Here is a 57671-nt window from a genome sequence, read left to right as displayed (position 1 = left end):
GTACATAAACTTCAGCTTGGAAGTTAGTGTGTGGTGTAATAGAACCAGGCTTAGCTAGTACTTGACCACGGTTGATATCTTCACGGTTAACCCCACGAAGAAGCGCACCAATATTATCGCCAGCTTCAGCATAGTCAAGAAGCTTACGGAACATTTCTACCCCAGTGATCGTAGTTTTGCGAGCATTTTCTGCCATACCAATGATTTCGATTTCGTCACCGACTTTAACTTGACCACGCTCAACACGGCCAGTTGCAACTGTACCACGGCCAGTGATTGAGAAAACGTCCTCAACTGGCATCATGAATGGCTTGTCAGTATCACGGTCTGGTGTTGGGATGAACGCATCAACTTGTTCCATAAGGTCGAAGATAGCTTGCTCGTATTTTTCGTCCCCTTCAAGTGCTTTAAGAGCAGATCCACTTACAACTGGTGTTTCGTCACCATCGAAGTCGTACTCGGAAAGAAGGTCGCGAACTTCCATTTCAACTAGTTCAAGTAGCTCTTCATCGTCTACCATGTCTGTTTTGTTAAGGAAAACTACGATTGCTGGTACACCAACGTTTTTAGAAAGCAGGATATGCTCACGAGTTTGTGGCATTGGGCCATCAGCTGCAGATACAACTAGGATAGCTCCGTCCATTTGTGCAGCACCAGTGATCATGTTTTTAACATAGTCAGCGTGACCTGGGCAGTCAACGTGAGCATAGTGACGGGCTTCAGTTTCGTACTCTACGTGTGCAGTGGAGATAGTGATTCCACGCTCACGTTCCTCTGGAGCACCATCGATCATATCGTAAGCCATCGCAGAGCCTTCACCGGATTTCTTGTGAAGTACAGTAGTGATTGCTGCAGTTAATGTTGTTTTACCGTGGTCAACGTGTCCAATAGTACCAATGTTTACGTGGGATTTGGACCGGTCAAATTTTTCTTTACCCATTGTATATTTCCTCCTTTAAATAAATAACAGTGTTATTTTCGAATTAATTTTATATGAAGCCATAGGAAGAATTCTACCTTCCTATGGTTACATTACAAGTTATACTTGAACTTAACAAAAAAATCAATTATGCACCAGCATTTTTCTTGATGATTTCCTCAGAAATACTCTTCGGAACTTCTTCATAGTGGTTAAAGTGCATCGTGTACGTTCCACGTCCTTGTGTGTTTGAGCGGAGAGATGTTGCATAACCAAACATTTCGGATAGTGGTACGAATGATTTAACAACCTGAGCAGTACCTCGAGTTTCCATACCTTCAACACGTCCACGACGAGAAGTTACGTCACCCATGATATCACCCATGTATTCTTCAGGAATAACAATTTCAACTTTCATCATTGGTTCAAGAAGAACTGGTTTACATTTGTTTTTTGCCTCTTTAAGTGCCATTGAAGCAGCTACTTTAAAAGCCATTTCATTGGAGTCAACATCGTGATAAGACCCATCATATAGGGTAGCTTTGATGTCAACCATTGGGTAACCGGCAAGTACACCGTTTTCCATAGAATCTCTTATACCAGCTTCTACAGATGGAATGTATTCACGTGGTACAACTCCACCAACGATTTTGTTTACGAATTCGTATCCAGCGCCTTCTTCGTTTGGTTCGAATTTAACCCAAACGTGACCGAACTGTCCACGTCCACCGGACTGACGTACGAATTTACCTTCAACTTCCGCACTGCCGCGGAATGTTTCACGATAAGCAACCTGCGGAGCACCAATGTTCGCATCCACCTTAAACTCACGACGTAGACGGTCAACGATGATGTCAAGGTGAAGTTCACCCATACCACCAATGATTGTTTGGCCAGTCTCCACATTAGTTTCCGTACGGAACGTTGGATCTTCTTCAGCAAGTTTACCAAGTGCTATTGACATTTTGTCTTGATCGGCCTTGGATTTAGGCTCAATCGCAACATCAATAACAGGTTCAGGGAATTCCATAGACTCAAGAATAACTAGACTCTTTTCATCACATATTGTATCCCCAGTGCCTGTGTCTTTAAGTCCGACAGCACCGGCAATATCCCCGGCATATACTGTTGAAATCTCTTCACGAGAGTTGGCATGCATTTGCAGGATACGACCAACACGCTCACGCTTATCTTTCGTAGAGTTCTTAACATATGAACCAGAGTTAAGTGTACCTGAATACACTCGGAAGAAGGTTAGCTTACCAACGTAAGGGTCTGTTGCAACCTTAAAGGCCAATGCAGAGAATGGTTCTTTGTCGTCAGCTTTACGGACAACTTGCTCTTCCGTTTGTGGTACGTGACCTTCGATTGGGGGTACATCCAATGGTGATGGAAGATAGTCAATAACCCCATCAATCAAAAGCTGAACACCTTTGTTTTTAAAAGCAGATCCACAGAATACCGGATAAAAATCCACCGTTAGAGTTGCAGTACGGATAGCTTCCTTAAGCTCTTCTGTAGTGAATTCCTCTCCTTCTAAGTACTTCATCATCAAGTCTTCATCAAGTTCAGCTACAGCTTCAATTAGCTTGCCATGATACTCTTCAGCTTGCTCTTTGTACTCATCGGGAATTTCGCGTGCTTCTGCACGAGTTCCAAGGTCATCCATGTAGTAGTAGGCTTCCATTGTTACTAGGTCGATGATTCCTTCGAAGTCATCTTCAGCACCAATCGGAAGTTGTACTGCTGCAGCATTTGCTCCAAGGCGGTCTTTCAACGTACCTAAGGAATAAATGAAATCTGCACCAATTTTGTCCATTTTGTTTACAAATACGATACGTGGAACACCATATGTTGTTGCCTGACGCCATACTGTTTCAGTTTGTGGTTCAACACCAGACTGAGCATCAAGTACGGCTACAGAGCCATCAAGTACACGCAGGGAACGTTCAACCTCTACTGTGAAGTCTACGTGTCCTGGTGTATCAATGATGTTAATACGGTGGTCTTTCCACTGAGCAGTTGTTGCTGCGGAAGTAATGGTGATTCCGCGCTCTTGTTCCTGCTCCATCCAGTCCATTTGTGAAGCTCCTTCGTGAGTTTCACCAATTTTATGGATTCGTCCTGTATAGAAAAGAATACGCTCGGTAGCAGTCGTTTTACCGGCATCAATGTGTGCCATAACTCCGATATTACGGGTCTTTTCCAAGGAGAACTCTCTAGGCATGATTTTTTCTCCTTCCTGATTGAAAGTTTATTCCGCAGATGATTACCAACGGTAGTGAGCGAATGCTTTGTTTGCTTCCGCCATTTTGTGCATGTCTTCACGGCGCTTAACGGCAGCACCTGTATTATTACCTGCGTCTAGAATTTCGTTAGCTAGGCGTTCTTCCATTGTTTTCTCTCCGCGTAGACGCGCATAGTTCACAATGAAACGTAAACCTAGTGCTTGACGACGTTCAGGGCGAACCTCAACAGGTACTTGGTAATTAGAACCACCTACACGACGAGCACGAACCTCTAGTACTGGCATTACATTTTTCATCGCTTGTTCGAAAGTTTCCATAGCTTCATTTCCGCTACGTTCCTGAACAAGTTCAAATGATTTATAAAGAATTTTCTGAGCTTTACCGCGCTGACCATTCACCATGATTTGGTTGATCAAACGAGTAACAAGCTTAGAATTATACATTGGATCTGGTAACACATCACGTTTAGCTACTGGACCTTTACGTGGCATATGTTCCCCTCCTTTCCTTAATTGTTAGTTTAAGACACATATCGTTTGCATCTATTATTTTTTAGGTTTCTTCGTACCGTATTTAGAACGTCCTTGCATACGACCGTCAACGCTTGCAGTGTCTAATGCACCGCGTACGATGTGATAACGCACACCAGGTAAGTCCTTAACACGTCCGCCACGGATAAGAACAACACTGTGTTCTTGTAGGTTGTGGCCGATGCCAGGAATGTAGGCGTTAACTTCTAGTTGGTTAGTTAGGCGAACACGTGCATATTTACGAAGTGCAGAGTTCGGTTTCTTAGGTGTCATCGTACCTACACGCGTGCAAACACCACGTTTTTGTGGAGAAGACTGATCAGTCATACGCTTTTTATAGCTATTGAAGCCTTTGTTCAAAGCAGGAGAATCAGACTTTCTACTTTTACTTACGCGTCCTCTACGTACTAATTGATTTATAGTTGGCATAATTAATATCCTCCCTTCAAGGTTTTTCAAATCCCACACATCCAGGTGGTTCATAAAAAGGCAAAAAACAAAGCTTTCGCGATTGAACGCCAAAACTTTATTGCTTTATCGCCACTGTAGCAGCCCCAACATCAATTCCACACGCATTCCCTAGTTCCTCCATCGAAGCAACGTTCGTATGAGGAATATTCATTTGTGCAGCTAGTTTGGCTACTTTCATTGTCATAAACTGATCAGCATCATCAGCTGTGATGACGTGGTTCACTTCGCCATTTTTCATAGCTTTAAGTGTTTGTTTGGTTCCAATGACTATATCAGATTTAGCCTGTGCTACTTTTTCATAAGACATCTTCATATCCTCCAAAGTAACAAGGATAAACGGAAGCACCTTGCTTATATTATCACTACCCAAAATTCATGTCAACTGCATTTTTGATAGTTTTTGAAAGAAGATGCTTCCCTTCCATTTATCCTGTGTTAATTGTTATGACTTTATGGCTGTGTTACTTCTTCAACGGTTTCAGTCTCTTCTTTAGCTTCAGACTGTGCCTGAATCTTGCGGTACCTTGTCATACCCGTACCGGCTGGAACCAGTTTACCAATAATAACGTTCTCCTTCAGTCCGAGTAATTCATCACGCTTACCTTTGATCGCTGCATCTGTCAGGACACGTGTTGTTTCCTGGAAGGACGCTGCAGATAAGAAGCTGTCTGTTTCAAGTGACGCTTTGGTAATACCAAGAATAACCGGACGACCGACAGCCGGCTGGCCACCTTCCATAAGAACTCTCTGGTTTGCTTCTTTGAATTGGTGAATCTCAAGAAGTGATCCAGGCAGTACATCCGTATCTCCAGAGTCAAGCACTCTAACTTTACGCAGCATTTGGCGAACCATAACTTCTACGTGCTTATCGGAAATCTCAACCCCTTGCATACGATATACCTTCTGAACTTCTTTAAGAAGATATTCTTGTACCCCATCTAAACCTTGAACACTTAATAGTTCTTTCGGATCAATGGAACCTTCAGTCAGTGCTTCACCGGCTTCGACTTCATCACCTTCCGTTACTCTTAGTCTAGAGCCGTATGGTGCTGTATAAGAACGAGTCTCTACAGATCCTTGAACAACGATTTCTTGTTTTTCTTTCACCTCGTTGATTTCATGAACGGTACCGGCAATTTCAGTTATAACAGCTTGACCTTTTGGATTACGTGCTTCAACGATCTCTTGGATACGCGGAAGACCCTGTGTAATGTCATCCCCTGCTACACCACCTGTGTGGAAGGTACGCATTGTAAGCTGTGTACCTGGTTCACCGATGGATTGGGCAGCAATGATCCCCACAGCTTCTCCAACTTCGACTTCGTCACCTGTGGCAAGGTTACGTCCGTAGCATTTCTTACACACGCCGTGTTTCGTATTACAAGTAAATGCTGAACGAATTACAACTTTTTCAACACCTGAATCAACGATTTGCTTCGCTGCATCCTCAAAGATTACCTCATTACGCTGTGCAAGAATTTCACCAGTTTCAGGGTGCTTAACAGTTTGGAAAGCTGTCCGTCCGATTAGACGATCGATCAATGGCTCGATCATTTCCGTTCCTTCTCTTAGAGAACTTACAGGAAGACCGCGGTCCGTTCCGCAATCATCTTCACGAACGATGACATCCTGAGCTACGTCAACAAGTCGACGAGTAAGGTAACCCGAGTCAGCTGTTTTCAGTGCTGTGTCGGCAAGACCTTTACGTGCACCGTGTGTTGAGATGAAGTACTCAAGTACCGTCAATCCTTCACGGAAGCTTGACTTAATCGGCAGTTCAATGATTCGACCAGCCGGGTTAGCCATCAAACCACGCATACCAGCAAGCTGGGTAAAGTTTGATGCGTTACCACGAGCACCAGAGTCACTCATCATAAAGATTGGGTTGCGCGGATTCAACGACTGCATTAGGCGGTCTTGAATATCATCTTTACACGCTGACCATATTTCAATGACTCGGTCATAGCGCTCTTCTTCCGTAATTAGACCCCGACGGAATTGCTTCAGAACTTTATCTACTTTAGCTTGTGCTTCCTCAAGAATTTCTTGTTTCTCAGGAAGTACAACGACGTCGGATACACCGACAGTAATACCAGCTTTTGTAGAGTAAGCAAAACCAAGATCCTTCATACGGTCAAGCATTTTAGAGGTTTCGCTGATCGAGAAGCGTTTAAATACCTCCGCGATAATGTCACCAAGAATTCCCTTCTTGAACGGAAGAACTTCCTCTCGGCTAGCGATCTCTTTTTTAATGTCCGTTCCTTTTTCAACAAAGAAGCGGTCTGAGGTTTTCACTTCCAGATTCTCCTGAGTCGGTTCATTCATATAAGGGAATGAACTCGGGAGCATCTCGTTAAAGATCAGCTTCCCTACTGTAGTCAGCAATAATTGTTGCTGTTGCTTTTCAGTAAACGTTTCATTTTTCAATGAGCTGGCTTGAACAGCTACACGTGTATGCAAATGCGTATACCCATTTTGATAAGACATGATGGCTTCGTTTAGATCTTTAAAGACCATTCCTTCGCCAACGGCCTCGGCACGTTCAAGTGTAAGGTAATAGTTCCCTAGCACCATATCCTGGGAAGGTGTAACAACTGGCTTCCCATCTTTAGGGTTAAGGATGTTTTGAGCAGCTAGCATTAAGATACGAGCCTCTGCTTGTGCTTCAGAAGACAATGGTACGTGAACAGCCATTTGGTCACCATCAAAGTCAGCATTATAAGCTGTACATACGAGCGGGTGAAGGCGAATGGCACGACCTTCTACAAGTGTTGGTTCGAATGCCTGAATACCGAGACGGTGCAATGTTGGTGCACGGTTCAGCAAAACAGGGTGTTCTTTAATAACATCTTCGAGAACGTCCCATACTTCAGGGTGTATACGCTCAATTTTACGTTTGGCTGATTTAATATTGTGGGCTAAGCCGCGTGAAACAAGCTCTTTCATAACAAACGGTTTAAACAGTTCAAGAGCCATCTCTTTCGGAAGACCACACTGATACATTTTCAGGCTTGGTCCTACAACGATTACAGAACGCCCTGAATAGTCAACACGTTTACCAAGTAAGTTTTGGCGGAAACGACCTTGCTTCCCTTTTAGCATGTGAGAAAGGGATTTAAGCGGACGATTCCCTGGACCAGTAACTGGACGACCACGGCGACCGTTATCGATGAGAGCATCGACAGCTTCTTGCAGCATACGCTTCTCGTTCTGAACGATAATCGTTGGTGCTCCAAGATCTAACAGACGCTTAAGGCGGTTGTTACGATTGATTACACGACGGTAAAGATCATTAAGGTCAGACGTAGCAAAACGACCGCCGTCAAGCTGGACCATCGGACGTAATTCAGGTGGTATGACCGGAAGAACGTCTAAGATCATCCATGATGGGTCATTTCCTGAGTTACGGAAGGACTCAAGTACTTCAAGACGCTTAATCGCCCGGGTACGACGTTGCCCTTGTGCTGTTTTAAGCTCTTCTTTTAGTGTATCTACCTCACCATTAAGATCAATATCAAATAGAAGCTTACGAATCGCTTCTGCACCCATGGCGGCTTGGAACCCTTGGCCAAACTTTTCACGGTATGAGCGATATTCTTTCTCAGAAAGCAGCTGTTTCTTGTCTAATGCCGTTTCACCTGGATCCGTTACGATATATGCCGCAAAATAAATGACTTCTTCCAAGGCACGTGGGGACATGTCAAGAACGAGTCCCATGCGGCTTGGGATACCTTTGAAATACCAAATGTGAGAGACAGGGGCAGCTAATTCCAAGTGCCCCATACGCTCACGGCGTACTTTCGCTTTGGTTACTTCAACACCACAGCGGTCACAAACAACGCCCTTGTAACGCACGCGCTTGTATTTCCCACAGTGGCATTCCCAGTCTTTCTGTGGACCGAAAATCCGTTCACAGAATAAGCCGTCTTTCTCAGGCTTCAACGTACGATAGTTAATTGTTTCTGGTTTCTTAACCTCGCCATATGACCAAGAACGGATCTTGTCCGGCGAAGCCAAGCCAATTTTCATATACTCAAAGTTATTTACATCTAGCAAGGGGCCTACCTCCCTTTCAGTGTCCAGGTTCTACCCTAAGCTCAGAACACAATCTCGCCTATTATTCTTCCATGTTCAAGTTCTCAGATTCCTTGGTTTGTTCCTCTTCAATATCTCGCATTTCGATTTCCTTCTCGTCACCAGATAGAATTTTCACATCCATACCCAGACTTTGAAGCTCCTTAATAAGAACTTTAAAGGATTCTGGGACACCTGGCTCTGGAACGTTATCACCTTTAACGATCGCTTCATACGTCTTCACACGACCGACTACATCATCAGACTTGACCGTAAGGATTTCTTGTAGTGTATAAGCAGCACCATATGCCTCTAGCGCCCATACTTCCATCTCACCGAAACGCTGTCCACCGAATTGCGCTTTACCACCAAGCGGTTGCTGCGTTACAAGAGAGTATGGTCCAGTAGAGCGGGCGTGTAATTTATCATCAACCATGTGTGCCAGCTTGATCATGTACATGACACCAACAGATACACGGTTATCAAATGGTTCCCCTGTACGTCCATCATAAAGGATTGTTTTCGCATCACGCGACATCCCTGCTTCTTCTAGTGTTTCCCATACATCTTCCTCACGAGCACCATCAAATACTGGTGTAGCTACACGAGTTCCAAGCTGACGTGCAGCCATTCCCAAATGCAACTCAAGTACTTGACCGATGTTCATACGAGATGGAACCCCTAGAGGGTTAAGCATGACATCAACAGGTGTTCCGTCTGGCAGATATGGCATATCTTCTTCAGGGAGAATCTTAGATATAACCCCTTTGTTCCCGTGACGCCCCGCCATTTTATCCCCTTCAGAAATTTTACGCTTCTGAACGATGTAGGCACGAATCAATTGGTTTACACCTGGTGGGAGCTCATCGCCGTCTTCACGGTTGAAGATCTTCACATCAAGTACAATTCCGCCTGCTCCATGTGGTACGCGAAGAGAAGTGTCTCGAACTTCACGTGCTTTTTCACCGAAAATTGCGTGTAGGAGACGTTCCTCAGCGGACAATTCAGTAACCCCTTTAGGTGTTACTTTTCCGACTAGAAGATCTCCGTCACTCACTTCAGCTCCAACGCGGATGATCCCGCGCTCATCCAAGTCACGAAGGGCATCTTCGCCAACGTTAGGAATGTCACGAGTGATTTCTTCTGGTCCAAGCTTCGTATCACGAGCTTCGGACTCATATTCTTCTATATGAATGGATGTATATACATCATCTTTCACAAGGCGTTCGCTCATGATGATGGCATCCTCATAGTTATAACCATCCCATGTCATAAAGGCAACAAGTGGGTTTTGACCTAAGGCAAGCTCACCCATATCCATCGATGGACCGTCAGCAAGGATTTCACCTTTTGTTACACGATCCCCTTTAGAAACGATTGGACGCTGGTTGTAGCAGCTTCCCTGGTTTGAACGGATAAACTTCTGTAAGCGATAGCGGTCTAGGTCACCTTCTACCTCCTTGCCATCAACCTCGGAAATACGGCGTACCAGAACCTCTTTCGCTTCAACGCGTTCAACAACACCTTCATGATGACAAATGACAGCAGCACCGGAATCTTTTCCGGATACATATTCCATTCCAGTACCGACAATTGGTGCATCGGGCTTAAGCAATGGCACTGCTTGACGCTGCATGTTTGCACCCATGAGAGAACGGTTGGAGTCATCGTTTTCTAGGAAAGGAATACATGCAGTTGCTGCAGAAACAACTTGTTTTGGCGATACATCCATGTAATCAAGACGATCACGGCTAACGACTGTGTTTTCCCCACGGAAACGAGAAATAACCTCTTCATCTTGGAAAGAACCATCTTCATCAAGCTTCGCGTTGGCTTGTGCGACTACATAGTTGTCCTCTTCGTCTGCAGTCAAGTAATCAATCTGCGCCGTTACCTTATTAGTTTCTGGATCGACACGGCGATACGGTGTTTCAATAAAACCAAATTCGTTAACTTTTGCATAGGAAGATAAAGAGTTAATTAACCCGATATTCGGCCCTTCTGGAGTTTCGATCGGACACATACGCCCATAGTGAGAGTAGTGTACGTCACGAACTTCAAAGCCGGCGCGTTCACGTGTTAGACCGCCGGGTCCTAGTGCTGACAAACGACGTTTGTGTGTCAGTTCAGCAAGCGGGTTCGTTTGGTCCATGAACTGTGAAAGTTGCGAGCTCCCAAAGAACTCTTTAATCGATGCAATCACCGGTCTAATATTAATCAATTGCTGCGGTGTAATAGAAGATGTGTCCTGGATGGACATCCGCTCACGAACCACACGCTCCATACGAGATAACCCAATACGGAATTGGTTCTGAAGCAATTCCCCAACTGAACGTAGACGACGGTTACCTAAATGGTCAATGTCGTCCGTTCCGCCAACCGTGTGGAGCAAATTGAAGAAATAGCTGATGGAAGAGATAATATCTGCTGGTGTAATGTTCTTCACACCACGATCGATATTGGCGTTTCCAATTACATTAATAGAGCGTTCACCTTCTGGATCAGTCGGGTCTACAATCTTGACAGACTGAACACGGATTGGCTCTTCAAGCACACCATCAGATGGGTCTAACAGGCGCTCACTTGTCGTTTCCTCTTCGTTATCGAAATGAGGAATTAATTTATCCAACAAACGACGGTCGATTTTAGCACCTTTTTCTGCTAGTACTTCACCTGTCTCTTCATCTACGAGCGTTTCTGCTAATGTTTGATTAAATAGACGGTCTTTAATGTGGAGCTTTTTATTCATTTTATAACGACCTACGCGTGCAAGGTCATAACGTTTCGGGTCAAAGAAACGGGATACGAGTAAGCTCTTCGCATTCTCTACTGTAGGCGGCTCGCCCGGGCGTAGACGCTCATAAATTTCGAGTAATGCTTTCTCACTATTCTCAGTGTTGTCCTTTTCTAACGTGTTTTTCAAGTACTCATTATCACCAATCAGATCGGTAATTTCTTGATCTGTTCCAAAGCCTAGAGCACGTAATAACACGGTAATCGGAAGTTTACGAGTCCGGTCGATACGAACGTGAACAACATCTTTGGCATCCGTTTCGAACTCAAGCCATGCTCCGCGGTTTGGAATTACTGTAGCGGATACGCCTCTCTTACCGTTTTTATCAATCTTTTTATTGAAATATACACTTGGAGAGCGAACAAGCTGTGAAACGATAACACGCTCAGCACCATTAATAATAAAGGTACCTGTGTCTGTCATTAGCGGGAAGTCTCCCATAAATACTTCTTGTTCCTTTACTTCGCCTGTTTCATTGTTTAGAAGACGAACTTTCACACGAAGCGGTGCGTTGTATGTTACGTCTCGATCTTTTGACTCATCTACTGGATACTTCGGCTCGCCAAGACTATAGTCTACAAACTCAAGTGATAGGTTACCTGTGAAATCTTCAATCGGTGAAATGTCTTTAAACATTTCTTTCAAACCTTCTTGTAAAAACCAATCATAAGACGCGGTTTGAATCTCGATTAAGTTTGGTAACTCTAATACTTCACTGATACGTGCATAACTTCTGCGTTGGCGGTGCCGTCCGTATTGAACTAGTTGACCTGTCAACTGATTCACCCCTCAAATCAAGCAATTTTATAACGAAAAAAGGGTTCGGCAAAGACATGCCGAACAGGCTTGCGGTTGATCTTGCCACAAGCACTATTGTAAACATCCTTGTAAGCGGATGGTGTTTCTTCATTTCTCTCTAACGTTAGACAAAAAGGAAAAAGGGTTTTCAACCAAAAACCTCATTTCATTTTGCATGTTCGATTTACCATTCTATCCTTCTATCAAAAATTTATTCAATTTAATGAAAAAAGGACTTGACAACACAAAGGTCATATTGGCATTTTTCAATACTAGCACAAATCAATAGAGCGGTCAAACTTTTTTGCTTTCAATATATAGTAGCCCTTTTGCTTCACGATGACTTCTACATTACCGAACCATTCCTTCAGCTTCTCTTTGGCTGAAGGAGCACCTTGTTTCTTTTGAATGACAACCCATAGTTCACCTTGATCCACAAGGGCTTCATGTGCATCTTCAAACATAGCGTGTACCGTTCTCTTTCCAGCACGGATCGGCGGGTTCGTTAAGATTGCAGCAAACTGGTTCTCTTTAATGCTAGAGAAGCGATCACTCTCTTTAATTGACACGTTTTCTAGTTGATTTTGTACGGCATTCTTTCTTGACAGCTCTAAAGCTCGCTCGTTCACATCGACCAGCCATACGTGACGTTCACTTAAATCCTTGGCTAACGATAAACCGATTGGCCCGTATCCGCATCCAAGATCAAGCAAGTCTCCATCAACAACCGGCACTTCAAACGTCTCAATGAGAAGCCGTGAACCAAAGTCTACTTCTCCTTTAGAAAAAACAGCATGGTCTGTTGTAAAAGTTAAAGACGTTCCCCTTAACAAAAATGACCATGTACGTTCATCACTCTTAGCGTTTGTTTTCTTTGAATAATAATGCTCAGACATACGGAACACCTTCTTTTGACGGTAGATAGAGCTTTCAAAGACTCTGTTTCACTGTAGGATAAAAGAAGATAAAGAAAGCTCGCCGATAGTCAGCGAGCTTTACTTAAACAGGTACGATTACTTAACTTCTACAGAAGCGCCAGCCTCTTCAAGCTTAGATTTCACTTCTTCAGCTTCTTCTTTAGCTACGCCTTCTTTAATAGCACCAGGTGCATTGTCAACTAGATCTTTTGCATCTTTAAGGCCAAGACCAGTGATTTCGCGAACCGCTTTAACAACTTTAATTTTAGAGCTTCCAGCAGATTCTAGTACTACATCAAATTCAGTTTGTTCTTCTTCAGCTTCGCCACCCGCAGCAGCACCGCCAGCTGCAACTGGAGCTGCAGCAGATACACCAAATTCTTCTTCAATTGCTTTAACTAGGTCGTTAAGCTCAAGAACGGACATCTCTTTGATCGCTTCGATAATTTGTTCATTAGACATGAGAAATTTCCTCCTTAGATTTTATATAATAATTTATTTTGCAAAAACGAACGCTGACTTACGCGCTTTCTTCTTCTTTTTGATCGGCAATTGCTTTTGTAGCGTAAGCGAAGTTGCGAATAGGTGCTTGAAGCACGCTTAGGAACATAGATACAAGACCTTCGTAGTTTGGAAGGGTTGCAAGTTCTTTGATTTGTTCAAGAGTCGCTACTTGTCCTTCAATCACGCCGCCTTTAAGTTCAAGATTATCGTGATCTTTGGCAAAGTTATTAAGAATTCTTGCTGGGGATACAGCGTCATCCTCACTAAACGCAAGAGCTGTAGGTCCAACTAGAACCTCCTCAAGTTCTGCAAGCTCAGCATCTCGTACAGCACGGCGAGTCATTGTGTTTTTGTACACTTTGAAGTCTACACCAGCTTCACGAAGCTGCATACGAAGTTCTGTTACTTCTGCTACATCAAGACCGCGGTAATCTACAAGTACTGCAGATTTACTGTTACGAAACTTGTCAGCAATTTCAGCAACAACCTGCTGTTTCTGCTCGATAATTTTGCTCATCGTTCCACCTCCTATTGACTTATCATCATACCGCTTCTGGTGCCAAGGTCTATAAAAGGTTGACACAAAAAAGTACCCCCACTAGACATGGAGGTACGTATGTCAGAACAGGATCCTGTCCTGTCTATTCACACACCTCGGTAGGAAAATTAAGCGATTGATCGCACCTACTGTCTACGGTATAACGTAATCGATTTATACAACATTTCTAATTATAAAAAACTAGAAACGGAAAGTCAACATTTAAATTATTACTTAACGTAGTTTGAAACGTCAACTTTGATGCCAGGTCCCATTGTTGAAGAAACGGCTGCATTACGCATGTAAACCCCTTTAGCAGCTTGAGGTTTAGCTTTTACCAACGCTTCTGTGATTGCATCGAAGTTTTCTTTAAGCTTCTCTGCATCAAAAGAAGACTTACCAATTGGCACATGAATGTTAGCCGCTTTGTCGACGCGGTATTCTACTTTACCTGCTTTGATTTCGTTTACCGCTTTCTCTACTTCAAACGTAACGGTTCCTGTTTTAGGGTTTGGCATAAGCCCTTTAGGTCCTAGGACTCGACCAAGTTTACCAACTTCAGCCATCATGTCAGGAGTAGCGACAACGACATCAAACTCAAACCAACCTTGATTAATTTTGTTAATAAGGTCCTGTTCTCCAACGTAGTCTGCACCAGCAGCTTCTGCTTCCTTCGCTTTATCACCTTTAGCGAAAACAAGAACGCTTTGTGTTTTACCAGTACCGTGTGGAAGCACCATAGCTCCACGAATTTGTTGGTCCGCTTTCTTAGGATCAACACCTAGACGGAAAGCAGCTTCAACGGTTTCATCAAAGTTTGCTTTAGATGTTTCTTTTACAAGACTAATTGCTTCTTGTGCATCGTATGATTTCGTACGATCAACAAGTTTAAGAAGTTCTTGTTGTTTCTTCGTTTTTTTAGCCATTTTATTTCCTCCTTGTTGTGGTTTTAACGGATTAACCTCCCACGAATAAAGGTTGCGATAGCAAGGAAATTTCCTTTCTCGCAACCTTTAACTCCATCAGAGTGACGCTGTGGGATTAGTCTTCAACTGTGATTCCCATACTGCGCGCTGTACCTTCAACCATGCGCATTGCAGCCTCAACGTCAGCAGCATTTAAGTCAGGCATTTTCGTTTCCGCGATTTCGCGAACTTGATCACGCTTAACGGCAGCTACCTTGTTACGGTTCGGCTCGCCTGAACCTGATTCGATACCTGCTGCTTTCTTAAGAAGAACGGCAGCTGGCGGAGTTTTTGTAACAAATGTAAATGAACGGTCTTCAAAAACCGAGATTTCAACCGGAATAATCATACCCGCTTGATCTTGCGTTTTAGCGTTAAACTCCTTACAGAAACCCATGATATTGATACCTGCTTGACCTAGCGCCGGTCCTACTGGCGGTGCTGGGTTAGCTTTACCTGCTGGGATCTGAAGCTTAACAACCTTAATAACTTTTTTAGCCACGAGACACACCTCCTTAAAGTCCGTGATGTGGTAATAGGGTTTACCCCTCCCACTCATCTCAAATATGCATCAACGCCCCTTTTAAGAGGCACATAAAGAACATAAAAATTTTAGCATCTATTAAAACATAATGCAAGAGGGAACAATAATTTATAGTTTCTCAATCTGAGAAAAATCTAATTCCACCGGTGTTTCCCGACCAAACATATTGACGTGAACCTTCACCTTTTGCTTGTCTACATCGATATGTTCAATTGACCCCGTGAAGTTTGCGAAAGGACCTTCCGTAACCTTCACACTTTCTTTCACCTCAAAGTCTACCTCTGCAGGTACGGGCTTGTCCATACCCATGCGCTTAAGCACCGTTTCCACTTCTTCAGGCAAGAGAGGGATTGGTTTAGAACCAGAACCAGTAGACCCAACGAATCCAGTGACACCTGGTGTATTACGAACCACATACCAAGAATCATCCGTCATCACCATTTCAGCTAGTACATAACCAGGAAAAACTTTTTTCTTGGCGACTTTACGCTTTCCATTCTTAATTTCAGTTTCTTCGTCTTCAGGGACAAGAACGCGGAAGATCTTATCCTCCATTCCCATAGATTCGACACGTTTCTCTAAATTGGCTCTTACTTTGTTTTCATAACCTGAATAGGTGTGAACCACATACCATCTTTTTTCCATTCATACAGGACAAGTGGCTTGCCCTTCCCTCCCTTATCGAAAGTATTTAAATTAGTCCAACATAAAAAACCCGTTAAACGGGTTTTTGTTGCAAGGCTATTATATATTATATCACAGTTTAGACTGTACTATTATTTAGAAATGAGTTCAAGTACCTGAGAGATTCCTAGATCAACGACTGCAAAAAACACAGCAACGAAAGCTACGGTTCCTAAAACGGTGATGGTGTACCTCGTAAGTTCGTGCCCTTTAGGCCAGCTTACCTTACGCATTTCACGAGCAACGTTCTTGAAGAATTTAAACATGTGACACTACCTCCAAACTTATGCCTGCCGGCTTCATCCTATTTCGTTTCACGATGCAGTGTATGAGTTTTACACGTTTTGCAAAACTTACGAACCTCTAAACGCTCAGATTGATTTGATCGATTTTTATGAGTACTATAATTGCGACTTTGACATTGTACGCAAGCTAGAATAATTTTCGTAGTCATCGTTAGTATCACCTCACACTAGAGGTTTAATCACTTTCATAAATGTAGCACGCTTTCATGTGCGTGTCAATTATACTTCAAAGCGTAATTTCGCTCACTTCCAAGTACTTTTCTAGTTTTCTTTTGACACGCTGGAGAGCGTTATCGATGGACTTTACATGGCGTTTCAACTCAACAGAAATTTCCTGATAGGACTGCCCATCCAAATATAGCGCGAGCACCTTTTGCTCTAATTCGCTTAATAATTCAGAGATTTTTTCTTCCATATCGCCGAACTTTTCTTTGTTAACCATAAGTTCTTGTGGGTCGATCGCCTTAGAACCAGCGATAACATCTAATAGTGTACGATCGGATTCTTCATCAAAAATAGGTTTATCTAAGGAAACATAGGAATTAAGTGGAATGTGTTTTTGTCTTGTGGCGGTCTTAATTGCGGTAATAATTTGACGGGTAACACACAATTCTGCGAAAGCTTTAAACGAAGATAATTTGTCCTCTTGATAGTCACGAATGGCCTTATACAGGCCGATCATCCCTTCTTGGACGATGTCTTCTCGATCTGCACCAATAAGAAAATAAGTTCGAGCTTTTGCGCGAACGAAATTCTTGTATTTATTAATTAAATAATCCAAAGCCTGAATCTCTCCCTGGTTAATTCGTTCAATGATTACTTCATCATCCAGTTTGTCAAGATCCAGCTCCTTGATGCCTGCCTCAGTTTGTCCGATGCTCACTCAGGATCCCTCCGACATGGTACGTAAATATAGAAATATTATACAGTAAGCGCTTCAGAAACGTCAACATCTCTTGGTTATTTATCCCCTCTGCGCCACTTCTCAAAAATATCACGTATCTCCTTATTTATCGGAATCTTAGGCTGATATTGAACCCTCTTATGGGATTCTACATCTTTTTTTATTTCGCTTTGAATATTCGCCACTTCGATGTGTAACTCCCTTGCTGATTTCCTAAAAGCCCCTTGGGCAAAAATTGTGCGCTGTTCTGCATAATCTGAAGTAGCAACGTAAACTTTTGTCCGCACATCTGTTAAATTTCCAGCAAGTTTTTCGATCCGTTCATCAGCTGTTTCGTTTTCTTTTGTATAAATCACTTCTACCTTAAAATTGTTTTGCTTCTTTCCAAGCCCTCTCACATGATACGCATCAAATACAATAATCACACGGTCACCAGTGTAGGCCTGGTATTCGGCCATCCGTTCGATCAAAAGATCCCTGGCCTGGCTAAGGTCTCGATCCTTTAAACCTTTAAGCTCCGGCCAGGCTCCAATGATGTTATACCCATCGACTAGTAAGACTACCATCGCTACTCACCAACAGGGTGACGTTTTCTATAAACTTCATACATCAATAGGGAAGCAGCAACCGACGCATTCAAGGAGGTGACTTGTCCAGCCATAGGCAGACGCACCATCCAGTCACACTTCTCCTTCGTTAGGCGGCTCATCCCCTTCCCTTCACTACCGATGACAAGAGCGATGGCCATGTTTCCATCCATTTGCCGGTAATCCTCTGTGCCCTCAGCATCTGTTCCAACCACCCAAACGAACCGCTCCTTCAGTTCATCTATCGTACGGGAAAGATTAGTTACACGGGCTACGGGGATATATTCAATCGCCCCAGTGGACGTTTTGGCTACCGTAGTTGTTAAACCAACAGACCTGCGCTTAGGAATAATGACGCCATGTGCTCCGCTCGCATCTGCCGTTCGTAAAATCGATCCTAAGTTGTGAGGGTCTTCAATCTCATCTAAAATAATGAAAAAAGGGGTCTCCCCTTTGTCTTCAGCTCGGGCGAACAAATCATCGATATCACTGTATTCATAAGCAGCCACAGCAGCAGCTACCCCTTGGTGATTTCCATCAACAAGCTGATCAATCTTTTTCTTTGGGACACGCTGGACAATGATGCCGTTTTCTTTGGCAAGCTGTTCGAGCTTCTTTAAAGCCTGATGCTGAAGCTGATCTGAGGCGAGCACTTTGTTGATTGAACGTCCTGACCTTAACGCTTCCTGTACACTGTTCTTGCCGATAATCCATTCATCATTCATCGCTTTCGCTCCTTTCTTCAACGAGATCAATGGCACTCGCTATCAGTTCATTCAGACGCTCCTCATGACCTGCTAAATAATGATAGCCAAGAACTGCTTCAAATGCCGTTGAGTAGCGATAGGTTTGCACGTTCGTATTCTTCGGCACGGATCCAGACTTTGCGTTGCGGCCACGCCTGAGTACGCCTGCCTCTTCTTCGGTTAAAAAATCCCCATCTTGCCATGCTTGTACGACTTTCGCCTGTGATTTAGCTGACACAAACCTAACAGCCGCCTTATGCAGTTCCTGTGGTTTAATTTCACCTTTTTCAAGTAAGTGCTTGCGGACATATAATTCGTAAACCCCGTCTCCCATATAGGCGAGAGCGAGGCTTTTCATTTGTTTCACATTCGTTAACGCCATCCCGTCAGTCCCGCTTCCAACGTGTACCTTGGGACGTGTCCTCGAGGATAATGTTGCGATCCTTCAACTCATCACGAATCTGGTCCGCGCGTTCAAAGTTGCGATCCTTACGAGCCTGTTTGCGTTCAGCAATTAACGCATCCACTTCTTCATCCAGCAATTCGATCTCTTGGGCAACCTGAAGCCCTAGAACTCCCGCCAACTCTTTCAATGCTTGTTCGTAACCCTCAAGCACCGCTTCATTCGTCTGATCTGACTGTAAATAAAGGTTCGCTGATTTTGTTAAATCAAACAACACGGAGATCGCGTTAGCTGTATTAAAGTCATCATCCATTTCGGCAATGAACTGCTGTTTATGCTGTTCAATTTGTTCCATCCACGAAGCCGTATCTTCTTGTAGATTCATACTAGATTGCTTGCGGTGTTGAACGTTTTCATATGCATTACGGATTCGATCAAAGCTGTTTTTGGCCCCTGCTAAAAGCTCATCACTAAAGTTAATCGGGTGGCGGTATTGTACACTTAGCATAAAGAAACGGATCACCTGCGGGTCATGTTTCTGAACAAGATCATGAGCGAGGACAAAGTTCCCTAGAGACTTAGACATTTTTTCATTTTCAATATTTATATACCCATTATGCATCCAGTAACGGGCAAAGGATTCACCGTTATTTGCTTCAGACTGGGCAATTTCATTTTCGTGGTGAGGAAACGTTAAATCTTGCCCTCCTGCATGGATATCGATCGTGTCCCCTAAATACTTTTGAGCCATAGCGGAGCACTCAATATGCCAGCCTGGGCGTCCTTTCCCCCAAGGACTTTCCCAGGAAATTTCTTCAGATTTCGCCTCTTTCCAGAGAGTGAAGTCAAGTGGATTTTCTTTCTTTTCCCCCACTTCAATCCGTGCCCCTGAACGAAGCTCATCAATCGATTGGTGAGACAGCTTCCCGTATTCATCAAAAGAACGGGTGCGGAAATAAACATCCCCCTCTGACTCATAAGCAAAACCTTTCTCTATTAACCCTTTAATAAAGGTAATAATTTCCTCCATGTTATCCGTTACCCGAGGGTGGTGTACGGCTTCTTTCACACCCAGTGCACTGACATCTTCTTTATATGCCTCAATGAAGCGGTTAGCGATGTCTGGCACCTCTTCCCCCATTTCATTTGCTGCTTTGATTAATTTATCATCAACATCTGTAAAGTTGAGCACGTACTCGACCTCATAGCCTCGATATTCGAAATACCTACGCACTGTATCAAATACGATAGCTGGGCGAGCGTTACCGATATGAATATAGTTATAAACGGTCGGGCCGCAAACATACATTTTCACTTTTCCCTCTTCCAGCGGTTGAAAAGCTTCTTTTGTTCTTGTTAGTGTGTTGTAAACGTTAATGCTCATTATGCTTGACTCCTTCCGCCTCATCTACTTGATTACGCAAATATTCGATTTCTTTTTCCAGTTGATCAAGTCGATCATACACCGGATCAGGAAGTTTATGATGGTCGAGGTCCTTTTTGCCGATTTTCTTTCCATCTTGAACAACGACGTGACCTGGGATACCGACAACGGTTGAATTATCGGGCACTTCATGCAGCACGACTGAACCTGCCCCGACTTTAGAATTTTCCCCAATCGTGATCGATCCTAATACCTTCGCTCCTGTGGCAACGAGGGAGTTATCCTTAAGAGTCGGATGTCGTTTTCCTTTCTCTTTCCCTGTTCCGCCTAACGTTACGCCTTGAAATAACGTCACATTATCGCCTATTTCACATGTTTCACCAATCACAACCCCCATTCCATGGTCGATAAAGAAACGACGACCGATTTTAGCGCCTGGATGGATTTCAATACCCGTGAAAAAACGACTGACTTGAGAAATGACTCGGGCAATAAAGAAAAATTTCCGCTTATAAAAAGCATGGGCTATTCGATGTGCCCATATCGCGTGCAAACCGGAGTATGTCAAAATGACTTCTACGTAAGAACGAGCTGCCGGATCCTGATCAAAGACTACATCAACATCCTCTTTAAACATTTTCATAAGCCCCATTTCTTGCCCCTCCTTTATATTAAAAAGCATGTGTGGGTATGCCTTTTGTAACTAACTACCTTTAAAATTTTTTCCTTAAATAAAAAACGCGTCTCTGTGCTCTATTAGCACAGAGACGCGTTACGCGCGGTTCCACTCTGTTTTGGGATTTGTTGTCATCCCCACTTAGTCCTGATAACGGCAGGTACCGCTGCAAGCCTACTTCGTTCGGCCACAGACTCCAAGGTGCATTTCAGAAGTACGTCCTTAAAATCACTTTCAGCCAAAGGTGATTCTCTCTGCATAAGGGTCTGACTCCTTACTTCTCCTCTTCAACGTTTCCTATAGGTATCTTTACTATATGATAAAAGATTGTGTTTGTGAATCGTTTAGGCTTGAAGCTGATTTAAAGCATCGTTCAAACGAATCGTGACCGTTTCAATACCTAGAAGGTGGATGGCATCAGGCAGCTCTGGACCGTGGGTTTGACCAGTTGTTGCTACACGAATCGGCATAAACAACTTCTTCCCTTTATGGCCTGTTTCTTTTTGAGTTGCTTTAATTTGAGCCTTGATGTTTGCAGGCGAGAAATCTTCAAGTTCCATAAGCTTCGTTTTATAAGTGTCCAATACTTCTGGAACTTGATCTCCCTGGAGTACTTCCATTGCTGCTTCATCATACTGAATTTCTTTTTTGAAAAAGAGTTCCGTTAGCTCAACGATTTCAGCACCATAATTCAATTGCTCTTTGTAGAGACTAATAAGCTCACGAGCCCAAGCTCGGTCACCCTCAGACATATTTTCAGACAAACGACCTGCTTCAACAAGATGAGGGAGGGTCAACTCAACAACTTGGTCAAAATCTGATGCCTTCACATATTGATTGTTCATCCATTTTAGTTTTGCCGGATCAAAGATCGCAGGGGACGTTGACAAGCGATTTGCATCAAATTGTTCAATAAGCTGTTCTTGTGTGAAAATTTCTTCCTCTCCTACAGGGGACCAGCCTAGCAGAGTAATAAAATTGAATAGCGCTTCAGGTAAATACCCCAGCTTGTTATATTGTTCAATGAATTGCAGGATATGCTCATCACGTTTACTTAGCTTCTTACGGTCTTCATTTAAAATAAGTGTCATGTGGCCAAATGTTGGCGGCTCCCAGCCTAATGCATCATATACCATCATTTGCTTCGGCGTATTAGAGATGTGCTCTTCACCACGAAGCACGTGGGTGATCTCCATTAAATGATCATCGATAGCAACAGCAAAGTTGTAAGTCGGCGTACCATTTTTCTTCACAATAACCCAGTCGCCGAAATCACTCGATTCGAAGGAGATATCCGCTCGTACGAGATCGTTAAATTTATAAGTTTTGTTTTGTGGTACACGAATACGTATACTTGGCTGACGGCCTTCCGCTTCGAATTGCTTAATCTGTTCTTCTGATAAATCACTGTGAGCGCCAGAGTATTTAGGTACTTCTCCCCGAGCACGCTGAGCTTCCCGCTCTGCGTCAAGTTCTTCTTCCGTCATGTAACATTTATAAGCATGTCCTTTTTCAAGAAGTTCATCTACATATTCTTTATATAAATCAAGACGTTCCATTTGGCGGTATGGACCATAATCACCGCCGACATCAGCACCTTCGTCCCATTCAATTCCGAGCCATTTTAAATAGTTCAGCTGGCTTTGTTCGCCACCTTCTACATTTCGCTTTGCATCTGTATCCTCTACACGAATAATGAACTTACCTCCAGCATTTCTTGCAAAAAGGTAATTAAATAAAGCAGTTCGGGCGTTACCAATGTGAAGATTTCCTGTTGGACTTGGCGCATAGCGCACGCGTACTTCGTTCGTCATACATTTGTTCTCCTTTCCAAATTCCCGTTAAACCGAGCGTAATTCTTTTCTTATTCTATCACTTTTCACCTAAGATTGTTGACTATTTTGCAGAAGAATAACGGCCTGGGCGGCTATCCCTTCTTTTCTTCCAGGGAAACCAAGCTTCTCCGTTGTTGTCGCTTTCACATTTATACGTGATTGTTCTGCTGTAAGTAAACGTGCAATAGTCTCGCGAATGTCATCAATATAAGGTGCCATTTTTGGTGCTTCTGCGATTACTGTACAATCAAGATTTCCTAATTCATAGCCTTGTTCGTTAACAATATTCCATACATGCTTCAACAGTTGCCCAGAGTCGGCATCTTTGAATTCGGGATCCGTATCTGGAAAATGTTTGCCGATATCCCCTTCTCCAATTGCTCCAAGACAAGCGTCGGCAATCGTATGCAGTAACACATCAGCATCAGAGTGACCGATCAGCCCCTTTTCATGGGGGATCTCAATACCGCCAATAATGCATTTACGTCCTTCTGCTAATTGATGCACATCAAATCCTTGACCTATTCGAAACATAGCCTGATCCTCTGCCTTTCCTGTTTGATTCCGGCCTGCATAAGCCTCTGCCTTTGCTAAATCTTCCGGAGTTGTTAACTTAATATTGTCATAGCTTCCTTCAACGATCTCCACCTGCTTCCCTAAACGCTCTACCAGAGAAGCATCATCCGTACCGTCATATTTTTCAATTCGTGCCTGTTCATGAGCCTCCAAGATTAATGGATAGTCAAAGCCTTGCGGGGTCTGAGCAGCCCACAACAACTTTCTATTAAGCGTCTGCAGATACCCTTCGTTTTTTCGCTTAATCGTATCCGTCACCGGTACAGCTAGCAAAGCTGCTCCGTTATCACGCACGGCATCCGCCAGCTTATGTAAATTCTCATGTTTTACAAAAGGGCGGGCCCCATCATGAATAAATACAGGAAGGTGTGTTTGCTGAATTGTTTGCAAGCCTGCATAAACACTGTCCTGTCGCTCTGCCCCACCATTTACCAAGGAAACTGCCGATGCAAAGTCATATGCCTTGATAAGCTGTCTCATTTGTTTGTGCTCGCGTTCATTTGTTACAAGTATAATTTCCTTACAGCAGCGATCTGATACAAATATCGTAAGTGTATGTATAATTAACGGTTTACTATCAATCATTAAGAACTGCTTATTCTTACCAGCAAGCATCCTCTTCCCCTGCCCGGCAGCTAGAATAATGGCTGTATAATTCGTCATTTTTACCATCCTAATTAAGAAAAGCGCAAAATAGATGACCCTAATTTTAAAGGATACTAGAATCCCTAATGCGCAAAAACTTAATATTTTTGTTGAAATAACAAAAGCGATAACATACTGTTATCACTTTTGTTTTTCTCTATTTGTTTATACCTTTTTTATAAAGCTTTTTCAAGTGATTTTGGCTTAGCAAAAATCATACGACCCGCAGATGTTTGAAGGACGCTAGTCACGACAACCTCAATCGTCCTGCCAATGTACTCCTTCCCTTCCTCAACTACAATCATCGTTCCATCATCTAGGTAGCCAATACCCTGCTTTTGTTCTTTCCCGTCCTTAATAATCTGAATCGTCATCTCTTCACCAGGAAGAACGACAGGCTTAACCGCATTCGCTAAATCATTAATGTTGAGAACTTGGACGTTTTGGAATTCACATACTTTATTAAGGTTGAAGTCATTTGTAACCACAATGCCGTCCATAACTTTAGCAAGCTTCACAAGCTTACTGTCCACTTCCTGAATCTCATCAAAATCCCCTTCATAAATCTCTACCTTTACAGGTAAATCCTTTTGGAGACGGTTTAAAATATCTAGTCCACGGCGCCCGCGGTTACGCTTGAGGCCGTCTGAAGAGTCGGCGATATGTTGAAGCTCCTCTAAAACAAACTGAGGAATCACAATCGTCCCCTCAAGAAAGTGGGTTTCACAAATATCAGCAATTCGTCCATCAATGATCACACTTGTATCTAAAATTTTCTCTTTTGGAATCATTGAACGGTCAATAGCTCCCGCTTCTGCAAGTTCTTCTTCACTCACTTTCTTATCTTTCTTATTAGCAATGGTAAGCAAATTCAAGAACTCGTCCTTACGTTTGAACCCTACCTGAAAACCGAAGTAACCTAGCAGGAATGTTATGAAAATCGGTAAGACTTGGTTAACAATTTGAATCTTGATATCTTGTAATATGTTATTGACCAAATAAGCAATGAACAGCCCGACAATTAATCCCAGACTCCCAAATAGCAAATCAGCAACAGGCGCGCGTACGAGGGCATCCTCTACCCACCTTAAAAAATTTACAATGAAATCTACGATCCAAAATGTTAGTAAAAATAAGATTAGTGCTCCTAAAACGGCCCCGACTACGGATTGAATCCAACCTTGCCATGTAATATTCATCAACGTCGAGAGCAATTCAGGAAGATAAAGATAACCAAGCGTTCCCCCGGTTACAACAATAAATAACTGAACAATTCTTCTAAGCACTTCTTTCACCTCCTTGATCACATTATGACCAAAACCACGGATTATTAATCGATAAAAACATAAATGATGGTTCCTAAACTAGCACAAATTCCAAATATAGTCAATTTGTAAAATAATTATTATACCATGAAAACTAACAGTCTGTCAAAATTACTCATATATGCCTATCGACAAATAGTTGCTCCTGAATCCGCTCAAGTCCATCGCGAATCTTTGAAGCTCGAATTTCCCCCACACCATCCACTTCAACCAATTCTTTTACGGAGGCCTGAACAATCTCGTTTAATGTACCAAATCTCCCAACTAAATGTTCGATGATTACAACAGGAAGTCGTGGAATGCGGTGTAATATTCTATACCCCCTCGGATAGATAGGGTCAGTCATTTTTTTAGTGGACGAATAGCCTAGCAGCTTCAGCACCTGTTCATCCGATAATAACTCCGCATTTGCCCCTTCCTGCATTTTCCGCAGGATATAATATGGTTCATAGTCCGGACGCTTGCTATAATCTTTCAATAAAAACTTTGCATCCTCTTCAATATTTGAAACAAGCTCTGTAAGCTGAAGTTGAATTAGGCGGCCTTCTGTTCCAAGCTCGTTCACATAGTTCAAAATTTCTGTTTTAATCCTTAAAACCATTTCGATCCGGTGAACGACCTGAACGACCTCTGAAAAAGATACCATATCTTCAAATTCCATCGCGCCTAAATTCGTCACACTTTGATCTAACACATTTTTATATTTTTCAAGCGTCTGAATTGCCTGATTCGCTTTTGTCAAAATCACACCAATATCTTTAAGTGAATACCGTAAAGGCCCTTTATAAAGAGTAATAACATTTCTCCTCTGGGAAATCGCAATGACCAAATGGCCGGTTTGCTTCGCCACTCGCTCTGCTGTGCGGTGGCGCATACCCGTTTCAGTTGAAAGGATATCGGGATCAGGCATAAGCTGTGCATTGGCATAAAGGATCTTCGCACCCTCATCATTCAAAATTAACGCTCCATCCATTTTTGCCAGTTCATACAAATGAGCGGGGCTGAAACGTGATTGGATATGAAAACCGCCATCCACCAACCCTTGAATCTCATCCCCATACCCCACAACAATAAGTCCACCCGTTTTCGCACGTAATACATTGTCAATACCATCACGAATTGGTGTGCCGGGGGCTACAAATTTAAGAATCTCTCCGATGCCGTTATCATTTGTCTCTTGTAACTCCATTTACCGCTCCCCCAATGTGACCTGCATAGCTTCTTGGACAGTGTTGACACCGATTACCTCAATCCCATGTGGCGGTGTCCAGCCATCTAAGTTCTTCTTTGGAATAATGACGCGTTTAAAACCGAGCTTGTTTGCCTCCTGAACCCGTTGTTCAACACGTGCTACTCTTCTTATCTCACCCGTTAACCCGACTTCACCTACGACTACATCATCACCATTCGAGGCCTGATCACGGAAGCTTGAAGCAATGCTTAAGGCTACTCCCAAATCAATCGCAGGTTCATCCAGCTTGACCCCACCTGCCACCTTTACATAGGCATCCTGATTCTGAAGCAGCAAACCTGCCCGCTTTTCTAATACAGCCATTAATAAAGGCACGCGGTTCGTATCAAGTCCTGTAGCCATCCTTCTAGGGTTTCCATAAGATGTCGGGGAAATTAACGCCTGGATCTCAACTAATACAGGCCTTGTACCTTCCATAGAGGCTACAACAATCGATCCTGCAGCTCCCTGAGACCTCTCCTCAAGAAAAATCTCCGATGGATTCAGAACCTCTTCCAGGCCCTTCTCCTTCATTTCAAAAATTCCCATCTCATGTGTACTGCCAAAACGGTTCTTGACACTACGTAAAATCCGAAAGGTATGATGTCTTTCTCCCTCAAAATAAAGGACGGCATCGACCATATGTTCTAGTAAACGCGGTCCTGCAATTGAGCCCTCTTTTGTCACATGGCCGACAATAAAAATTGGAATACCTTTACTCTTAGCTATTCTCATCAGCTGGCTTGTGCATTCACGAACTTGCGACACACTCCCTGGCGCTGAAGTAACATCCTCCTTAAATATGGTTTGAATGGAGTCAATCACTACAAACTTAGGATCAATCGCCTCTATTTGACTTACCACATCATGTAAATTAGTTTCTGGTAGTACATAGAGCTCTTCAGACTTGATCCCGAGGCGTTCAGCACGCAGCTTCGTTTGACGAGAGGATTCCTCACCTGAAATATACAAAACCGGGAGTTGTTTATTAGCAATTTGTGCGGAAACTTGAAGTAGTAATGTTGATTTCCCGATACCCGGATCGCCACCAATCAAAACCAAAGATCCAGCAACAATACCTCCACCAAGCACTCGGTTTAATTCAGGCATATCTGTAGCAAGACGTGGTTCTTTCTCTGATTTAATCGCTGTAATTTTCTCAGGCTTAGTCGATGACGAAGAATTGGTTTGAAAAACGTGTCTAGAGTTTGAGGCCGTAGCTGATACCTCCTCCACTAGTGTATTCCACTGGTGGCAGCCCGGACATTTCCCCATCCATTTTGGCGTTTCATAACCACATTCCTGACAAACAAATTTTGTCTTTCTCTTTGCCAAGGAAATCGTCCCCTCTCTCTTACTATTTTATACGATAAACATTGTGAAAAAGTTTCATATTGATATCAATTATATTAAACTGCTCTTACTAAGAGCATAGCTGATACAGAAAAAAATCGGAAGGCAAATACCTTCCGATTGTAAAACATTCATATTCTCTTCAAATTTAAGGCCTTATTTTGCTTCTTGTTGAACATGAACCATAAATTCCTTATCGTCATTTAGGTCAATTTTAACCTTTTGACCTTTTTGAATATTCTCTTTTAATAACTCTTCAGATAAAAGGTCTTCAACGTTTTTCTGAATGGAGCGGCGCAATGGTCTTGCCCCGTATTCCGGATCGAAGCCTTTTTCTGCAATATGCTCGATAGCTTTTTCAGTTAAAGTAAAGTCGATCTCTTGATCTAATAATCGTTTTCTCAAATGTTCTGCCATCAAGGTTACGATATCTTTCATATGCTTCTTCTCTAGAGAGTGGAAGACAATTGTTTCATCAATTCTATTTAAGAACTCTGGACGGAATGCCTTCTTCAACTCATCAGTAACTTTAGACTTCATATCTTTATAGTCCTGTCCTGAATCGTCCATAGAAAATCCGAGATATTTATTTCTCTTAAGCTCCTGGGCACCAACGTTAGATGTCATAATGAGAACGGTGTTGCGGAAATCAATAACGCGTCCTTTAGAGTCAGTTAAGCGGCCATCCTCAAGCACTTGTAGAAGAATGTTAAATACTTCAGGATGGGCCTTCTCAACTTCGTCCAACAGGATAACAGAATAGGGTTTATTCCGTACCTTCTCAGTGAGCTGACCACCTTCATCATAACCTACATAACCTGGAGGTGAACCTACAAGTCGGGACGTGCTGTGTTTTTCCATATATTCGGACATATCGATACGAATCATTGCATCTTCTTCCCCAAACATACTCTCAGCCAACGCACGGGCAAGTTCAGTTTTACCTACACCAGTAGGCCCTAGGAAAATGAACGAGCCAATCGGACGTTTCGGATCCTTTAGACCTGCGCGGGCACGGCGAATCGCTTTAGATATCGCTCGGACTGCTTCTTCCTGACCAATGATGCGATTATGAAGAGTATCCTCTAGATGCAGCAACCGCTCACTCTCATCTTTTGTCATTTTTTCTACAGGAACACCTGTCCATGTCGATACAATGGATGCTATATCCTCAACAGTGACCTCTGAATCTTCTTGGCCTTGCTTCTCTTTCCATTCATCCTTAGTCTGATCAAGCTCATCACGTAAATGCTGCTCATTATCTCTTAGTGATGCCGCCTTTTCAAATTCTTGACTTTGCACGGCTGCATCCTTTTCTTTCCGCACTTCTTCCAGTTTCTGTTCAAGCTCTTTTAAGTTTGGTGGTGCAGTATAAGAGCGAAGGCGAACTTTTGATGCCGCTTCATCAATTAAGTCAATCGCCTTATCCGGCAGGAAGCGGTCAGAAATATAACGATCTGAGAAACGAACGGCAGACTCAATAGAATCATCTGTAATTGACACTCTATGGTGAGCTTCGTAACGATCACGCAGCCCTTTTAAAATTTGAACAGATTCTTCGAGTGTTGGTTCACCTACTTGAATCGGCTGGAAACGGCGTTCAAGCGCTGCATCCTTCTCAATATACTTTTTATATTCGTCTAGCGTTGTGGCACCAATACATTGCAATTCACCGCGTGCAAGGGAAGGTTTTAGAATATTAGAAGCATCAATCGCTCCTTCAGCACCACCTGCACCAATTAAAGTATGGAGTTCATCAATGAATAAAATGATATTTCCTGCCTGACGAATTTCCTCCATTACCTTTTTCAACCGGTCCTCAAATTCTCCACGGTATTTCGTGCCTGCAACAACGGTTCCCATATCAAGTGTCATGACTCGTTTATCACGCAAAATCTCCGGTATTTCATTGTTCATGATTTGCTGGGCCAAACCTTCAGCAATCGCCGTTTTACCTACACCAGGTTCCCCAACAAGGACAGGATTATTCTTTGTACGACGACTTAACACTTGAATAACACGCTCTATTTCCTTGCTACGACCAATCACTGGATCGATGTTGCCTTCTTTAGCAATAGCTGTTAAGTCACGCGCAAGTGAGTCAAGAGTCGGTGTATTCGCATTAGCTGATTGCGCACCGCCAGTGCCGCCACGACGATTCTGACCACCAGTTGATTCGTTATTACCAAGTAACTGCAATACTTGCTGGCGGGCTTTATTTAGGCTGACCCCTAAATTATTTAATACACGAGCTGCAACGCCCTCTCCTTCACGAATAAGACCCAGAAGAATATGCTCTGTACCCACATAAGAATGACCTAACTTGCGAGCTTCATCCATTGATAACTCAATCACTTTTTTTGCACGTGGAGTGTAGTGTATCGTTTGTGATACCTTTTCACCCTTACCGATTAATTTTTCAACTTCTTGCTGAATCTTGCTTGATTCGAGGCTTAAGGCTGTTAAAGATTTAGCAGCAATTCCCTCTCCTTCACTTACTAACCCTAATAAAATATGCTCTGTTCCAATGTTGTTATGACCTAATCGAACCGCTTCTTCTTGTGCTAAAGCAAGTACTTTTTGTGCTCGTTCAGTAAATCGTCCAAACATCATGGACACAACCTCCTTGCATTTATTCTTTATTTTCTAATTGTAATCTTTCACGAATTAGTGAAGCTCTTCTAATATCTCGCTCAGACGGAGACAATGTTTCTTTTGCATACTGCTGCAGAAATCCAGGTTGTGTTAATACCATTAACTCATTGAGGATCGTTTTTGGCACATGATCTATAAATCCAAGATCAATACCCAGCCTAAGGTCGGATAAACATTTAGCAGCCTCTTTAGACTCTATGATTCGACCATACTTTAGAACACCATACGAGCGAAAAATTCGATCCTCAAGCTGTATGCCTGAGCGGTGCATCAAAGTTTGTCTTGCCCTTCGCTCCTGATCAATCAGCTGTTTTACTACACTATGAAGATCCTCTACGATATCTTCTTCAGATTTCCCTAGTGTAATTTGATTTGATATTTGAAAAATACTCCCTACAGCTTCACTGCCTTCTCCATAAATTCCCCGTACGACTAAACCAAGCTGGTTAATAGCCGGGGTCATTCGGTTAATCTGCTGTGTTAAAGCAAGAGCCGGAAGGTGCATCATTACCGACGCTCTCATCCCAGTACCAACGTTTGTAGGGCAAGCCGTTAAATAACCACGTTTTTCATCAAACGCATAATCAATCTTTTCCTCCAGCCAATCATCAAGCTGTGATGCCTGCTCTAAAGCCCTGTCAAGTTGAAAGCCCGGGAAATATAACTGTATGCGAATATGATCCTCTTCATTAATCATAATTGATACCTGTTCATTTTGAGAAATTAAAGAAGCAGAGTGTTCTGAGTTGTCCGTTAAATGCGGGCTAATTAAATGCTTCTCTACTAGAACCCTTTTCTCAATAGGCTGCAGATCACTCATTTTAACTATTTCAAAACCTTTATAATCCCTAAACGACTCGCTGCGAAATTCTTCATTGAAAAAATTTAATACTTTTTCCAGATTATCTTCGGAAGAAATCGTCGGGAACGGAATATTTGAGAAGTTACGCGCTAATCGAATGCGGCTGCTCAAAACAATATCACTATCCGGTCCATCTTGTTTCATCCATGGACTAATCGCTTCATTCATAAATTGCTGTAATGACATTAGCTCTCCCCCTCCTCTCTGTCTTGGAGTTGGTCATCCAAAGAGCGAATTTCATCTCTAAGCTTGGCAGCTTCTTCAAACTCTTCCTGTTCGATTAACCGCTGCAGCTCAGATTTATATTGATCCTTTTGACGCCTAAGGTGCAAGTTACCCCCTTCACGCCTGGGGATTTTCCCATCATGGTGTGTATTACCGCTATGCACACGGCGGAGAATTGGATTGAGCCGTTCGTCAAATGTCTTATAACATTCAGCACAACCAAACTTTCCTGCCCTGGCAAATTCTTTAAAAGTTAAGCCGCATTTCGGACATTTAAGCTGCTCTTTAGGTTGCTGAGTACCCGTTTGCTGACCATTGGGAGATTGTTTTGGTTCGAAATTAAATAGACCAGTCAATAAATCGTTTAGTGTAAAGTTTTCTTCATGGTCATGCATATATCCTTTTTCCTTCGCACATTGTTCACAAACATGAACTTCAGTCTTCTCCCCATTCATTAGTTGTGTCAAATGAACGGTGGCAGCACGGTTATGGCATCGCTGGCATTCCATAACATTCTCTCCCTTCTATATTAGCTTGTGTATTTCAGGGTGAACAGCATAGCCGTAAGAATCCTTGAGCGGACCTCGTCCCTTAGAGGAAGGGGGAAAGCGAGAACTTCACGATCTATTGCACTGACCATCATACGTGCTTCACGGCTCGTAATGCTGTTATTTTCAAGTAATCTTTCGATAATGTCTATTGCTATAGATTGAGAAACCTTTGGATGAATGAGCTGTACAATATCATCAATCATCTTTGCTTCAGATCGGTGTTGAACACGGCGTATCCGAATATAACCGCCGCCTCCACGTTTACTTTCAACTATATAACCTTTTTCCACAGTGAAACGTGTTTTAATCACATAATTAATTTGTGAGGGAACACATTGAAACCGATCAGCAATTTCACTCCTCTTAATTTCAATAGCTTTCTTTTCATTATTATCTAAAATATTCTTTAAATACTCTTCTATGATGTCGGATATATTCCGCATCTTCCCTCCCCCTCTTTTGACTTTGACTATCTTTGACTATAATTTTATTATACTCATTTTAAATACATTCGCAAATAAAAAGTTTGTGTGTTTACACCTCTCATCATTCCCTAATCAGATAAAGGTTAAAACAAAAAACTATACGATTTTCTCGTATAGTTTCCTTTATCTTCTTTGTTCAACCTGAAGGACATTATCGACTTTTGATAACTTTTCAAGTAAAGAAATCTCATTAATCTTTTGTCCTTTGGTAATTTGAATAAGAATATTTTTAGTTTTATTATTTAAATTTTCAATTTCCACCTTTTGCAGCGAAATACCTTCCTCATCAAATATGCCGAGTAACTTACTTGTTTCGATTCTCTCATCTGCCAGGAGCACATATGAATTTTTGAAATAGCCACTAAAGTACTTTTTCTCCAAATTATTTAAAAAGATGAGACTCAATAGAACTAAAATCGTAGCGAGTACAGCAACATCATACATGCCGGCACCGACAACTAAGCCCAATCCAGCAACTGTCCATATAGATGCTGCTGTCGTGAGTCCGCGGATCGTCATCCCATTAACAATAATTGTTCCAGCTCCTAAGAAACCAATCCCACTAATAACGTAGGAAGGGAGACGGGATGGGTCAAAACGAACATTATCATGATCACTAATAAATTCTTCAAAGCCATATAATGATAGAAGCATCATAAGACAAGAACCGATGCCGACAAGTATATGGGTGCGAAATCCTGCGGAATGATTTTTCAACTCCCGCTCAAATCCTATAATCCCTGATAAAAGTAACGCAATAAATAAGCGGATAAAAAACAACTCTAAGTTATCATTGAATAAATCAAAATCGTCCATACCAATACCACCACCCCTTGTTCAGCAAATAATGTGTGACCTCACTATATTATTATATAGTAAAAAACCGGAAGCATATGCTTCCGGTTTACATTATAATGACGTGGCCGCGTCCTACTCTCACGGGGATCGACCCGACTACCATCGGCGCTGAAGAGCTTAACTACTGTGTTCGGCATGGGAACAGGTGTGACCTCTTCGCTCTCGCCACCACATCATAAAGTATGAGGGAAACCCTCAAAACTAGATAAGACAGGCAAGACCAAACGATTCAATTTTTGATATAGATAAGTCATCGATTGATTAGTATCCGTCAGCTTCACGTGTCACCACGCTTCGACCTCGGACCTATCGACCTCATCGTCTCTGAGGAATCTTACTTACTTGGCGTAAGGGGAAATCTCATCTCAAGGGGGCTTCATGCTTAGATGCTTTCAGCACTTATCCCGTCCACACGTAGCTACCCAGCGATGCTCCTGGCGGAACAACTGGTACACCAGCGGTGTGTCCATCCCGGTCCTCTCGTACTAAGGACAGCTCCTTTCAGATTTCCAACGCCCACGACGGATAGGGACCGAACTGTCTCACGACGTTCTGAACCCAGCTCGCGTACCGCTTTAATGGGCGAACAGCCCAACCCTTGGGACCGACTACAGCCCCAGGATGCGATGAGCCGACATCGAGGTGCCAAACCTCCCCGTCGATGTGGACTCTTGGGGGAGATAAGCCTGTTATCCCCGGGGTAGCTTTTATCCGTTGAGCGACGGCCCTTCCATACGGTACCGCCGGATCACTAAGCCCGACTTTCGTCCCTGCTCGACTTGTAGGTCTCGCAGTCAAGCTCCCTTGTGCCTTTACACTCTGCGAATGATTTCCAACCATTCTGAGGGAACCTTTGGGCGCCTCCGTTACTCTTTAGGAGGCGACCGCCCCAGTCAAACTGCCCACCTGACACTGTCTCCGAACCGGATCACGGTCCTGGGTTAGAATGTCCGTACAGCCAGGGTGGTATCCCACCAGCGCCTCCACCGAAGCTAGCGCTCCGGCTTCTCAGGCTCCCACCTATCCTGTACAAGCTGTACCAACATTCAATATCAGGCTACAGTAAAGCTCCACGGGGTCTTTCCGTCCTGTCGCGGGTAATGCGCATCTTCACGCATAGTATAATTTCACCGGGTCTCTCGTTGAGACAGTGCCCAAGTCGTTGCACCTTTCGTGCGGGTCGGAACTTACCCGACAAGGAATTTCGCTACCTTAGGACCGTTATAGTTACGGCCGCCGTTTACTGGGGCTTCGGTTCAACGCTTCGCGCCAAGCGCTAACGCATCCCCTTAACCTTCCAGCACCGGGCAGGTGTCAGCCCCTATACTTCGCCTTACGGCTTCGCAGAGACCTGTGTTTTTGGTAAACAGTCGCTTGGGCCTTTTCACTGCGGCTCCTCGGCAGAGGAGCACCCCTTCTCCCGAAGTTACGGGGTCATTTTGCCGAGTTCCTTAACGAGAGTTCTCCCGCTCACCTTAGGATTCTCTCCTCGCCTACCTGTGTTGGTTTGCGGTACGGGCGCCTCTTTCCTCACTAGAGGATTTTCTTGGCAGTGTGAAATCAGGAGCTTCGGTACTCTAGTTCCCTCCCCATCACAGCTTGACGTTGCCGAGCGGATTTGCCTGTCTCGACCGTCTCACTGCTTGGACGCACACATCCAGTGGTGCGCTCTCCTTATCCTCCTGCGTCCCCCCGTCGTTCAAACGGAAAGGAGGCGGTACAGGAATATCAACCTGTTGGCCATCGCCTACGCCTTTCGGCCTCGGCTTAGGTCCCGACTAACCCTGAGAGGACGAGCCTTCCTCAGGAAACCTTGGGCTTTCGGTGAAAGAGATTCTCACTCTTTTTTCGCTACTCATACCGGCATTCTCACTTCTAAGCGCTCCACCAGTCCTTACGGTCTGACTTCGCAGCCCTTAGAACGCTCTCCTACCACTGATCCCTAAGGATCAATCCGCAGCTTCGGTGGTGTGTTTAGCCCCGGTATATTTTCGGCGCAGCGTCACTCGACCAGTGAGCTATTACGCACTCTTTCAATGATGGCTGCTTCTAAGCCAACATCCTGGTTGTCTAAGCAACGCCACATCCTTTTCCACTTAACACACACTTGGGGACCTTAGCTGGCGGTCTGGGCTGTTTCCCTTTCGACCATGAACCTTATCACCCATGGTCTGACTCCCAGAACAAAGTCGTTGGCATTCGGAGTTTGACTGAATTCGGTAACCCGGTAGGGGCCCCTCGTCCAATCAGTGCTCTACCTCCAAGACTTTCTATTCTGAGGCTAGCCCTAAAGCTATTTCGGAGAGAACCAGCTATCTCCGTGTTCGATTGGCATTTCACCCCTACCCACACCTCATCCCCGCAATTTTCAACTTGCGTGGGTTCGGGCCTCCAGTCAGTGTTACCTGACCTTCACCCTGGACATGGGTAGATCACACGGTTTCGGGTCTACGACCGCCTACTGCTTCGCCCTATTCAGACTCGCTTTCGCTGCGGCTCCGCTGCTTTAGCTTAACCTTGCAGACGGTCGTAACTCGCCGGTTCATTCTACAAAAGGCACGCCGTCACCCATCAATGGGCTCCGACTACTTGTAGGCGCACGGTTTCAGGATCTCTTTCACTCCCCTTCCGGGGTGCTTTTCACCTTTCCCTCACGGTACTGGTTCACTATCGGTTACTAGGGAGTATTTAGCCTTGGGAGATGGTCCTCCCGGATTCCGACGGAATTCCTCGTGTTCCGCCGTACTCAGGATCCACTCCGGAGAAAAGAAGATGTCGACTACAGGGCTCTTACCTGCTCTGGCTGATCGTTCCAGATCGATTCATCTATCCTCTTTTTTTGTAACTCCAAAGGAGTGTCCTACAACCCCAGAAAGCAAGCTTTCTGGTTTGGGCTGTTTCCGTTTCGCTCGCCGCTACTTGGGAAATCGCGTTTGCTTTCTCTTCCTCCGGGTAATGAGATGTTTCAGTTCCCCGGGTCTGCCTTCCCTTACCTATGTATTCAGTAAAGGATCCTGCTCCATTACGAGCAGGGGGTTCCCCCATTCGGAAATCTTCGGTGCATAGCCTACTTACGGCTTCCCAAAGCATATCGGTGTTAGTCCCGTCCTTCATCGGCTCCTAGTACCAAGGCATCCACCGTGCGCCCTTATTCACTTAACTATTGTCGTCGTGAAAAGACGTTAAAAAATTGATGTTTGATGTCTTGTCATCCCGTGTCGATCTCTATCTAAAGAGGATCGTCACGTTCTGATTATCTTATCCAGTTTTCAAGGTTCACATTGAAAGATCGTTTGATCTCTCAAAACTGAACAACCAACCAGGTACGTCTTCCGTATGCGGCAGCTTCCCGACTTTCTCGAAAGAGAAAGAGGTCGCCTTGCATATGTCCTTAGAAAGGAGGTGATCCAGCCGCACCTTCCGATACGGCTACCTTGTTACGACTTCACCCCAATCATTGGCCCCACCTTCGGCGGCTGGCTCACATAATGTGTTACCTCACCGACTTCGGGTGTTGCCAACTCTCGTGGTGTGACGGGCGGTGTGTACAAGGCCCGGGAACGTATTCACCGCGGCATGCTGATCCGCGATTACTAGCGATTCCGGCTTCATGCAGGCGAGTTGCAGCCTGCAATCCGAACTGAGAATGGTTTTATGGGATTTGCTACACCTCGCGGCTTCGCTGCCCTTTGTACCATCCATTGTAGCACGTGTGTAGCCCAGGTCATAAGGGGCATGATGATTTGACGTCATCCCCGCCTTCCTCCGGTTTGTCACCGGCAGTCACCTTAGAGTGCCCAACTGAATGCTGGCAACTAAGATTAGGGGTTGCGCTCGTTGCGGGACTTAACCCAACATCTCACGACACGAGCTGACGACAACCATGCACCACCTGTCACTTGGTCCCCGAAGGGAAAACCCTATCTCTAGGGCGATCCAAGGATGTCAAGACCTGGTAAGGTTCTTCGCGTTGCTTCGAATTAAACCACATGCTCCACCGCTTGTGCGGGCCCCCGTCAATTCCTTTGAGTTTCAGCCTTGCGGCCGTACTCCCCAGGCGGAGTGCTTAATGCGTTAACTTCAGCACTAAGGGGTGGAAGCCCCCTAACACCTAGCACTCATCGTTTACGGCGTGGACTACCAGGGTATCTAATCCTGTTTGCTACCCACGCTTTCGCACCTCAGCGTCAGAAACAGACCAGAGAGTCGCCTTCGCCACTGGTGTTCCTCCACATATCTACGCATTTCACCGCTACACGTGGAATTCCACTCTCCTCTTCTGTCCTCAAGTTCCCCAGTTTCCAATGACCCTCCACGGTTGAGCCGTGGGCTTTCACATCAGACTTAAGGAACCGCCTGCGCGCGCTTTACGCCCAATAATTCCGGACAACGCTTGCCCCCTACGTATTACCGCGGCTGCTGGCACGTAGTTAGCCGGGGCTTCCTCGTTAGGTACCGTCAAGGTACCGCCCTGTTTGAACGGTACATGTTCTTCCCTAACAACAGAACTTTACGATCCGAAGACCTTCATCGTTCACGCGGCGTTGCTCCGTCAGACTTTCGTCCATTGCGGAAGATTCCCTACTGCTGCCTCCCGTAGGAGTCTGGGCCGTGTCTCAGTCCCAGTGTGGCCGATCACCCTCTCAGGTCGGCTACGCATCGTCGCCTTGGTGAGCCGTTACCTCACCAACTAGCTAATGCGCCGCGGGCCCATCTGTAAGTGATAGCTAGAAGCCATCTTTTACCTTCCTCTCATGCGAGATAAAGGATTACCCGGCATTAGCCCCGGTTTCCCGGAGTTATTCCGATCTTACAGGCAGGTTGCCCACGTGTTACTCACCCGTCCGCCGCTCATTCCACAGGCTTCACCCCCGAAGGGGATCCGCCTGCTTCCTGCGCTCGACTTGCATGTATTAGGCACGCCGCCAGCGTTCGTCCTGAGCCAGGATCAAACTCTCCATAAAAGTTAAAGTTTGACTTGCTCATTTGCACACCGAATGTGCTTGTTTGAATTCTCTCTATTTAATAGAAAGAATATATTGACGTACTGGTTGGTTCGTTCAGTTTTCAAAGATCAAAAATGGTGGAGCCTAGCGGGATCGAACCGCTGACCTCCTGCGTGCAAAGCAGGCGCTCTCCCAGCTGAGCTAAGGCCCCAAGTTGTAATGGTTAGAGAATGGTCGGGAAGACAGGATTCGAACCTGCGACCCCTTGGTCCCAAACCAAGTGCTCTACCAAGCTGAGCTACTTCCCGTAAAATAATGGCGCGCCCGAGAGGAGTCGAACCCCTAACCTTCTGATCCGTAGTCAGACGCTCTATCCAATTGAGCTACGGGCGCAAATAAAATTATGGTGCCGAGGGCCGGACTCGAACCGGCACGGTAGAAACCTACCGCAGGATTTTAAGTCCTGTGCGTCTGCCAATTCCGCCACCCCGGCTTGACAAGTTTGTTAGGTCTTTTAAATCTTATTAAGTATTATGGAGCGGAAGACGGGATTCGAACCCGCGACCCCCACCTTGGCAAGGTGGTGTTCTACCACTGAACTACTTCCGCATATAATGCGGGTGGAGGGACTTGAACCCCCACGCCGTGAAGCACTAGATCCTAAATCTAGCGTGTCTGCCAATTCCACCACACCCGCTAAAAAATGGTGAGCCATGGAGGGCTCGAACCTCCGACCCTCTGATTAAAAGTCAGATGCTCTACCAGCTGAGCTAATGGCTCTTAATAAAAACTAACTTATCGTTCATATATCAATGTTGAAAAGCGATCAATGGTGCCGGCCAGAGGACTTGAACCCCCAACCTACTGATTACAAATCAGTTGCTCTACCAGTTGAGCTAGGCCGGCAATCATGGTGGAGGATGCAGGGCTCGAACCTGCGACCCCTTGCTTGTAAGGCAAGTGCTCTCCCAGCTGAGCTAATCCTCCGGATTATGTAATAAGGCTTGGCAGCGTCCTACTCTCACGGGGATCGACCCGACTACCATCGGCGCTGAAGAGCTTAACTACTGTGTTCGGCATAGGAACAGGTGTGACCTCTTCGCTCTCGCCACCAAACCTTATTAATTTCAAGGACAAGATATATTATATTGCCCTTTCAGGGAAATTTCAAGAGTTTTTTTGAAAACCCTCAAAACTGGATAAGACAGGCAAGACCAAACGATTCAATTTTGATATAGATAAGTCATCGATTGATTAGTATCCGTCAGCTTCACGTGTCACCACGCTTCGACCTCGGACCTATCGACCTCATCGTCTCTGAGGAATCTTACTTACTTGGCGTAAGGGGAAATCTCATCTCAAGGGGGGGCTTCATGCTTAGATGCTTTCAGCACTTATCCCGTCCACACGTAGCTACCCAGCGATGCTCCTGGCGGAACAACTGGTACACCAGCGGTGTGTCCATCCCGGTCCTCTCGTACTAAGGACAGCTCCTTTCAGATTTCCAACGCCCACGACGGATAGGGACCGAACTGTCTCACGACGTTCTGAACCCAGCTCGCGTACCGCTTTAATGGGCGAACAGCCCAACCCTTGGGACCGACTACAGCCCCAGGATGCGATGAGCCGACATCGAGGTGCCAAACCTCCCCGTCGATGTGGACTCTTGGGGGAGATAAGCCTGTTATCCCCGGGGTAGCTTTTATCCGTTGAGCGACGGCCCTTCCATACGGTACCGCCGGATCACTAAGCCCGACTTTCGTCCCTGCTCGACTTGTAGGTCTCGCAGTCAAGCTCCCTTGTGCCTTTACACTCTGCGAATGATTTCCAACCATTCTGAGGGAACCTTTGGGCGCCTCCGTTACTCTTTAGGAGGCGACCGCCCCAGTCAAACTGCCCACCTGACACTGTCTCCGAACCGGATCACGGTCCTGGGTTAGAATGTCCGTACAGCCAGGGTGGTATCCCACCAGCGCCTCCACCGAAGCTAGCGCTCCGGCTTCTCAGGCTCCCACCTATCCTGTACAAGCTGTACCAACATTCAATATCAGGCTACAGTAAAGCTCCACGGGGTCTTTCCGTCCTGTCGCGGGTAATGCGCATCTTCACGCATAGTATAATTTCACCGGGTCTCTCGTTGAGACAGTGCCCAAGTCGTTGCACCTTTCGTGCGGGTCGGAACTTACCCGACAAGGAATTTCGCTACCTTAGGACCGTTATAGTTACGGCCGCCGTTTACTGGGGCTTCGGTTCAACGCTTCGCGCCAAGCGCTAACGCATCCCCTTAACCTTCCAGCACCGGGCAGGTGTCAGCCCCTATACTTCGCCTTACGGCTTCGCAGAGACCTGTGTTTTTGGTAAACAGTCGCTTGGGCCTTTTCACTGCGGCTCCTCGGCAGAGGAGCACCCCTTCTCCCGAAGTTACGGGGTCATTTTGCCGAGTTCCTTAACGAGAGTTCTCCCGCTCACCTTAGGATTCTCTCCTCGCCTACCTGTGTTGGTTTGCGGTACGGGCGCCTCTTTCCTCACTAGAGGATTTTCTTGGCAGTGTGAAATCAGGAGCTTCGGTACTCTAGTTCCCTCCCCATCACAGCTTGACGTTGCCGAGCGGATTTGCCTGTCTCGACCGTCTCACTGCTTGGACGCACACATCCAGTGGTGCGCTCTCCTTATCCTCCTGCGTCCCCCGTCGTTCAAACGGAAAGGAGGCGGTACAGGAATATCAACCTGTTGGCCATCGCCTACGCCTTTCGGCCTCGGCTTAGGTCCCGACTAACCCTGAGAGGACGAGCCTTCCTCAGGAAACCTTGGGCTTTCGGTGAAAGAGATTCTCACTCTTTTTTCGCTACTCATACCGGCATTCTCACTTCTAAGCGCTCCACCAGTCCTTACGGTCTGACTTCGCAGCCCTTAGAACGCTCTCCTACCACTGATCCCTAAGGATCAATCCGCAGCTTCGGTGGTGTGTTTAGCCCCGGTATATTTTCGGCGCAGCGTCACTCGACCAGTGAGCTATTACGCACTCTTTCAATGATGGCTGCTTCTAAGCCAACATCCTGGTTGTCTAAGCAACGCCACATCCTTTTCCACTTAACACACACTTGGGGACCTTAGCTGGCGGTCTGGGCTGTTTCCCTTTCGACCATGAACCTTATCACCCATGGTCTGACTCCCAGAACAAAGTCGTTGGCATTCGGAGTTTGACTGAATTCGGTAACCCGGTAGGGGCCCCTCGTCCAATCAGTGCTCTACCTCCAAGACTTTCTATTCTGAGGCTAGCCCTAAAGCTATTTCGGAGAGAACCAGCTATCTCCGTGTTCGATTGGCATTTCACCCCTACCCACACCTCATCCCCGCAATTTTCAACTTGCGTGGGTTCGGGCCTCCAGTCAGTGTTACCTGACCTTCACCCTGGACATGGGTAGATCACACGGTTTCGGGTCTACGACCGCCTACTGCTTCGCCCTATTCAGACTCGCTTTCGCTGCGGCTCCGCTGCTTTAGCTTAACCTTGCAGACGGTCGTAACTCGCCGGTTCATTCTACAAAAGGCACGCCGTCACCCATCAATGGGCTCCGACTACTTGTAGGCGCACGGTTTCAGGATCTCTTTCACTCCCCTTCCGGGGTGCTTTTCACCTTTCCCTCACGGTACTGGTTCACTATCGGTTACTAGGGAGTATTTAGCCTTGGGAGATGGTCCTCCCGGATTCCGACGGAATTCCTCGTGTTCCGCCGTACTCAGGATCCACTCCGGAGAAAAGAAGATGTCGACTACAGGGCTCTTACCTGCTCTGGCTGATCGTTCCAGATCGATTCATCTATCCTCTTTTTTTGTAACTCCAAAGGAGTGTCCTACAACCCCAGAAAGCAAGCTTTCTGGTTTGGGCTGTTTCCGTTTCGCTCGCCGCTACTTGGGAAATCGCGTTTGCTTTCTCTTCCTCCGGGTAATGAGATGTTTCAGTTCCCCGGGTCTGCCTTCCCTTACCTATGTATTCAGTAAAGGATCCTGCTCCATTACGAGCAGGGGGTTCCCCCATTCGGAAATCTTCGGTGCACAGCCTACTTACGGCTTCCCAAAGCATATCGGTGTTAGTCCCGTCCTTCATCGGCTCCTAGTACCAAGGCATCCACCGTGCGCCCTTATTCACTTAACTATTGTCGTCGTGAAAAGACGTTAAAAAATTGATGTTTGATGTCTTGTCATCCCGTGTCGATCTCTATCTAAAGAGGATCGTCACGTTCTGATTATCTTATCCAGTTTTCAAGGTTCACATTGAAAGATCGTTTGATCTCTCAAAACTGAACAACCAACCAGGTACGTCTTCCGTATGCGGCAGCTTCCCGACTTTCTCGAAAGAGAAAGAGGTCGCCTTGCATATGTCCTTAGAAAGGAGGTGATCCAGCCGCACCTTCCGATACGGCTACCTTGTTACGACTTCACCCCAATCATTGGCCCCACCTTCGGCGGCTGGCTCACATAATGTGTTACCTCACCGACTTCGGGTGTTGCCAACTCTCGTGGTGTGACGGGCGGTGTGTACAAGGCCCGGGAACGTATTCACCGCGGCATGCTGATCCGCGATTACTAGCGATTCCGGCTTCATGCAGGCGAGTTGCAGCCTGCAATCCGAACTGAGAATGGTTTTATGGGATTTGCTACACCTCGCGGCTTCGCTGCCCTTTGTACCATCCATTGTAGCACGTGTGTAGCCCAGGTCATAAGGGGCATGATGATTTGACGTCATCCCCGCCTTCCTCCGGTTTGTCACCGGCAGTCACCTTAGAGTGCCCAACTGAATGCTGGCAACTAAGATTAGGGGTTGCGCTCGTTGCGGGACTTAACCCAACATCTCACGACACGAGCTGACGACAACCATGCACCACCTGTCACTTGGTCCCCGAAGGGAAAACCCTATCTCTAGGGCGATCCAAGGATGTCAAGACCTGGTAAGGTTCTTCGCGTTGCTTCGAATTAAACCACATGCTCCACCGCTTGTGCGGGCCCCCGTCAATTCCTTTGAGTTTCAGCCTTGCGGCCGTACTCCCCAGGCGGAGTGCTTAATGCGTTAACTTCAGCACTAAGGGGTGGAAGCCCCCTAACACCTAGCACTCATCGTTTACGGCGTGGACTACCAGGGTATCTAATCCTGTTTGCTACCCACGCTTTCGCACCTCAGCGTCAGAAACAGACCAGAGAGTCGCCTTCGCCACTGGTGTTCCTCCACATATCTACGCATTTCACCGCTACACGTGGAATTCCACTCTCCTCTTCTGTCCTCAAGTTCCCCAGTTTCCAATGACCCTCCACGGTTGAGCCGTGGGCTTTCACATCAGACTTAAGGAACCGCCTGCGCGCGCTTTACGCCCAATAATTCCGGACAACGCTTGCCCCCTACGTATTACCGCGGCTGCTGGCACGTAGTTAGCCGGGGCTTCCTCGTTAGGTACCGTCAAGGTACCGCCCTGTTTGAACGGTACATGTTCTTCCCTAACAACAGAACTTTACGATCCGAAGACCTTCATCGTTCACGCGGCGTTGCTCCGTCAGACTTTCGTCCATTGCGGAAGATTCCCTACTGCTGCCTCCCGTAGGAGTCTGGGCCGTGTCTCAGTCCCAGTGTGGCCGATCACCCTCTCAGGTCGGCTACGCATCGTCGCCTTGGTGAGCCGTTACCTCACCAACTAGCTAATGCGCCGCGGGCCCATCTGTAAGTGATAGCTAGAAGCCATCTTTTACCTTCCTCTCATGCGAGATAAAGGATTACCCGGCATTAGCCCCGGTTTCCCGGAGTTATTCCGATCTTACAGGCAGGTTGCCCACGTGTTACTCACCCGTCCGCCGCTCATTCCACAGGCTTCACCCCCGAAGGGGATCCGCCTGCTTCCTGCGCTCGACTTGCATGTATTAGGCACGCCGCCAGCGTTCGTCCTGAGCCAGGATCAAACTCTCCATAAAAGTTAAAGTTTGACTTGCTCATTTGCACACCGAATGTGCTTGTTTGAATTCTCTCTATTTAATAGAAAGAATATATTGACGTACTGGTTGGTTCGTTCAGTTTTCAAAGATCAAAAGATTGCTTGCCGCTTCAAAACAGCGACTTAATTAATATATCATGGTGAGTAAGTTAAGTCAATAACTTTTTCATGTTGTTTTTGCTAACTGAGATAATCTGTCGCGTTCGCTTTGTGCGACGTTTAATAATTTACCATGGTTTCAAAGGTAAATCAAGACTACAGCGAAATAAAAGTTTTTTCTGACGATTGCATGGCATAAAACCCCTCGATGAGAAGTCGAGGGGTTAGATTAAAGATTATGATTCGCGGTTTCTCATTTGTGGGAACAACAATACATCTCGGATCGATGAAGAGTTTGTTAGCAGCATAACGAGACGATCGATTCCAATACCTAGCCCACCCGTTGGAGGCATACCATATTCTAATGATTCCAAGAAATCTTCGTCCATCATGTGCGCTTCATCGTTTCCTTCTTCGCGCTCTTTAAGCTGTGCCTCAAATCGCTCACGTTGATCGATAGGATCGTTAAGCTCAGAGAAGGCATTTGCGTGTTCGCGCCCTACAATGAATAGCTCAAAACGGTCAGTAAAACGTGCGTCCTCTGGATTCTTCTTAGCAAGAGGAGAGATTTCAATTGGCTGGCCATATACAAAAGTAGGTTGAATAAGTTTCTCTTCGACTTTTTGTTCAAAAAATTCGTTAACAATATGACCGAATGTCATCGTATCTTGGATCTCTATCCCATGCTCTTTAGCAACAGATTTTGCTTCTTCATCACTCAGTTGCTTCCAGAAGTCCACGCCTGTGTATTCTTTCACAGCATCTACCATATGGATTCGGGTCCATTTAGGTTGTAAATGAATCTCTTCATTATCATAAGTAACAGTTGTTGAGCCAAGTACCTCTTTAGCAATATGAGCGACCAAGTTTTCGGTTAAATCCATAATATCATGGTAATCAGCATAAGCTTCATATAATTCAATCATGGTGAATTCAGGGTTGTGTCGAGTGGAGACCCCTTCATTACGAAAGACTCGTCCAATCTCATACACCTTCTCCATGCCGCCTACGATTAATCTTTTCAGATGAAGTTCGATGGCAATTCTCATATATAGCTGCATGTCGAGAGCGTTATGGTGCGTTTCAAATGGACGAGCTGATGCTCCACCTGGTATTCCGTGCATCATCGGTGTTTCAACCTCTAGAAATCCGAGGTTATCTAAATATCTACGCATGGACTGAATGATTTTACTGCGCAAAATAAAGGTATCACGGCTTTCAGGATTGGTAATAAGGTCTAAGTAACGTTGACGATAGCGTTGTTCAACATCTTTTAAACCATGGAATTTTTCAGGTAATGGTCTTAGAGATTTTGTTAAAACTTGAAACTCGCCCGCTTTGACTGAGAGTTCTCCTACGTTAGTCTTGAACATTACACCAGAGATACCGACAATATCACCTATATCAGCTGTCTTAAACACCTCGTAAGCTTCATCACCTACACTGTCTTTACGGACATAAAGCTGAATTTGACCACTAAGGTCCTGAATGTGAGCAAAGCCCGCCTTTCCTTTCCCACGCTTTGTCATGATTCGCCCAGCAATAGTAGCAGGAAATTGTTGCTCTTCAAGTTCATCTTTAGAAAATTCATCATATTTTGTTATTAAATCTTCAGCTAAAGCAGTGCGTTCGAATTTACTTCCAAAAGGATCCAGTCCTTGATCTTTGTAAGTACTCAGTTTCTCCCGACGCACCCGCATTTGATCATTGAGTTCTTCCGTCATTGTCATCACTCCATTCCTATCTTCATTTACATGGTAAATCCGGTTCAATAATAAAAACTGCCAGTAAGCCACTGGCAGTATTACAACTATGATTTAGTATAGAAAAGACCTTGCACCCTGTCAACGACCAGGAGTCAGGATACTTTGATACTTTCTTCAAGGTCATTAGCAAAATCATAAAGAATGTCTAACATGGTATCTCTCGTTTCAGCTTGGTTAATTCGGTTACGTACACGGCCGCCACCTTTTAGTCCTTTTAAATACCATGAAGCGTGTTTACGCATCTCGAGGATCGCTACTTTCTCATTTTTCAGGCGAATCAAGCGGTCCATGTGAAGCATGCAGACATCAATTTTCTCTTTCGGGGTAGGCTCATCAACAAGCTCACCTGTTTCAAGAAACTTCGCCGTGCGATAAATCATCCACGGGTTTCCAAGAGCTGCACGCCCAATCATCACAGCGTCTACACCTGTTTCTTCTAGGCGTTGCTTAGCGACTTGAGGTGAATCGATGTCACCGTTACCGATAACGGGAATATTGACAGTTTCCTTCAGCTTACGTACAATCTCCCAGTCTGCTACACCTTCATACATTTGGTCGCGGGTACGCCCGTGAAGAGCTACAGATTTGGCTCCAGCCGCTTCAAGAGCTTTACCATTCTCCAAAGCTAAAATATGTTCCTCATCCCACCCTGTACGCATTTTTACAGTAACGGGTTTGTCCACTGCCTTAACAACTTCAGAAACCATGTTGTACATCTTATCCGGGTCAAGCAACCATTTAGAACCCGCATCACATTTCGTAATCTTGGGCACAGGACATCCCATATTAATATCAATAATATTAGCTGTAGTATTTTTATCAACGAATTTTGCTGCATTAATAAGGGTCTCTTCTTCGCCGCCAAAAATTTGCAGACTCATAGGTTCTTCATCTGGATCGATGTAAAGCATGTCCATCGTTTTCTTGTTTTGATTAACAATCCCTTTATCACTAACCATTTCCGCACAAACTAGTCCTGCACCGAACTCCTTAACAGTTAGACGAAAGGCTGAGTTACATACACCTGCCATCGGGGCAAGCACAACTCTGTTCGGAATGGTGATATCTCCGATTTGAAACATATGCATTCTCCTTCAAAATAAATTGTATCTTAATCTATAAACAACACTTTCTTGTAATTAAAGCTGACGTAGCGGCTGGATACTTTTCACTTCATCTTCAGGCAGCTGCTGAAGTATTTCTTCAACTGTCTGGTTTAATGATGGAAGGTAAGCTCCCGGATTCACTTCAGCAAGCGGCACGATAACGAACGCGCGCTCGTGCATATGAGGATGTGGAATCGTCAGTCGCTCTGCTTTCATATTTTCTTCATTATACAGTAAAATGTCAAGGTCTATTGTGCGGGGACCCCATTTAATAGTGCGCTTTCTACCTAATTTCTGTTCAATGCTTTGGCAGTAATCAAGCAACGCCAACGGCTGCAACCCAGTTTCAATTTCAACCACCATGTTTAGAAAATCATTCTGATCGACATAACCGACAGGAGCCGTTTCATAAACTTTCGAAGTTGTACATATTATAATGGAGTCGTGCTCACGAAGCATGGTCATCGCCTCAGTTAAGTACTGCTCTCTCGGGGCTATATTTGATCCCAGAGCAATATAAGCTCTAATCATCCGTTCTCTCCCTGTAAATGTCTATGGCTACAGACTTGTAATGACCTGGAATAGGTGGATCCGGTTTAGTCACCTTAACGCGGCACGCATCCAGCAGCTCGAAATGCTCCAGAAGCTTCCCAGAAAGTTGTTCAGCAACAGTTTCTACTAGTTTCCTTGCTTCTCCCTCAACCACCTTTTTGGTTACTTCATATATTTCACCATAGTTGATCGATTGATTCATATCGTCTGTTTGTGCAGCCGGCTTTAAATCCAATTCAAGTTCAAGGTCGACGTAAAAGCGTTGACCGAGTTTGTTTTCCTCTGGAAAAAGCCCATGATACCCCCAGAATTCCATGCTGTTCAAATAGATTTTATCCATTGGTTGACTCCTTTCCCATCATAGCATCCATCATTTTTGTCATACGAACGATCGGTTCGACATCATGAACTCGGACAATTTGCATACCTTGTGCTACTCCGTAACAAACTGTTGCCCCCGTACCTTCCATTCGCTGATCTTCTGGCAAATCAAGTGTAAGACCAATAAAGGATTTCCTGGAAGTACCTAATAAGATCGGATAATCTAACTCAAGAAACTGATGTAAGTTTCTCATTACAACTAAATTATCTTCAGGTGACTTAGCAAAACCAACACCTGGATCCAATATAATGCGCTGATCCTTTACACCAGCTTGCTTAGCTATATCAATACTTTCCTTTAAGTCCACTTTCATATCGTCAATAAGTGAACGATACTTTTTATCTGTTCGATTATGCATGAGGATGAGCGGAACATCATAGTCTGCAGCGACTTGAGCAATTCTCGGTTCACGTTTAGCCCCCCATACATCATTTATAATCGAGGCCCCTGCATTAAGAGCTTGTTTCGCAACCTCTGCTTTATAGGTATCGATGGATATAGGAATAGACAGCTTATCACGAATTGCTTCAATAACCGGAACTACACGTGAGATTTCCTCAGCCTCGGTGACTGGAGCATGTCCAGGCCTTGTTGATTCTCCCCCAACATCTATAATATGAGCACCTTGCCCTTCCATTTTCAAGGCTTGTTCAACAGACCGATTGATCTCGTTGAATTCTCCCCCGTCAGAAAAAGAATCCGGTGTAATATTAAGGATCCCCATCACGAGCGTTTGCTTTGAATAATCGTACTGTTTTACTTTTGTCCTAAGAGTAGATTGCATTTCCCGTTCCCTCTTTCAAAAGATATTTATATCTATTTTACAACATTTTGCGACATCTATCACGGGGGTTATTTCCCAAGAACAAAAGCTCGGGGCGCCCCGGTAGACACGACAGTGGAAGTTCGGCTAAAACCGAAACATCCTGTGGGGCCACGGATTGACTAGTCTTGCGCGCTGGAGCTGGATGTGGCTAACTTCATGTAAGCTTATACACAGGCAAATATTTTTATAATTTCCTTAGACGTTAAAAAAACTGAGCTCTAAAAGCGAGCTCAGTTCCTCTCTTTTTATTCTATTCTTCATCAAATTGATAAAGCGGGGTAGATAGATATCGCTCTCCATTACTAGGAAGTACAGCTACTACCTTTTTACCTTTTCCTAACTTCTTAGCAACTTGTTTTGCAACATGAATGGCCGATCCTGAGGAGACACCACCAAGAATGCCATCTTTTCCTGCTGCTTCACGTGCAGCGGCATAAGAATCTTCTTTCGATACTGTATAGACTTCATCATAAATCTCTGTATCCAATATTTCCGGCACAAATCCTGCTCCAAGTCCTTGGAGTTTGTGAGGGCCCGGCTGTCCTCCAGACAAAATCGCAGAATCTTCGGGCTCAATCGCATAAATTTTAATGTCAGAATAATGATTTTTCAAGACTTTTCCCGCTCCTGTAATCGTCCCACCTGTTCCAATTCCAGAAACGAACGCATCGAGCTGGTCGCCTATTTGCTCAATAATTTCAGGACCAGTCGTGCGGGCATGTACAGCTACGTTGGCTTTGTTATTAAACTGCTGGGGCATGAAATAACCATGCTTATCCTTAAGTTCCTCAGCCTTTTTAATCGCACCTTTCATCCCGTCACTACCTGGTGTCAGGATAAGTTCTGCACCATAGGCACGAAGTAAGTTGCGTCGCTCTTGACTCATTGTATCAGGCATTACAAGCGTCGCTTTATATCCTTTAGCCGCAGCAATCATAGCCAGGCCAATACCTGTGTTTCCACTTGTTGGCTCAACAAGTGTATCGCCTGCTTTTAATTCTCCTGATTCCTCCGCTGCTTCAATCATAGATAGGGCAATACGGTCTTTCACCGAACTCCCCGGATTCATATACTCCAGTTTTAAGTAAATGTCTGCACTATCTTCATCTGCACTTCTATTTAGCCTTACCATGGGTGTTTTTCCAACTAGTTCACTTACATTATTTGCAACTCTCATTTTTTCACTCCTAATTCCAAGTATTTTAATGGGATTTAATCTAAAGATACGTAAGTATTCGTCTATTGTCAAACATTTCAATCTCTTCTCTTCAAAGAAAAAAGCGAAACAGTTTCGTCTACTGTTCCGCTTAGAGTAATGTCTTATTGTGATGAGCCGGACTGCAATTCCTTCAAATCATTTTCATCAAAGTGATACGCTTCATTACAGAAATGACATTTCGCTTCTGCCCCCTGATCTTCTTCAATCATACGCTCAATTTCCTCATCTCCGAGACTTGAAATTGCCATCTCTACTCTTTCTCTAGAACAGTGGCAGGAAAATGAAACAGGTAAGGTGTCTAATAATTGAACATTCTCTTCCCCTAGGAGGGCATGCAAGATTTGTTCAGGGCTTTTCCCTTCACGAATCATTGTAGAGATCGGAGCCATTTGACTTAGGCGTTCTTCAATAGCAGTGGTCGTTTTTTCCTCTGCACCAGGCATCATCTGAATAATAAAGCCACCCGAGGCCAAAATTGAATGATCTGTGTTCACGAGCACCCCCGCTCCAACCGCAGAAGGGACTTGTTCAGAGTTAGCAAAATAATAGGTGAAATCCTCACCAATTTCACCAGAGACGATTGGGACCTGTCCTGTAAAGTGATCTCTCATGCCAAGGTCCTTTACAACACTTAATGTACCTGACGTTCCTACAGCTCGTGCTACGTCCAACTTCCCTTTACTATTCAAATCAAAATCAACATGCGGGTTTTTTAAATACCCACGAACTTCACCTCGAGAATTAGCATCAGCAATAATAGCACCGATCGGGCCGTCTCCCTCTACCTTAATAGTAAGTTTATCTTCACCTTTTAACATAACACCCATCATAGCACTTATTGTCAGTGTCCGACCTAAGGCGGCTGAAGCAGTAGCCCATGAATCCTGTCTACGACGTGCTTCTTCTACAGTCTCCGTTGACTGAATCGCATAGGCACGAACTTGTCCGTCAAATCCCATTGCGCGAATTAAATAATCTGACATCGTTCATCCTTCTCCTTTAAACACTAGTTTATCCTTGTTGTTTTGGTAAATCTTATGAAGTCCTTTTAATGTTAAAAATGGGTCAACATGATCTATGGTCCGAGACTGATCGGCAATTAACCGAGCTAGCCCTCCTGTGGCAATGACTGTAGGGGTTTTAGAAGCTGTTTCCTTCATCCGCCGGACAACTTCGTCCACTTGTCCCACATATCCATAAAACACACCTGACTGCATCGCTTCAACAGTTGATTGTCCAATTACCTCCTGAGGACTCTTTATTTCGATTTTAGGAAGCTTTGCTGCTTTGGCATAGAGGGCCTCCATGGAAATATTAATACCGGGTGCAATAGCCCCACCAACATATTCTCTTTCTTCATTGACGTAACAATACGTAGTGGCTGTTCCAAAGTCAATAATAATCAGAGGTGTGTCATATTCTTCTATGGCACCTACTGCATTAACAATACGGTCCGCCCCAATTTCATTAGGGTTTGGATACTTCATGGCTAAACCATGATCCACATCATGTTCCCCAATGATCATAGGCTGTTTCTTAAAATAATAGCGGGACATTCGATCAAGTGCAAACATAATTGGCGGAACTACAGACGAAATAATAACACCATTTATATCTTCAAATGTCAGCCCTTCATGGTCAAATAGGGATTTGATAAGCATGCCGTATTCATCTTCCGTCTTATGACGGTCAGTTTTAATACGCCACTGATATTTTAACTGCTCATCACTAAAAACCCCGAGTACTGTGTTTGTATTTCCGACATCAAGCACAAAATTCATACACAAAGCCCCCGATTCATTACCTTCGGCTACCATCATACCATAAGAAAAGCGAAAGCGCCTTGGTAAACTCGATTAGGATAAGCAAAGTGCGTTGGCTTTTCAACACCTAACTCCACATTGTCTTGGGGGGGTAACACTTAATTGTTCCACTCAGAAGTCCAATAAAAAAGTCACACCCTCCTCTGAATAGGAGAATGCGACTTTCCTCTTTACTGCTTCTTGTCATCATCAGAGTTATGATCATCACTCTTTTGATCCTTAACGGAATCAGTGGAACCTTCAGTCGAATCATCCTCATCTTGCTTTGATTGGACATTAACTTGAAGATTCTTCTCTTGTTTTTCATCAATCTCTTTTTGCTCTTCTTGATTAGCTCTAAGCTGCTTATTGTTTTTAATTGCAATTTCTTCTAACTCATCGTCTGTAGGCAAGCGGCCTTTTTCAAACAAGGACTTAATTTGAGTTGCATCCAATGTTTCAACATCTAATAACGTGCCTGCAATCAGTTCAAGCTTATCTTTATTATCCGTTAGGATCGTCTTCGCACGATCGTAGGAATGGTTAATAAAGTTTTGAACCTCTGTATCAATATCATAAGCGATTTGATCACTATAGTTTTGCTCGTTCTGAATATCTCGGCCAAGGAACACTTGCCCGCCTGAATTTGATCCGAATTGAAGTGGTCCGAGTTTTTCACTCATTCCATATTCAGTAACCATCTTACGGGCGATGCTTGTAGCACGTTGGAAGTCATTATGAGCACCTGTTGATACTTCACCAAACATAACTTCCTCTGCTACACGGCCACCTAATAAACCAGTGATCTTATCAAGTAATTCAGGTTTAGTCATAAAGTAACGGTCTTCACGAGGCAGCATAACAGCGTACCCGCCTGCTTGGCCGCGAGGAACAATCGTTACCTTGTGAACCATATCGGCATCATCTAAGACCATGCCAATCACTGTATGACCACTCTCATGGTGGGCAACAATGTTGCGTTCTTTTTGAGAAATAACGCGACTCTTCTTAGCTGGCCCGGCAATGACTCGATCGATTGCTTCATCGACATGTTCCATATCAATGCTTTTGGCGTTTGAACGCGCAGCAACCAGTGCCGCTTCATTCAATAGGTTTTCAAGATCGGCACCCGAGAAACCGGGTGTACGAAGGGCAATCGTTTTAAGGTCAACATTATCAGACAACGGTTTATTACGCGCATGTACACCAAGTACAGCTTGTCGCCCTTTCACATCTGGGCGGTCAACCGTAATTTGACGGTCAAAACGTCCTGGACGAAGCAACGCAGGGTCAAGAATGTCAGGGCGGTTAGTTGCAGCGATCATAATGATCCCTTCATTGGCACCAAACCCATCCATTTCAACAAGAAGCTGGTTTAGGGTTTGTTCACGCTCATCGTGTCCGCCGCCAAGTCCGGCTCCACGCTGACGACCGACTGCATCAATTTCATCAATAAAGATAATACAAGGCGCATTTTTTTTAGCGTTCTCAAATAGGTCACGCACACGAGAAGCACCCACACCTACAAACATTTCTACGAAGTCAGAACCACTAATAGAGAAGAATGGAACACCAGCTTCTCCAGCAACAGCTCTTGCGAGTAACGTTTTACCTGTACCCGGTGGCCCTACCAACAGTACACCTTTAGGAATACGTGCACCCACTTGTGAGAACTTCCGTGGATCTTTCAGAAAATCTACAACTTCTACAAGCTCTTGCTTTTCTTCATCTGCACCGGCAACGTCTTTAAATCGTACCTTTTTCTTCTCTTCACTGTACATCTTCGCCTTACTCTTACCAAAGTTCATGACACGACTTCCGCCGCCCTGAGCCTGATTAAGCAAGAAGATGAATAGGATAAATATAATCACAAACGGTATGATTGATGTTAATACTGTCACCCATACACTTGGCTGTTCTGCTTCTTCAACTGTTAATACACTTTGTTCTTGAGCGGTTTGCGTAACGTTGGAAATGATTTGCTCGTTAGCTGGAAGCTGCGCTGTAAAAGCTCCTTCGCCTTCTTCACTACCAGCAAGCTGCCCTGTGATGCCAATAACTCCATTGACAGGCTGCATGGTCATTTCTTCGATTTGGCCACTGTTCAATCTATCGTAAAATTCGTTCACATTTAAGGTTTCCTGTGGCTCACCTTGACCTCTAAATAGACCAACTACGGCGATAACTACGAGGAAGATAAGTAAATAAAATATGGTGTTACGAAATATACGGCTCATTGCCTACCTCCTCCCAAGCGAGAAAAACTATAGTAAATACTATCATACCAAAAACTAAAGACACAACTAATTACCCTTATTGGAAGCACATCTACATTTTTAGCAGCCATTGAATACATCAGCCTCCGTACACTTCCGGTTTAAGAACGCCTATATAAGGAAGGTTACGATATTTTTCGTTATAATCTAACCCGTAACCTACAACAAACTCGTCCGGGACATCAAACCCAATTGTATCTGCCTTAATATGTGATGTTCTTCCTGTCGGCTTATCAAGCAATGTTACGATTTTAATGGATTTAGCCTTACGATACTTAAATAAGTCCACTAAATAGCTTAATGTTAATCCACTGTCAATAATGTCCTCTATGATTAACAGGTCTCTTCCTTCTACCTGAGTATCAAGGTCTTTAACAATTTTAACCTCACCTGAAGATCTCATACCACCGTTGTAGCTTGAAACATCCATAAAATCCATCTCAAGGTGCGTTTCCACTCGTTTTAAAAGGTCTCCCATAAAAGGCATGGCACCTTTTAAAACACCGATAGCCAATGGGAAGTGGCCATTATATTCCTCTGTTAGCTGCGCCCCGATTTCCTTGCACTTCTCTTGAATTTCCTCCTCGGAAATTAAGATCTTTTCAATTTCACTATGCATGCATGCTCCTCCTACGTGTCTAGGTTATTTTTATAATGTAATCGAAGCCATGTACCAGATGCATCCCTGGTACAGTCTCCTCCCTTTCTCAATCCAACAAGCCAAAGAACTTGCCCATCGCTGTCTGTCACAAGTGGCCACTCTTCCCGTTTGGACGCAGGAACTTTTTTATCAATAAAGATATCCTTTACCTTTTTTGAACCATCCATTCCTTTAAGTACGATCCGATCTCCAGGTTTCCGCGTTCGGACAATTAGAGGAAGTTTCACGTGATGTGAATCACAAACAAACTCATACAAACCTCTATCCCCGCCGCTTTCACTCCATTCCGCGGTGATCGTTGACCCATCAGGCAGTTTAATTGTATCCCCTATGTATAGCAACTTTGTAAAAGTCGTATGATCTTTCCGACTAAATGTCAGAGTCACCTCATCATAAGCTCGAATAACCTTTAACCCTCTAGGCAAGTCTAACTCTGCGTTGGGTTTGTTCTCACGTAAAAGATTAAAAAGTATTTCCTCATGCATGTAGGAAACTTCTTCAATTTGGTAACCATACAGATAGTTTAATATTAGATGAAAGGCAGTCCTTTGTAAAGCAAGCGGAAAAGTTAAAAAGGTGTAAATTGAAAACTTCACAAAAGATTCATTTTCATTAGACATTTCCATTGTTTCTAGCACTTGCTCAGCCTGCGATTCCATATACAATTGATGATCCTTTACACGTTCACTCATAAGCTGCATATGTTTGTGCAGTTTCGGGTTTTGTTCCTTTAAAAAAGGCATCACATGTTTCCTAAATGCGTTGCGGGTGTAATCGGTTTCGTCATTCGACTCATCCAATTTATATACTAATTTGTTTACAGAACAATATTGCAACAGATCTTCCTTTGACAAACAAAGAAAAGGCCGAATAAGTTTCCCTGTTGAGAAGGGTCTGGAAACAGGCATGCCTTGGACGGATTCGGGACGTACACTACGAGTCATTTGCATTATCATCGTTTCAGCCTGGTCATCACCATGATGGCCTAGGGCAAAAACGTCACCGCCTACTTCTTTCATCACTTGTTCAAAAAATTGGTAACGCAGGATTCTAGCCGCTTCTTGTGTTCCAGTCCCTGTCTTTTTCTTGTACGAACGAACATCGACTGAAGTTCCGATAAATTCAAGATTCCATTCCGACGCTATCTGTTCAACAAAACGGAGGTCTTCGAGCGAAGTTTCTCCTCTGAGACCATGATCAACAGATACCGCAACGATTCTAAGGTTCAATTCTACTTTTAGTTGACATAAATAGTGCAGCAGAGCAAGCGAATCAGGGCCTCCAGACACGGCTGCTACGACAGTTTGATTCTGTTGAATAAGCTGATGTTTCTCTATAAATGATTGCACGCTTGCTATCAACAAACCTCACTCCTGTTCACATGTAAGACGACTAAAATCTAAACTGCTGGCAAAATACTATTTCTTCTGCATTTATCGTACCACTCTCTCCATCGATACTGCAAAATATTCACTTACAGCCAGCCATTCAACAATGATAACCCGTAAAACATGCCAACTAGGATTGAAACAGCTATCCATTCGCCCCAATCAGACCGACTAGTTGATGGTTTCTTAGATTTTTTCCTGGAAGTTCTCGAAGGTGTAGCTTGCCGCTTCATTAAGCCTTTTTCAAGATCTCCCTTCATTTCTTGGGCTGTTTGGTACTTTCCTTGCCAACATCTGGAAATCACCTTTTTGTAAAATTCAGGCATCGGTGCTAAGGCTAACTTGTGCTGTAATGTCTTATGAGGGTGCTTCCCTTTGATAAATCTCTTAGGATAGACCATCTCAAGCATAATCATTGTTACAGCAAATAGGTCGTAACCAGCTTCTGCCTTTCTTGACCCATACCCCCAGTAGCCGCGATCATAAAATTCGGTGAATTCTTTAATTGCCCTGCCGAATGCTGTGACTCCCCCGACATCAATCCACCTTATACGTGAAGCTGACATAAGTAGATTGTCTGTCTTTAGATCACCAAAGGCATAACCTGCTTCATGCAGATGCTCAAGATCACTAAGAAGTTGAACTGCAGTCAATGCGATCCAGTCTTTAGTTCTGCCCTGCAGGAAGGCTAGCAGCAGCTCTCCTTGTACATATTCCATCACATAGAAAGGATAAGTAACTTGTTTTTGGCTCACCCAATCATCAACGTCCACAAAAGAAGGCCCAAGTTTCACACCTTGGACCTTACTGAATTTCTTTAGCATATTCACCTCAAGCATCATCCTCGAACTATCTGTACCCACCTTTAGGGCATACGTATAGCCATTGTGTTTGCATAAATAGACGACACCACAGGCCCCTTCTCCGAGCTTCTTTATAATTCGGTAAGTATGTCCCTGCCATTTCCCCTGCAAAGTCATTCCAGGTGTAAAGTTAAAATCCTGTTTCTTCATAAGGGTCTTCTCCATCCTGCCTGTTTCTTTGGACCGATTTACTTGCAAAAGAATATAATGCTTC

Annotated in this window: 44 protein-coding genes, 9 tRNA genes, 6 rRNA genes and 2 other annotated features (2 of these 61 only partly in view); all 59 genes read right to left on the bottom strand. The window is 44.5% G+C overall.

All coding sequences use genetic code 11. From position 1 onward, the window contains the following. Positions 1 to 940, bottom strand: the 5' portion of a protein-coding gene (gene tuf, locus MUO14_RS12510; RefSeq protein WP_244751035.1) for an elongation factor Tu. 251 nt of this gene lie to the left of the window's left edge; only the first 940 of its 1191 coding nucleotides appear in the window; its start codon is at positions 938 to 940; the stop codon falls past the left edge of the window. Positions 941 to 1067: 127 nt separating this feature from the next. After that, complete coding sequence (gene fusA / locus MUO14_RS12505) at positions 1068 to 3146, bottom strand: elongation factor G (protein WP_244751034.1); 2079 nt, start codon at positions 3144 to 3146, stop codon at positions 1068 to 1070. 42 nt (positions 3147 to 3188) lie between these two features. Continuing rightward, positions 3189 to 3659 (bottom strand): 30S ribosomal protein S7, encoded by a 471-nt coding sequence (gene rpsG / locus MUO14_RS12500; RefSeq protein ID WP_244751033.1) that lies wholly within the window; start codon positions 3657 to 3659, stop codon positions 3189 to 3191. Between the two features lie 54 nt (positions 3660 to 3713). Then, positions 3714 to 4127 carry a 30S ribosomal protein S12 gene (gene rpsL, locus MUO14_RS12495; RefSeq protein ID WP_244751032.1) on the bottom strand — a complete coding sequence of 138 codons (414 nt, stop codon included), beginning with the start codon at positions 4125 to 4127 and terminating at the stop codon, positions 3714 to 3716. A gap of 97 nt (positions 4128 to 4224) precedes the next feature. Continuing rightward, entirely contained in the window at positions 4225 to 4476 is a 252-nt protein-coding gene (locus tag MUO14_RS12490; RefSeq protein WP_244751031.1) for a ribosomal L7Ae/L30e/S12e/Gadd45 family protein, read from the bottom strand. Positions 4477 to 4619: 143 nt separating this feature from the next. Beyond that, positions 4620 to 8225: a DNA-directed RNA polymerase subunit beta' gene (gene rpoC / locus MUO14_RS12485; RefSeq protein ID WP_244751030.1), complete on the bottom strand. Its 3606-nt coding sequence runs from the start codon at positions 8223 to 8225 to the stop codon at positions 4620 to 4622. A 61-nt stretch (positions 8226 to 8286) separates the two neighbouring features. Further along, positions 8287 to 11814, bottom strand: a complete 3528-nt coding sequence (rpoB, locus tag MUO14_RS12480) for a DNA-directed RNA polymerase subunit beta (protein WP_244751029.1) — start codon at positions 11812 to 11814, stop codon at positions 8287 to 8289. A 293-nt stretch (positions 11815 to 12107) separates the two neighbouring features. Then, complete coding sequence (locus MUO14_RS12475; protein WP_244751028.1) at positions 12108 to 12731, bottom strand: class I SAM-dependent methyltransferase; 624 nt, start codon at positions 12729 to 12731, stop codon at positions 12108 to 12110. A 117-nt stretch (positions 12732 to 12848) separates the two neighbouring features. Continuing rightward, the gene (gene rplL / locus MUO14_RS12470; RefSeq protein ID WP_244751027.1) at positions 12849 to 13214 is read right to left on the bottom strand and encodes a 50S ribosomal protein L7/L12; all 366 of its coding nucleotides are present in this window, start codon (positions 13212 to 13214) and stop codon (positions 12849 to 12851) included. Positions 13215 to 13272: 58 nt separating this feature from the next. Then, a complete protein-coding gene (gene rplJ / locus MUO14_RS12465; protein WP_244751026.1) occupies positions 13273 to 13773 on the bottom strand; it encodes a 50S ribosomal protein L10 in 501 nt (166 codons plus the stop codon). Between the two features lie 57 nt (positions 13774 to 13830). Beyond that, positions 13831 to 13971 (bottom strand) — a sequence feature (ribosomal protein L10 leader region). A 53-nt stretch (positions 13972 to 14024) separates the two neighbouring features. After that, positions 14025 to 14720, bottom strand: a complete 696-nt coding sequence (gene rplA, locus MUO14_RS12460; RefSeq protein WP_244751025.1) for a 50S ribosomal protein L1 — start codon at positions 14718 to 14720, stop codon at positions 14025 to 14027. Positions 14721 to 14835: 115 nt separating this feature from the next. Then, positions 14836 to 15261 (bottom strand): 50S ribosomal protein L11, encoded by a 426-nt coding sequence (rplK, locus tag MUO14_RS12455; protein ID WP_244751024.1) that lies wholly within the window; start codon positions 15259 to 15261, stop codon positions 14836 to 14838. 150 nt (positions 15262 to 15411) lie between these two features. Next, on the bottom strand, positions 15412 to 15948 hold the full coding sequence (nusG, locus tag MUO14_RS12450) for a transcription termination/antitermination protein NusG (protein WP_244751023.1): 537 nt from the start codon (positions 15946 to 15948) through the stop codon (positions 15412 to 15414). 131 nt (positions 15949 to 16079) lie between these two features. Continuing rightward, complete coding sequence (gene secE / locus MUO14_RS12445; protein WP_244751022.1) at positions 16080 to 16253, bottom strand: preprotein translocase subunit SecE; 174 nt, start codon at positions 16251 to 16253, stop codon at positions 16080 to 16082. Positions 16254 to 16291: 38 nt separating this feature from the next. Next, positions 16292 to 16441, bottom strand: a complete 150-nt coding sequence (rpmG, locus tag MUO14_RS12440) for a 50S ribosomal protein L33 (RefSeq protein ID WP_244751021.1) — start codon at positions 16439 to 16441, stop codon at positions 16292 to 16294. Between the two features lie 77 nt (positions 16442 to 16518). Next, positions 16519 to 17175, bottom strand: coding sequence for an RNA polymerase sporulation sigma factor SigH (gene sigH / locus MUO14_RS12435; RefSeq protein WP_244751020.1), 657 nt, complete (start codon positions 17173 to 17175; stop codon positions 16519 to 16521). Between the two features lie 77 nt (positions 17176 to 17252). Further along, positions 17253 to 17762, bottom strand: a complete 510-nt coding sequence (locus MUO14_RS12430; protein WP_244751019.1) for an NYN domain-containing protein — start codon at positions 17760 to 17762, stop codon at positions 17253 to 17255. 2 nt (positions 17763 to 17764) lie between these two features. Beyond that, entirely contained in the window at positions 17765 to 18508 is a 744-nt protein-coding gene (gene rlmB / locus MUO14_RS12425; protein ID WP_244751018.1) for a 23S rRNA (guanosine(2251)-2'-O)-methyltransferase RlmB, read from the bottom strand. Further along, complete coding sequence (locus MUO14_RS12420) at positions 18501 to 18911, bottom strand: Mini-ribonuclease 3 (protein ID WP_244751017.1); 411 nt, start codon at positions 18909 to 18911, stop codon at positions 18501 to 18503. Before MUO14_RS12420 ends, rlmB begins: the two co-directional genes overlap by 8 nt. Positions 18912 to 18915: 4 nt before the next feature. Beyond that, entirely contained in the window at positions 18916 to 20316 is a 1401-nt protein-coding gene (gene cysS, locus MUO14_RS12415) for a cysteine--tRNA ligase (protein WP_244751016.1), read from the bottom strand. Further along, positions 20306 to 20968, bottom strand: a complete 663-nt coding sequence (gene cysE, locus MUO14_RS12410) for a serine O-acetyltransferase (protein WP_244751015.1) — start codon at positions 20966 to 20968, stop codon at positions 20306 to 20308. Before cysE ends, cysS begins: the two co-directional genes overlap by 11 nt. A gap of 108 nt (positions 20969 to 21076) precedes the next feature. Next, positions 21077 to 21292: a binding site (T-box leader), on the bottom strand. Positions 21293 to 21336: 44 nt separating this feature from the next. Next, on the bottom strand, positions 21337 to 22806 hold the full coding sequence (gene gltX, locus MUO14_RS12405; protein ID WP_244751014.1) for a glutamate--tRNA ligase: 1470 nt from the start codon (positions 22804 to 22806) through the stop codon (positions 21337 to 21339). 69 nt (positions 22807 to 22875) lie between these two features. Then, positions 22876 to 24066 (bottom strand): bifunctional 2-C-methyl-D-erythritol 4-phosphate cytidylyltransferase/2-C-methyl-D-erythritol 2,4-cyclodiphosphate synthase, encoded by a 1191-nt coding sequence (locus MUO14_RS12400; RefSeq protein WP_255822111.1) that lies wholly within the window; start codon positions 24064 to 24066, stop codon positions 22876 to 22878. 158 nt (positions 24067 to 24224) lie between these two features. Then, the gene (locus MUO14_RS12395; RefSeq protein ID WP_244751013.1) at positions 24225 to 25334 is read right to left on the bottom strand and encodes a PIN/TRAM domain-containing protein; all 1110 of its coding nucleotides are present in this window, start codon (positions 25332 to 25334) and stop codon (positions 24225 to 24227) included. 154 nt (positions 25335 to 25488) lie between these two features. Beyond that, complete coding sequence (gene disA / locus MUO14_RS12390; RefSeq protein ID WP_244751012.1) at positions 25489 to 26562, bottom strand: DNA integrity scanning diadenylate cyclase DisA; 1074 nt, start codon at positions 26560 to 26562, stop codon at positions 25489 to 25491. Beyond that, the gene (radA, locus tag MUO14_RS12385) at positions 26563 to 27939 is read right to left on the bottom strand and encodes a DNA repair protein RadA (RefSeq protein WP_244751011.1); all 1377 of its coding nucleotides are present in this window, start codon (positions 27937 to 27939) and stop codon (positions 26563 to 26565) included. Between the two features lie 174 nt (positions 27940 to 28113). Then, positions 28114 to 30570, bottom strand: coding sequence for an ATP-dependent protease ATP-binding subunit ClpC (gene clpC / locus MUO14_RS12380; protein WP_244751010.1), 2457 nt, complete (start codon positions 30568 to 30570; stop codon positions 28114 to 28116). Between the two features lie 19 nt (positions 30571 to 30589). Beyond that, positions 30590 to 31660, bottom strand: a complete 1071-nt coding sequence (locus MUO14_RS12375; protein WP_244751009.1) for a protein-arginine kinase McsB — start codon at positions 31658 to 31660, stop codon at positions 30590 to 30592. Next, positions 31660 to 32208, bottom strand: a complete 549-nt coding sequence (locus MUO14_RS12370; protein WP_244751008.1) for a protein-arginine kinase activator protein McsA — start codon at positions 32206 to 32208, stop codon at positions 31660 to 31662. Before MUO14_RS12370 ends, MUO14_RS12375 begins: the two co-directional genes overlap by 1 nt. A gap of 20 nt (positions 32209 to 32228) precedes the next feature. Next, a complete protein-coding gene (locus MUO14_RS12365) occupies positions 32229 to 32693 on the bottom strand; it encodes a CtsR family transcriptional regulator (RefSeq protein WP_244751007.1) in 465 nt (154 codons plus the stop codon). Between the two features lie 165 nt (positions 32694 to 32858). Next, entirely contained in the window at positions 32859 to 33551 is a 693-nt protein-coding gene (locus tag MUO14_RS12360) for an MgtC/SapB family protein (protein ID WP_244751006.1), read from the bottom strand. Between the two features lie 101 nt (positions 33552 to 33652). Continuing rightward, a 5S ribosomal RNA gene (gene rrf, locus MUO14_RS12355) occupies positions 33653 to 33766 on the bottom strand. 68 nt (positions 33767 to 33834) lie between these two features. Then, positions 33835 to 36755 (bottom strand): 23S ribosomal RNA (locus MUO14_RS12350). Positions 36756 to 36988: 233 nt separating this feature from the next. Continuing rightward, positions 36989 to 38557: ribosomal RNA gene (locus MUO14_RS12345) — 16S ribosomal RNA — on the bottom strand. A 117-nt stretch (positions 38558 to 38674) separates the two neighbouring features. Further along, positions 38675 to 38750 (bottom strand) — tRNA-Ala (locus tag MUO14_RS12340). Positions 38751 to 38770: 20 nt separating this feature from the next. Beyond that, positions 38771 to 38847, bottom strand: a tRNA-Pro gene (locus tag MUO14_RS12335). An 8-nt stretch (positions 38848 to 38855) separates the two neighbouring features. Continuing rightward, positions 38856 to 38932, bottom strand: a tRNA-Arg gene (locus MUO14_RS12330). An 11-nt stretch (positions 38933 to 38943) separates the two neighbouring features. Further along, positions 38944 to 39032, bottom strand: a tRNA-Leu gene (locus MUO14_RS12325). A gap of 41 nt (positions 39033 to 39073) precedes the next feature. After that, a tRNA-Gly gene (locus MUO14_RS12320) sits at positions 39074 to 39148 on the bottom strand. A gap of 6 nt (positions 39149 to 39154) precedes the next feature. Then, positions 39155 to 39236 (bottom strand) — tRNA-Leu (locus tag MUO14_RS12315). Positions 39237 to 39243: 7 nt separating this feature from the next. After that, positions 39244 to 39319, bottom strand: a tRNA-Lys gene (locus tag MUO14_RS12310). A 50-nt stretch (positions 39320 to 39369) separates the two neighbouring features. Further along, positions 39370 to 39445 (bottom strand) — tRNA-Thr (locus tag MUO14_RS12305). Between the two features lie 5 nt (positions 39446 to 39450). After that, positions 39451 to 39526 (bottom strand) — tRNA-Val (locus tag MUO14_RS12300). A 15-nt stretch (positions 39527 to 39541) separates the two neighbouring features. After that, a 5S ribosomal RNA gene (gene rrf / locus MUO14_RS12295) occupies positions 39542 to 39655 on the bottom strand. Positions 39656 to 39773: 118 nt separating this feature from the next. Then, positions 39774 to 42695, bottom strand: a 23S ribosomal RNA gene (locus tag MUO14_RS12290). Between the two features lie 233 nt (positions 42696 to 42928). Next, positions 42929 to 44497, bottom strand: a 16S ribosomal RNA gene (locus tag MUO14_RS12285). Together the 16S, 23S and 5S rRNA genes with 9 tRNA genes alongside form the textbook arrangement of a ribosomal RNA operon. A 355-nt stretch (positions 44498 to 44852) precedes the next feature. Next, entirely contained in the window at positions 44853 to 46340 is a 1488-nt protein-coding gene (gene lysS, locus MUO14_RS12280; protein WP_244751005.1) for a lysine--tRNA ligase, read from the bottom strand. 134 nt (positions 46341 to 46474) lie between these two features. Next, positions 46475 to 47464, bottom strand: a complete 990-nt coding sequence (gene dusB / locus MUO14_RS12275; protein WP_244751004.1) for a tRNA dihydrouridine synthase DusB — start codon at positions 47462 to 47464, stop codon at positions 46475 to 46477. Between the two features lie 57 nt (positions 47465 to 47521). Beyond that, positions 47522 to 48019 (bottom strand): 2-amino-4-hydroxy-6-hydroxymethyldihydropteridine diphosphokinase, encoded by a 498-nt coding sequence (folK, locus tag MUO14_RS12270; RefSeq protein ID WP_244751003.1) that lies wholly within the window; start codon positions 48017 to 48019, stop codon positions 47522 to 47524. After that, positions 48012 to 48380, bottom strand: coding sequence for a dihydroneopterin aldolase (gene folB / locus MUO14_RS12265; protein WP_244751002.1), 369 nt, complete (start codon positions 48378 to 48380; stop codon positions 48012 to 48014). Before folB ends, folK begins: the two co-directional genes overlap by 8 nt. Then, a complete protein-coding gene (folP, locus tag MUO14_RS12260) occupies positions 48373 to 49206 on the bottom strand; it encodes a dihydropteroate synthase (RefSeq protein ID WP_244751001.1) in 834 nt (277 codons plus the stop codon). Before folP ends, folB begins: the two co-directional genes overlap by 8 nt. A 292-nt stretch (positions 49207 to 49498) precedes the next feature. Further along, a complete protein-coding gene (gene cysK / locus MUO14_RS12255) occupies positions 49499 to 50425 on the bottom strand; it encodes a cysteine synthase A (protein WP_244751000.1) in 927 nt (308 codons plus the stop codon). A gap of 143 nt (positions 50426 to 50568) precedes the next feature. Then, entirely contained in the window at positions 50569 to 51450 is an 882-nt protein-coding gene (hslO, locus tag MUO14_RS12250) for an Hsp33 family molecular chaperone HslO (RefSeq protein WP_244750999.1), read from the bottom strand. Between the two features lie 3 nt (positions 51451 to 51453). Continuing rightward, entirely contained in the window at positions 51454 to 52248 is a 795-nt protein-coding gene (locus tag MUO14_RS12245) for a type III pantothenate kinase (RefSeq protein WP_244750998.1), read from the bottom strand. Positions 52249 to 52460: 212 nt separating this feature from the next. Further along, the gene (gene ftsH / locus MUO14_RS12240) at positions 52461 to 54506 is read right to left on the bottom strand and encodes an ATP-dependent zinc metalloprotease FtsH (RefSeq protein ID WP_244750997.1); all 2046 of its coding nucleotides are present in this window, start codon (positions 54504 to 54506) and stop codon (positions 52461 to 52463) included. Positions 54507 to 54624: 118 nt separating this feature from the next. Further along, positions 54625 to 55164: a hypoxanthine phosphoribosyltransferase gene (gene hpt, locus MUO14_RS12235; RefSeq protein ID WP_244750996.1), complete on the bottom strand. Its 540-nt coding sequence runs from the start codon at positions 55162 to 55164 to the stop codon at positions 54625 to 54627. Positions 55165 to 55175: 11 nt separating this feature from the next. Further along, positions 55176 to 56567, bottom strand: coding sequence for a tRNA lysidine(34) synthetase TilS (tilS, locus tag MUO14_RS12230; RefSeq protein ID WP_244750995.1), 1392 nt, complete (start codon positions 56565 to 56567; stop codon positions 55176 to 55178). A gap of 113 nt (positions 56568 to 56680) precedes the next feature. After that, positions 56681 to 57607 (bottom strand): serine/threonine protein kinase, encoded by a 927-nt coding sequence (locus tag MUO14_RS12225; RefSeq protein WP_244750994.1) that lies wholly within the window; start codon positions 57605 to 57607, stop codon positions 56681 to 56683. Next, on the bottom strand, positions 57588 to 57671 hold the final stretch of the coding sequence (locus MUO14_RS12220; protein WP_255822110.1) for a vWA domain-containing protein. The gene runs 684 nt beyond the window's last position; the window shows 84 of its 768 coding nt (coding positions 685–768); its start codon lies off the right edge, out of view; it ends in the stop codon at positions 57588 to 57590. Before MUO14_RS12220 ends, MUO14_RS12225 begins: the two co-directional genes overlap by 20 nt.

This window comes from Halobacillus shinanisalinarum, assembly GCF_022919835.1.
Lineage (GTDB): Bacteria > Bacillota > Bacilli > Bacillales > Halobacillaceae > Halobacillus_A > Halobacillus_A shinanisalinarum.
The sequence above is the reverse complement of the archived record's forward strand: the minus strand, read 5'-3'. Positions and strand labels throughout refer to the sequence as shown.

Bases quoted from the DNA above. Each gene is read 5' to 3' on its own strand.
- fusA (WP_244751034.1), bottom strand. From the start codon at position 3,146: ATGCCTAGAGAGTTCTCCTTGGAAAAGACCCGTAATATCGGAGTTATG.
- rpsG (WP_244751033.1), bottom strand. From the start codon at position 3,659: ATGCCACGTAAAGGTCCAGTAGCTAAACGTGATGTGTTACCAGATCCA.
- rpsL (WP_244751032.1), bottom strand. From the start codon at position 4,127: ATGCCAACTATAAATCAATTAGTACGTAGAGGACGCGTAAGTAAAAGT.
- MUO14_RS12490 (WP_244751031.1), bottom strand. From the start codon at position 4,476: ATGTCTTATGAAAAAGTAGCACAGGCTAAATCTGATATAGTCATTGGA.
- MUO14_RS12475 (WP_244751028.1), bottom strand. From the start codon at position 12,731: ATGTCTGAGCATTATTATTCAAAGAAAACAAACGCTAAGAGTGATGAA.
- rplL (WP_244751027.1), bottom strand. From the start codon at position 13,214: ATGTCTAATGAACAAATTATCGAAGCGATCAAAGAGATGTCCGTTCTT.
- rplJ (WP_244751026.1), bottom strand. From the start codon at position 13,773: ATGAGCAAAATTATCGAGCAGAAACAGCAGGTTGTTGCTGAAATTGCT.
- rplA (WP_244751025.1), bottom strand. From the start codon at position 14,720: ATGGCTAAAAAAACGAAGAAACAACAAGAACTTCTTAAACTTGTTGAT.
- nusG (WP_244751023.1), bottom strand. From the start codon at position 15,948: ATGGAAAAAAGATGGTATGTGGTTCACACCTATTCAGGTTATGAAAAC.
- secE (WP_244751022.1), bottom strand. From the start codon at position 16,253: ATGTTTAAATTCTTCAAGAACGTTGCTCGTGAAATGCGTAAGGTAAGC.
- rpmG (WP_244751021.1), bottom strand. From the start codon at position 16,441: ATGACTACGAAAATTATTCTAGCTTGCGTACAATGTCAAAGTCGCAAT.
- MUO14_RS12430 (WP_244751019.1), bottom strand. From the start codon at position 17,762: ATGGTAGTCTTACTAGTCGATGGGTATAACATCATTGGAGCCTGGCCG.
- rlmB (WP_244751018.1), bottom strand. From the start codon at position 18,508: ATGAATGATGAATGGATTATCGGCAAGAACAGTGTACAGGAAGCGTTA.
- MUO14_RS12420 (WP_244751017.1), bottom strand. From the start codon at position 18,911: ATGGCGTTAACGAATGTGAAACAAATGAAAAGCCTCGCTCTCGCCTAT.
- cysS (WP_244751016.1), bottom strand. From the start codon at position 20,316: ATGAGCATTAACGTTTACAACACACTAACAAGAACAAAAGAAGCTTTT.
- cysE (WP_244751015.1), bottom strand. From the start codon at position 20,968: ATGGGGCTTATGAAAATGTTTAAAGAGGATGTTGATGTAGTCTTTGAT.
- gltX (WP_244751014.1), bottom strand. From the start codon at position 22,806: ATGACGAACGAAGTACGCGTGCGCTATGCGCCAAGTCCAACAGGAAAT.
- MUO14_RS12400 (WP_255822111.1), bottom strand. From the start codon at position 24,066: ATGACGAATTATACAGCCATTATTCTAGCTGCCGGGCAGGGGAAGAGG.
- disA (WP_244751012.1), bottom strand. From the start codon at position 26,562: ATGGAGTTACAAGAGACAAATGATAACGGCATCGGAGAGATTCTTAAA.
- clpC (WP_244751010.1), bottom strand. From the start codon at position 30,570: ATGATGTTTGGACGATTTACTGAACGAGCACAAAAAGTACTTGCTTTA.
- MUO14_RS12375 (WP_244751009.1), bottom strand. From the start codon at position 31,660: ATGTCATTACAGCAATTTATGAATGAAGCGATTAGTCCATGGATGAAA.
- MUO14_RS12370 (WP_244751008.1), bottom strand. From the start codon at position 32,208: ATGGAATGCCAGCGATGCCATAACCGTGCTGCCACCGTTCATTTGACA.
- MUO14_RS12365 (WP_244751007.1), bottom strand. From the start codon at position 32,693: ATGCGGAATATATCCGACATCATAGAAGAGTATTTAAAGAATATTTTA.
- MUO14_RS12360 (WP_244751006.1), bottom strand. From the start codon at position 33,551: ATGGACGATTTTGATTTATTCAATGATAACTTAGAGTTGTTTTTTATC.
- lysS (WP_244751005.1), bottom strand. From the start codon at position 46,340: ATGACGGAAGAACTCAATGATCAAATGCGGGTGCGTCGGGAGAAACTG.
- dusB (WP_244751004.1), bottom strand. From the start codon at position 47,464: ATGTTTCAAATCGGAGATATCACCATTCCGAACAGAGTTGTGCTTGCC.
- folK (WP_244751003.1), bottom strand. From the start codon at position 48,019: ATGATTAGAGCTTATATTGCTCTGGGATCAAATATAGCCCCGAGAGAG.
- folB (WP_244751002.1), bottom strand. From the start codon at position 48,380: ATGGATAAAATCTATTTGAACAGCATGGAATTCTGGGGGTATCATGGG.
- folP (WP_244751001.1), bottom strand. From the start codon at position 49,206: ATGCAATCTACTCTTAGGACAAAAGTAAAACAGTACGATTATTCAAAG.
- cysK (WP_244751000.1), bottom strand. From the start codon at position 50,425: ATGAGAGTTGCAAATAATGTAAGTGAACTAGTTGGAAAAACACCCATG.
- hslO (WP_244750999.1), bottom strand. From the start codon at position 51,450: ATGTCAGATTATTTAATTCGCGCAATGGGATTTGACGGACAAGTTCGT.
- MUO14_RS12245 (WP_244750998.1), bottom strand. From the start codon at position 52,248: ATGAATTTTGTGCTTGATGTCGGAAATACAAACACAGTACTCGGGGTT.
- ftsH (WP_244750997.1), bottom strand. From the start codon at position 54,506: ATGAGCCGTATATTTCGTAACACCATATTTTATTTACTTATCTTCCTC.
- hpt (WP_244750996.1), bottom strand. From the start codon at position 55,164: ATGCATAGTGAAATTGAAAAGATCTTAATTTCCGAGGAGGAAATTCAA.
- MUO14_RS12225 (WP_244750994.1), bottom strand. From the start codon at position 57,607: ATGAAGAAACAGGATTTTAACTTTACACCTGGAATGACTTTGCAGGGG.